This window comes from Denitrobaculum tricleocarpae, from assembly GCF_007004665.1.
In the GTDB taxonomy this organism is placed as follows: Bacteria; Pseudomonadota; Alphaproteobacteria; order Kiloniellales; family Kiloniellaceae; genus Denitrobaculum; species Denitrobaculum tricleocarpae.
In genome coordinates this window covers 56,977-114,647 of record NZ_ML660058.1, presented here as the reverse complement: position 1 = coordinate 114,647, position 57,671 = coordinate 56,977, and the positions used below count along the sequence as shown (strand labels likewise).

The following is a 57,671-nucleotide window of genomic DNA, read 5'->3' as shown; positions in this document are numbered from 1 at the left end:
GCCTTCCTGATCGCGGTCCTGATGTTGCGGCCTCAGGGCCTCTTCGGGAAGGGATAGGGGGCTCTTATGGCTTATGAAATCACACTTCTGACCGCCATGGGCATCGCCGTGATCTTTGCCCTCAGCCTGAACCTCATCACCGGCTTCTGCGGACAGATCAGTCTGGGGCACGCGGCGTTTTACGGCATCGGCGCCTACTGCGCGGCCATGATCACCAAGAGCGGCCTGCCCTTCCCGCTCGCCCTCGCCGCCGGTTTCCTGCTGGCGGGTATGATCGGCGTGGTGGTCGGTCTGGCCTCGCTGCGGGTGCGGCACGACTTCCTCGCCATCACCACCATGGGCGTGGGCTTCCTCTTTCTGGGGATCGTCCGGCAGCAGGATTTTCTGGGCGGCGAGATGGGCCTTTCCGGCATCCCGAGCAGCGGTCTTTCCAAGCCCGCCTTCATGGCCCTGGTGCTGATCATCGCCGCCGCCGTCACCGCCTTAAGCCTCTACCTCAAACGCTCCTGGATGGGCTATGTCTTCGATTCCGTCGCCGACGATGAAGACACGGCGCGGATGCTGGGCATCGACGTGGCGCGTTACAAGCTCGCCGCCTTCGCCATGGGCACGGCGCTGGCCGGTCTGGCGGGCGGCCTCTATGCCCACAACATCCGCTTTATCGACCCGGACAGCTTCGGTTTCGTGGAATCCATCACGGTCCTGGCCATGGTGGTGGTCGGCGGCATTGGGTCGGTCTGGGGTGTGATCCTGGCCGCCGCCGTGCTCTCGGTCCTGCCGCTCTGGCTGCAGTTCATCTCGGATTACAAACTTCTCCTCTACGGCGCGCTGCTCTTCACGGTGATGCGCTTCAGCCCCAACGGCATGGCCGGTATGGTCACGGCCCTGAAGCGGCGGAACCGGACCGCGGCTTCGGGAGACCCGTCATGACGGCGCTGCTCTCGGTCAAGGGCGTGACGGTGCGCTTCGGCGGCGTCACCGCCCTGGAAGACGCCGGTTTCGACCTGCAGCCGGGCGAGTTGCTCGGCTTGCTGGGCCCCAACGGCGCGGGCAAGACGACCATGATGCGCAGCATCACCGGCGTGGTCACGCCCCAGGAAGGCGACGTCACACTGCAGGGTCGCGTCATCACGAAACTGCCAACGCATCAGCGTGTGCGCCTGGGTCTTGGTCTCTCCCAGCAGATCGTGCGCCCTTTCCGCAGCATGTCCGTCATCGATAACGTCACCCTCGCCGCGGGCCACGCAAAAACCCTCTCGCCCCTGGGCGCGCTTGGCCACCGGCATCGGGACGCGGAACGCGAACGCGCCCGTGAACTCTTGCAGAGGGTGGGCATCGAAGAAATGGCGGAGTCCGAGCCCTCATCTCTCCCGCTGGGCATGCTGAAACGCCTGGAGGTCGCCCGCGCCCTGGCGCTCGATCCGAAGCTGCTGTTGCTCGACGAGCCGCTGGCGGGTCTCAATCACCTGGAGGCGGGGCGCCTGGCCGACACCATCGTTGCCCTCAACCGGGACGGCCTTTCCATCATCCTGATCGAACATAACCTGAGCGAGGTCCTGCGCATCTGCCAACGCCTCGTTGTTCTCGACAACGGCCGCAACCTTGCCGCCGGCGATCCGCGCAGGGTCATGGACGACCCGGCGGTGCAGGCGGCTTATCTGGGCTCGGTTGCCGAGCGCGAGGAGCCCGCTCATGCTTAAGCTGGAAAACCTGAAGTGCGGCTATGGCGCCTTTACCGCCGTGCACGGCCTCAGTCTTAAGATTCCCCAGGGCCAGATCTTCGCGCTGGTCGGCGCCAACGGCGCGGGCAAAACCTCGACCATCATGACGATCGCGGGTCAGGTCGAGCTGCAGGGCGGATCGATCTCCTTCGACGGACGGGATATCTCGAAACTGCCTGCCAGCCGGAGGGTAACCGAGGGGATCGCGCTGGCGCCGGAGGGCCGCCGACTTTTCGCTGATATGTCGGTGGAGGAAAACCTGACCATGGGCGGCTATTCCCGCCCGCGCAGCGCGGAAGCCGAGGCCAAAGCCATGGTGCTGGAAACCTTCCCGCGCCTGAAAGAGCGCATCGCCCAGCGCGCCGGGTCCCTCTCCGGCGGTGAGCAGCAGATGCTGGCCATCGGGCGGGCCCTGATGGCGGATCCGAAGTTCCTGATGATCGACGAGGTCTCCCTGGGCCTGATGCCCAAGATCGTCGACGTCTGCTACGACGCCATCGAAAAGCTCAAGGCGCGCGGCATCACCATCCTGCTGGTTGAACAGAACACCCAGCGCGCCCTGGCCGTCGCCGATCAGGTCTGCGTGCTGGAATCGGGACGCAGCGTCTGGATGGGTTCCGCGGAGGAAGCGCGCAAGGATCCCAAGCTGATCGAGGCTTATCTCGGCCTGACGAACTAGGGTCTGTTGAGCTTCAGGAAACCGTCCGGGGAGACCTGGCTTCCCGGCGGCTCCGCTCCAACACCCTGCCCCAGTCCCGTATCCCGGTCCCGTGCCCCAATTTTGATATTTGCGTGATTCACCGGCAGCTTCAGAATGCCGGGCCGCCGCTGTGGCAGGATCGAGCCTGATCATTGGCCCCGGTTGTTGACCGCGATCAATTGGAAAACCTCAAGGACATGAAGAATGGCTGCGAACGACAGATTTTTTGAACCACCGCTGGCGACACAGACGCTTTTGACGGTGCGCGGCTTTGACGACGCCGGAGGGCGCAGCGGCGGTATTGTCGATCCGCAGATCGTCGAGGTTCCCGCAAACACGGTGTTGTTCCGTCTCTACCACGATTCCCGAAGGCGCTTCGGCGAATGGTGGTTCACCCCCTATGAAATGAAGCAGGTCCTTGACTACATCGGCATAAAAGGCGCCGTCACCATGGAGCGCGCAGAAGGCAAAAGCTATCTGCATAAGATGCTGGCCGTGCGGCATGACTGGAGCAACAATTCGCCGCGCCATCTCGATCAGTTCGTCTCGATCCGGCTCAACGCGCCACTGAAGGCCTATCACGGCGAAGCCGACCACGCACCCGACAGCGGTTACAACGACATGCAGAAGGCGCACCGCTTCATCGACAGACACGGCGTGCAGCGCTACATGCGCCAGATCTATTTCCCCAAATTCTGGCAGTTTCAGGCCGCATTCACCTATATGAGCCACTACCCGACAGACACGGTTCTCAATGGTGCGGTCGAACGCCATCGCAGAGGTCCCCTGCCATTTGAGTCATAGCATCGCGGCAATTCGCACAGGCCCGGAGACTCCGTCTCGACAGTCGGATCAAAGTTGTATATACAACTTTGAAACCTGACATCGGAGAGAGCCTCATGACGGCATCCAACAACAGTGAGCGCCCGGATAACCAACGTCTGGACAACGAACGCAAAATCCGTGCGCCGCGTGGCCCTGAACTCAATGCCAAGAGCTGGCTGACCGAAGCGCCGCTGCGCATGCTGATGAACAACCTGGACGCCGAGGTCGCGGAACGACCGAATGAGCTTGTGGTCTACGGCGGGATCGGCCGCGCGGCGCGAGACTGGAAAAGTTTCGATGTTATCACGCGCAGCCTGAAGGAGCTGAACGAGGACGAGACCCTGCTGGTTCAGTCGGGCAAGCCGGTCGGCGTGTTCAAAACCCATGCGGACGCGCCGCGCGTTCTGATCGCGAACTCAAACCTGGTGCCGCACTGGGCGAACTGGGATCATTTCCACAAGCTCGATAAGGTCGGCCTGATGATGTACGGCCAGATGACCGCGGGTTCCTGGATCTACATCGGCAGCCAGGGCATCGTGCAGGGCACTTACGAGACCTTCGTCGAGGTCGGGCGCCAGCACTACGGCGGCGACCTGACCGGCAAGTGGATCCTGTCCGGTGGCCTGGGCGGCATGGGCGGCGCTCAGCCGCTGGCCGCCACCATGGCCGGTGCCTGCATGCTGGCGGTCGAATGCCAGCCCAGCCGGATCGAGATGCGCCTGGAAACCGGCTATCTGGATCACAAGACCGACAGTCTCGATGCCGCGCTGGAGATGATCACGACCGCCTGCGCCGAAGGCCGCGCCATTTCGGTCGGCTTGCTCGGCAATGCGGGTGAAGTCTTCCCGGAACTGGTCAAACGCGGTGTGCGCCCGGATGTGGTCACCGATCAGACCAGCGCCCACGATCCCCTCAACGGCTACCTGCCGATCGGCTGGAGCCTGGACCGCTGGGAACGGACCAAGACCAGTGATCCCGCCGAAGTCACCCGGGCTGCGAAGGAATCCATGAAAGTCCAGGTCGAGGCCATGCTCGACTTCCATAAACAAGGTGTCCCCACCCTCGACTACGGCAACAACATCCGGCAGATGGCGCTGGAGATGGGCAGCGAGCACGCCTTCGATTTCCCGGGCTTCGTCCCCGCCTACATCCGGCCCCTCTTCTGCCGGGGCATCGGCCCCTTCCGCTGGGCCGCCCTCTCCGGCGATCCGGAGGACATCTACAAGACCGACACCAAGGTGAAGGAACTGATCCCGGACAACCCGCACCTGCATAACTGGCTCGACATGGCACGGGAGCGCATTCAGTTCCAGGGCCTGCCCTCGCGGATTTGCTGGGTCGGCCTGGGCGAGCGGGCCCGGCTTGGGCTCGCCTTCAACGAGATGGTGGCGAAGGGCGAACTCTCAGCGCCGGTGGTGATCGGCCGCGATCATCTGGACTCCGGTTCGGTCGCCAGCCCGAACCGCGAGACCGAGGGTATGAAGGACGGCTCCGACGCGGTCTCCGACTGGCCGCTGCTCAACGCCCTGCTCAATTGCGCCAGCGGCGCGACCTGGGTGTCGCTGCACCACGGCGGCGGGGTCGGCATGGGCTTCTCGCAGCACTCCGGCATGGTCATCGTCGCCGACGGCACCGACGAGGCCGCGCGCCGTCTGGAGCGAGTCCTGACCAACGACCCGGCAACCGGTGTCATGCGCCATGCGGACGCCGGTTATGACATCGCCATCGACTGCGCCCGTGAGCACGGCCTGAACCTGCCGATGCTGGACTAGGGTCTGTTGAGGTTCATGATGCAGGCTTAAAGACCCGACAAAAGGCCGGTTCCCGGCGCACAGTTCACATACTCGGCGATCTGGCTTTGCGCGGGCAGAACCGAGACCTCGTGCCAGTAGCGGGACTTCATCGCCGGTCCGTAGCGCGGCGCGAATTCCAGGAAGGCATTGAAGATCGCCAGATGCGTCGGGTGGTGCTCGGACCAGTTCTCCAGATCCGACAGCGAGCGGAAATAGGCCAGGCCGAAGGTATGATCGGTCTTCTCGCCGCTACCATCGACAAAGACCATGTAGCGGCAATCCAGACAGTTCACCTCCGCGCCCTGATCCCGCAGAAACGCCATGCCAGCGTTCAAGACCGGTTCGACCTCGCCGTAATACTCTTCGCGCTCCTGCCCGTGGACGCCGCCGAGGTCTTGGCCGGAACGAATGACGGCGAGGTTCTCGCCCGGCCGCAACAGGATACGGTTTGCGCTCTGCTCGAGGATCTCGATGGTCCCCGAAGGATCGAAAGGATTATCCGCCGAGGCAGGAATGCGGTCACGCATGCTGCCCCAATAGGCATGGCGGTCGATGGGGTCGGTTACCTCTTCCCGCGCGTGCGCCACACCCACGAGATGCGTTGGATCGGAGTGCAGGGTTTCAAAGCGTTCCAGCGGGACGTTGAAGACCTCGCGGAAAATACCGTGCGGCAAAGCTTCCGCCGAATGCCGCTGCCAGAGCGTCTGGAATGCAGCACTCTCAAAGAAATGCTCCAGCGCGTCGGGCTTCAGCCAGTAGCCAGTCATCACGAACTGGGCGCGTCCGGCGCTGTCAGCTTCACAGGAAGAAAGATCAGCGTGATCCGCCTTCCCCTCCGCCTCGGCCAAGAGCACCATCCGGGACACGAATTCAAAAGCGGTGGCGCGGTCGCCGTCTTCGAACTGACATCCCATGACGACCATCGAGGCCGAGCGCCGGGCGGCGTCGAATTCGGACATGAAGGAGGGATAAGGCGGTGTCCAACCCGGCGGCATGCGCAAGGGATAGCGCCGCCCGCTTTTGTCCTTTGCAGTATCACTACTCTGAGACATCGTCAGCCTCCTGTCTCCCCTCCTCCTGAACCGCAGATTTATACTCGGTCGCGAGCGCGATGCCCTCGTCGAAGGGCATCACGACAGGGTTGGGGTTCTGGTTGAACATCAGGCGGAAAACGTCGGGGCGCGAATAGTGGCCGACCGGGTCGGCGGCGGCCTTGGCGTAGGCGATCGTGCTCAGGTCGATTTCAGCAACAAGTAAGCCTTCCTCCTTTTCGCCCAGGGGTTCTCCCACCGGTGAGCCGTCCGGCGCAAAGATCCGGGCGTAGCCGCCACCGGGTTGCAGGAACTGCTGTTTATCCGGCGTGTCGCACAGCAGTTCAAACATCTCCTCTGAAACCGTGGCACAGGACGCGATGACGAAACACTGTCCCTCGGCCGCGTACATCTGGCTGGCTGAGGTGTTGAGTTCCGGACCCAGCGCATAGGCCGCGCCGCGATAGAGGCTGAAACTGGGCCAGGACGCGATATGGATCTGCTCGTTCTGGGCATACATCGCATACTTGGTCAGCGGCTGCAGATGTTCCCAGCAGCAGAGCGCGCCGACCCGGCCAAGGTTCGTCTCGCTGACGATCATATCACTGCCGTCGCCTTCGCCGAAGACGGTCCGTTCCACATGGGTCGGTTTCAGCTTACGCCGCCGGGAGATAATCTCCCCGTGCGCGCCATAGTGCCATTGGCCCATGTAAAGGCTGCCGCCCGCGCGCTCGGAAACGCCAATCACCACCTGCATGCCGTTTCGTTTGGCCGCCGCGGCAAGCGCCTCATCCTGCGGACTGCCGGCTTCGATCGCATTCTCGAAATAGCGGCCAACGAATTGCATGCCCCAGGCCGGCGCGCCGAGCCAGATCCACCAGGGGTATCCCGGGACCCAGGTCTCTGGAAAGGCGATCAGTTTCACGCCCTGCTTCCCGGCGTCATCGATCAGGGCAACCGCCTTTTCGACCGTGGCATCGAGATCGAGAAAAACGGGCGCCGCCTGTACAGCGGCGACTTTGAATGGACCGGACATGATACTTGGCTCCCTCATTATAGCAGGCTTGTTAGGACCACAGCTTCGCCCGAAAGAAAAAAGCGCGCTTGGGCAAACGGGCGGAAAAATTTGTTTTTTTGAGCGAAGAGACCTAGTCTTCGTCCAACAGATGCCCCTCAAAGAGGGCTGATGCCTGCCCGGAAAACAGGTCGGGCACTGCAGGGATGAGGCCATGCCAACGCGCTTTAGCACCCGCGATGTCAGGGACCACGAGCGATTTTCCTATTGGCGGGAAGCCGTTTGCGACGCGTATGTGCAACTTGGCTGTGAATGCGACGGACAAGACGGATTTCAGGGAGATATTCGGCTCGAGAGGCTCTCCAAGCTCTCGCTCTCGCGCGTGTCGGGCAACGCGCATAGCGTCTACCGGCGCGGGATAGACATTGCGCGTTCAAGCGATGCTTTCTTTCTTCTGAGCCTGCAGCTCAAGAAGAGGTCCCGCGTAACCCAGCACGACCGCGGCGCCGATCTCGAAACAGGTGACCTGGTGCTCTACAGTTCTGTCGATCCCTACGCACTTGATCTGACCGACAGCTTCGAGCAACTGGTGGTCCAGGTCCCGCGCGGCAAGCTTCTGACGCATCTGCCGGCAGCCGACCTTCTGACCGGGCGGCGACTCAGCGGCAAGAGCGCTATCGGCAAGGTCGTCGGCAACGGCATCCGGCAGATCGCCGACGGCCTGCAGTACTCCGACACGCCCGTTCAGGACCACATGCAGGATGCAATCATAGATCTGATTGCGGCGGGCCTGGCATCGGTCAATGACGTTGCTTACGAAGTCAGCCAGCCCGAACAGCGGCTTATCTCCCGCACCAAAGCCTTCATAGAAGCCAACCTCTCGGATCCTGGTCTGGATCGAAACAGGGTGGCCGCCGCGATGGGCATGTCGGTCCGCCGGCTGAACGAGATCTTCTCAAAGGAAGAGACTTCGCTCGCCGCCGTGATCCGGGAGTCGCGTTTGCAGCAGATCGCACGCGACCTCGAGGATCCCCGCTTGCTCTCCCAATCCGTCAGTGAGATCGCCATGCGTTGGGGGCTCAACAACTTTCAGCATTTCTCGCGTATCTTCAAAGACCGCTTCGGTTGTGCGCCGCGCGACTACCGCGCCAGGGCAAGACTGCTGAACTAACCTTCCAGGCGAGACCCCGGAAAAAACGGACCGCATTTGCGGAACGAATATCGCTTCCTTTCGCTGGACGCCCGCGCCTCGGAAAGAAAGTCCGGGGATCACTCAGTTTTTACAGCCTTTACAAGTCCGCATCTGAAAAGGAGTAAAGAATTTTCTATTTTTCCCTTATAAAACAGAATCTTATTGACTTACCGCTTAATCTGTAAATATTTTTAATCATCTGTAGGATCGGTCGCATTCCGAGTTCGGGCCGCCCTTTCACCAAAGGTTTATCCGGCCACAGGTGGAACGCTGATCGGACGGAGCAGTGGCTCACGCGCTGGGATACAGACTGCGCTGGGACAAATGAAAGACGCAGCCGCTTGGCAAGGGAGCAGCACTCGATGTCCGACGATCGGAAAGTGAAATCCGGAAACGGTCTTTCCTGGCTCTGGTTGCTGGCTGCCCTGGCGGTTCTGGTCGCATTCGGCGTTGCGACGGGGTGAGCATCAAACGCCGGAAGTCATAAGAAATCAGCGCCGGCACGTCAGGCCAGACTTCGCAAACCCATGGCGGGTTTCGATTGGGCCATCTTTGCCAAGAACCGCTTTAGGATTTCGCCGGAAAGTGTAAAGCGGCGCTGGGGCACAGTCGAAACACTGCGCCCCTGCTTCCGGTCACAAAGCCTCGCCCGACATGAAACTATGCCAGGCGCGAGACTGGGAGTTCCCAACCTAGGCCGCCCGAAGCCGGGCCAGGAACTGCTCGAGTTCGCTGCGCAGCGTATTGGACTGATTGGTGAGTTGACCAACCACCTCGACCACCTTGTTTGCCGCTTCACCGGACTGCTGGGCCGCGGAGTTCACCTCGGTTATGTTTGCGGAAACGTCCTGCGTACCGCTTGCCGTCTGCTGGATATTCTGTGCGATATCCCGCGTCGCGGCATTCTGCTCCTCCACGGCCGAAGCAACCGCGGTGGTCATCTCGCTGATCCTGGACATGGCTTCGACCACGGCTTCGATCTCACTGACCGTCTTCTGTGTCGAGTCCTGCATCGTGCCGATCTGCTGACTGATTTCCTCGGTCGCCTTGGCGGTCTGATTGGCCAGTGACTTGACCTCGGACGCCACCACGGCGAAACCCTTTCCGGCTTCACCGGCGCGGGCTGCTTCGATGGTGGCGTTCAGCGCCAGCAGGTTGGTCTGCTCGGCAATGTCGTTGATCAGGTTGACGACGTCACCGATCTTCTGCGCGCCTTCCGCCAAACCCATCACCGTCGCATTGGTGGATTCCGCCTGGCCTTTCCCGGTGGAGGAAACATTCGCGGCATCCGCCACCTGCCGGGCGATCTCCTGGATCGAGTTGGAGAGTTCTTCAGCCGCTGAGGCCACTGTCTGAGCCGTGACAGTCGCTTCTTCCGAAGAGGCCGCAACCTTGCTCGCGCGGCTGCTGGTCTGATCGGAGGCAGTCGAGAGCGATTCTGCTGTGACCTTCATCTCATCCGCGGCGCGTCCCACGCCGTCGACCACACCCTTTACACTGGATTCGAGGTCATCCGCCATCTGCAGGGTTGCCTGGCGCTTTTCCTGCTCGGTGCGTTCTTCGTTGCGAAGCCGCTCTTCACGTAAACGCTCTGCTTCAATGGCGTTCTCTTTAAAGACCTGGACAGCCTGCGCCATCACGCCGATTTCATCGCCGCGGTTCCGCGCAGGCACCTCAGCAGAGGTATCTCCCTCGGCAAGTCGGCGCATCGTGGCGGTCATTTCGATAATAGGCCGCGAGATGGCACGGCCGGTGAAGAAGGCCAGGAAGATGCCGATCACGATGGCGGAGATGGCAACGATCTCGACGGCGATCACCTCAAAGTCCATTTCCGCGGTCGCCCGTGGTCCCAACTCATCCTGCGCCGCCTTGTTCGCGAGTTTGATCTGCTCCATTTCATTGGCAAGCCGGGGACCGATCACATCCAGGGTCCCCTGGATAATACTGTTCCGGCTGAAGATGACCTCTACGACCTGGCTGAAGGTCGTCTTATAGTTCCCTGCCAAGGTGACAACTTTGGTCGCGAGTTCTCGCCGCACCGGGTTTTGAAGCTCGCTCAGCATATCCGAAGCCGTCCGCTCGAAGTCGTTGAGCTCCTGATTTGAGCGGTCCGCACTCGCTTGCGCGTTATCGACCAGAAAACGGTTCGAATAGAGGCGCGCCAGAAGCAAGTGACGCAGCGAAATCCCTGCGCGGTAGGCCGCCGTCGCATCGCCGTCATCGAAAGCGCTTTTCATGATTTTGGTCAGCGTGCGTTCTGATTCCGGCCCGATCGTATTGAGTTGATCGACCAGCTCATTGCGCTGCTGAACAAATCCGGTGACCTTTTCGAAGGACGCGCGGTAGGTCGCGATCTGATCCACGGCACCCACAATGCTCGGCAGATGCTCGCTGCCCTGAAACAGCTCTTCAGCGTCTTGGATAATTTCTTCGGTCGTGGAAGCGCGGTCCCTCACGGTCTGCGCGGCCTCCAGCGAGTTTTTGATGATGTAGTCTTTCACCCCAAGGCGGGCCGAGAGCAGGTTGGCCTGAATCCGGCCCATCTCGTTGGTCTGGCGTGCGAGGGAACGGTATTCCTTGAACTGGCTGTTCGCCATGGAGAGACCGTAAGCTGCAAGTCCTCCCACAATCACCAGGAAGAACAATATGGCACCGGACCCAAAACCAACCTTTTTACCGACGCTCAGATTAGCGAAGAAGTTGGCCCGCGACTTGCCTGCAGCAGGGCTTTTGTCACCTTTCTCTGTCGCGGGCCGGGCACCTGCGGCAGAGGAGCCGACTTCGCTCGTTACATCACTATCAGACATGCTGTCCCCCTTCGAGATCGAGACGCTCCGCGATTGCTCAGGGGCGGTCCCAAGGGCCGCCGGCGCGAAGACGCAACACAAACACTGAGCATTTCGGCACCGTATCCACGTAAAATGGGTGCAAACGAAAAACTCGGCTTCCGCCGCCTCTTTCAAGAGAAAATCAAGGAAAACACCTATCTTTCTCTTCGAATTGACGGAAACAAAATCATTTTCTTTCTGAACTAATTGATGACTTCAAATAATTAAGTGAGAGTAAAGTCGATTTCGATACTACTTTTTGGTTTATTTTGAAAATGTGCGCGCGAGGTGAAATGCGTACGAATTGGTGTCTTCATCCAAAAAGTTGAAAACATGCGACCCTACAAATAAATCAAAGGTAGAACGGCACAAGCAGATGTCGCGCGACTTCCCTAAGCACTTAAAAGACATAATTTTATTCGAATTTACGATTTGTCTTTCACCCGCACTCAACCGCGAACGGGGTCCTTGACCCACAATCTCAAAATGATTTTCTTCGGGAGCGTTTGCGGTTTTTACGTGTATGCGAGGTTTGGGGATCACGAATGGGTGACCTCTCCGGCCTTTTGAGCCCTTCACACGCAAAGGCCGTAGGCCGAGAGAAAAGCGGTTGAATTTTTCGCTCTCAGGGACGGCGTTTCGGAGATTTATGGGGTTGAGAGCGGCCACTGCACCACGGTGCTTTCATCTGACCCGTGCGACAGAATAAGCCTGGCGCAATACAGGCTGTCGGCGTGCCGGTTCCGCATCGGCGCGCGGCATGATCATGGCTGTCCGCCTTCGACCTGGATCAGATCAGGTTGAGATCGAATCGCCAAAGGCGACCTACCGCGTTGGTCAATCCGGCCCCGCGGTCAGATATAGGGCGGTTGCACATGGTCCAGTTTAGCCGGCGCGGATCAGATCGACGAACTTGTCCGCTTCCTGCTTCAGGAGGCCAGCCTGCTGGGAAAGCGCCCCGGAAGCCTCACTGATCTCTGAGGAGGAGGTGCCGGTGCGGGTCACGGCGTCCGTGATCCCCTGGATATTGGACGTCACCTCCTGCGTTCCGGCGGCGGCCTGTTCCGCGTTGCGAGCGATTTCCTGGGTAGCCGCGCCCTGCTCTTCAATGGCGGATGCAATGGACGTGGCAATCTCATCCACCTCGGCAACAACCTGGGTGATCTCGGCAATCGCCTTGACGGCATCCCCGGTGACATTTTGAATGCCGGTGATCTGGTCAGAGATTTCCTGGGTCGCCTTGCCCGTCTGACCTGCCAGGTTCTTGACCTCGCTGGCAACCACGGCAAAGCCCTTGCCGGCGTCGCCGGCGCGCGCAGCCTCGATCGTGGCGTTGAGCGCCAAGAGGTTAGTCTGCTCGGCGATGGCGGTGATCAGTTCCACCACGGCGCCAATGCGCTCTGCGGCGTCGGCAAGTCCCTTGACCACCTCGTTGGTGGCCTGCGCTTTGCTGACCGCATCGTTGGCAACCTCCGACGACTTGTTGACCTGCCCGCTGATCTCATTGATCGAGGATGAGAGCTCTTCGGTCGCGGAGGCAACAGTGTTCACGCTGTTCATCGCCTGTTCAGCGCCCTTCGCCACGACGTTCGACATGGAACTGGCATCGGTTGCCGTCTCGGACATGGCCTGGGCCGAAGCATGCATCTGTTCGGAGGAACTTGAGACCGTGTTCAGGGCCGTGCCGATCACCTCTTCGAAGTCATCCGCCATCTTCAGGAGGAGGTCGCGCTTCTGGGCTTCGGCCTCTTCCTTCATACGTTCCTGCTCGCTCTGCAATCTCTTGGCTTCGAGCGCATTGTCTTTGAAGACCTGAACGCTATCGCCCATGCGCGCGATCTCGTCACTGCCATCCCGCGGCACCTCGGCCGTCAGATCGCCGTCCGCGAGAAGCTCCATGCTGTCGATGACATTCAACAGGCGCCGCACCACATTGCGGCCAACGTAAAGCCAGGCGATCAGAACCGCCGCCAGGAAACTCACGATCGCGACGATGCCAAGCTGCAGCTTTCCGCCCTGCACGGCCCCATGAGAGCCCTCCGCAGCGCTCTCGCTGCGGTGTTGCGCCGCATCGGCCAGGGCCTGAACGCTTGCGCTCAGTTCACTTGTCAGGGTCCGGCTGATTTCGAGCGCGCCAAAGATCTTGTCCCGGGCTTCCAGTTCGATCATCCGCTGGTCGAACACCGTTTCCGTACCCTCGCCCAGGGCCTGCAACTTTGCGAGCGCTTCCACGACTTTCGTCCTGGAAGGCGTATCCGCAGCCATCCCGGCGCGCAGAAAGCGCGCCACATAGGCTTCGAACTCCGTCCGCGCGCCCCAGACAGCATCGAGATTGGGCAGGTTCGCGGCCTGTGCCAGCTTCCCGGCGACCAGGTTCGCCTGGGATTCCATCTCCAGATAAATCTGCAGATCGCGCAGCCCGCCATCCAGCAGGCGCTTCAGACCGGCCTGGATTTCCGCGCTGTCAGTCATTTGCGGGATATACTGAGCCTCCGTCGAGAGAACCGCGTTCGATCCCATGATCGCAGGCTTGATGTTGCGCAGGACCTCCTCATGCACCTGCTCGAGCTCGATGAGAGACTGAGCAGCCGCGACCCGTGCCGCGAGCTTCGCGGCGACGGCCTTGTCCATAATGTCGATCTGCTCGGTCAGCTTGGCAAGAATGCCGGTCAGGGCCGCTTTGTCGACGTCATCGCCCTGAAGGTTGCTGATCCGGCTCGTAATCACTTCAATCTGCTCCCGCAGATTCGAAATCACCTGCTCCCGTTCTGCCTCGGTCGTGACACTTGAGAGCGCGGGCGCTGCCGCGGCAATGGTGGTGGTTTGCTGCGCCAGGGTCAGCGATTCAGTGATCTCCGGCACAGCCTCGGCTGTGATTCTCGTGATTGCACCTGAGACCTGGTCCAGCCCCGTCCAGGCGATCCCGCTGGCCAGCACCGTCAGAGCAGCCGCAAAGCCAAAAGCCAGAAACAGGCGCTCGCGAACACCGAGTTTCCGCATCCATCGCCCCTTCGGCTGTTCACCGCCCTCGATATCGGCTGAGGTCCGATTGAACTTGGCTGGTATCAACTTAAGCATTGTCGCGGTACCCTGGAGTGATGAGGCGGCAGGACTGGGCCTTTCAAAGCTGAAAAACGACAGATCTGATTGAATGGCTCGGCTTACACGCAGCATCCCAAATTGGCGTTATAATATAGTTAATCGTATCTATCTTTGGTTGTTTGATTCTGTAGTATAAGCACTTGCTTTTGCTGGATACTTCGAAGCCTTTTATCAAATCGCGAGGATGGATTTTCTTTTTCTATTTATGGGAGAAAAGCAATCCGCTGCTCGAGCGCGTGTAAAAGAAATCTGCGGCAGAACCGTTAGGCGCTTGCCACCACTTCAATGTCAGCTTAATTTGCGCGCCGCCCTGATCCGGATCCCCCGCATTCACGGCGTATTCCCAAGGACTTTAACGTCAGGCCTATGTCAAACCGTCTCTCAAAGCTGCTCAGCCAGCACCCATTGCTCCTGGCCGACGGCGCAACGGGAACCAACTTCTTTGCCGCCGGGCTGCAGACCGGTGACGCGCCGGAGATGTGGAATGTCGAGCAGCCGGAAAAGGTACGCGAACTGCAGCAGGCCTTTGTCGATGCGGGTTCGGACATCATCCTGACCAACACTTTCGGTGGGACGCGCAACCGGCTGAAACTTCATCAGGCTCAGGACCGGGTGCGCGAAATCAACATGGCCGCCGCCGAAATCACCTGCTCGGTCGCCCGCAACGCCGGACGCGAAGTGGTTGTCGCGGGTTCCATGGGACCAACCGGCGACCTCTTCGTTCCCTTGGGCGAGCTGACCATGGAACAGGGGATCGCCGCCTTCACCGAACAGGCCGAAGCCCTGGCCGAAGGTGGCGTGGACGTCCTCTGGATCGAGACGATTTCAGCGGTCGAAGAGGTTCAGGCGGCCGTGACAGCGGCGGCGGCAACCGGTCTGCCCGTGGTCTGCACCTTCAGCTTCGACACCAACGGCCGCACCATGATGGGGGTCACCCCGGGCCAGGTCGCGACCCTGATGCAGAACCTGGCCTCCCTTCCCGTCGCCTACGGCGGAAACTGCGGCGTCGGTGCAGCCGAACTGGTGGCCGCGATTTCCAATATGGCGGAAACCGCACAGCCGGACGATGTCCTGATCGCGAAGAGCAACTGCGGCATCCCCGAATACGTGGACGGCGCGATCCGCTACAACGGCACCCCTGAGCTCATGGCCGACTACGTGCAGATCGTGGCAGATGCCGGGGCGCGGATCATCGGCGGTTGCTGCGGCACATCCCCGGAGCATCTGCGCGCCATGCGCAACGCCATGGACAACTATGTGAAGGGTGAGAAACCGAGCCTGGACAACATCATTGCGCGGCTGGGTCAGATCTCAACCGGCGCTGAAGAGCAGCACCGCAGCGGTCCTCTGGGCGAAAAACCCGCGGTTCAAAGTGCCGACAAAGGCCGCCGGCGCCGGGGCCGGGACCCCAAACGCAAGGCCGCGGACGACGGATCCTTCCCGGGCGGGGAATAACGCGCGTCATCAAGGCCGGGGCACGCGCAGGTTCTCGGGCACGAAGAAGAGGTGATCCTGGTCTTCCTTGGCCAGATGACAACCTATGCAGTATTCGACCTTCTGCGCGCCACGCCCCTTGGTCTCGCCAAAGAATTCACCGTTCGGCATGATCATGCTGTAGCGCCAGTCGCCGCTGACCCGGTTAAAGCCGGCGGGCATCTTTTCCATGACGAACAAGGGGCCGATATCGACCCCGCCCTCCTTGGTCACGGAAAAGCTGTCCTTTGCCAGCAGCGATCCGACCGGCAGCACGCCCGCCGCCTCGTATCGGCCGTAGTCTCTCGCGATCTCATTGGCGTAGTTGTTCACGTAGCGCGCGCCGTGGGTCGCCGAACGGTAGGGCGCGGTGTTGAAGAGGGCCCAGTCCCTGAAAGGCGGCGTGGTCTCGCGCGTGCCGCCGCCGTAGGCCCGGTAGATCTCGTCCCGCATTTCGCGATAGATCCGCGACGCTTCTTCATTCGAGAGCCGAAGCGTGTTCTTTACCCTGAAATGTCTGCGGGGTTTCTCCGGATCGCCACTGATCTGCGCTAGCTGGGCTGACCAACCGGGACGGGGCCCCTCACCCGCCGCACCTGGACCAGAGACCGATACCGCAAACAGGGAGAGCGCCGCGGCGGCACCCAGGGCCTGGGAGAGAGAATTGGACACGGCAACAGACTCCTCGAAGGTAAATCCCAAGGCACGCCGTCACCCCGGCCAGGAAGTCTCGGTCACAGCGAAGCCGTCCCCCGTGAACCAGCCATTCACTTTCCCGCAGCTGTGAGTCTAGCACCGGCTCCGATCACACCCCTGTCACAACTCTGTGACGCAGAAATACCCACCGAAACCTCCCGGAGGCTGCGGCGCCATTCGCTTGCGGCATGGCTGGCATGTCCTGTACCTGCTTGCGCCCCGGCTCTCCCGGGCTATTTTCAGAGCCTTACCCGCGAGAATGAACGCTGCGCCGAAGAACCCCTTAACCAGGCGGTTCAAGGACGCATGCGATCCGCCCGTAAAGCTGCCGGTCTCGATCTCGCCGCATGAATGTGACAAATAGGGAAACGAAGCAAAAATGAAGTCCACGCCAGCGCGCAAAAACTCTAAAGACTCAAAAACCGAAACGATGAACTATGCCGAGGCCTTCGCCGAGATGACCCGGCTCAATAAGCAGGGCGACAAGGTTTACGTCCTGAAAAAAATCAACCACAGCGCCTTTAAAGTCGTCCCGCGCCCGCAGTTGAGCCTGAAAAAAGCATCTGCCGCCTGAGTGCCGACAGGACCGGCGCAAGATATCTTGAAGCGAAACACCTGCTCATCAGGAAGCCAGCGGACTTCCGGTTAATCCTGAACCCCGATGAGCAGGCTTTCCAAACCCACAATGCTCTCGAGCACGTGGTCCGCATGATCCTCCAGTTCTTCGCGGAGTGACGTTCCGGTCAACACGCCGACCACGACGCCGGCATTTGCGGCGCGCCCCATTTCAATATCGTGAAGATTGTCGCCGACCACCATCACGTCGGTTGCGTCCAACCCGGTTGAGCGGCAAAAGCCCTGCACAAGACCCGGTCCCGGCTTCGCGCCATAGCCTGAGTCATAGCCGGCCAGAAAATCGAACATCTCGATCACACCGAAACGGCCAAGACTCCGGATGGCTCCTTTTTTGCTGTCATTGGTCGCGACACCAAGCACGAAACCCTCCCTTTTCAGGCTGGCGAGAAAAGGCACCAGATCGGTGACCGGCGAGGCGGAGTCCCGCCCGTTACGCTCGAAGATCTCATCGATCACCTTCAGAATCGCCTCTACCGGCTTATGATAGCGATGTCCGTTCAGCGCCAGTGACCAGCACTGTGCGATCTCCCAATTGCTTCCCGCCGCCAGGGCCGAGCCCGTACGGATACGGTCTTCACGGGGATCGTATCCACCTGCCAGCAAGAGCCGCTGACCGATGTTTTCGTCGCCTTCCGCGATGGTCAGGGCCGCCTCCCGATTGGCCGGCATCCAGGTGGCATAGTAGTCGAGCAGTGTGCCATCCTTGTCGAAGAGGATTCCTTTGATCGCCATGGCGACTCCGATTTCTATCCTGAGAAAATCATTTTAGCGCAATTCTCAAATTCACACACTTGGATGCAGATCAAAAAGACTGATCGATCAGCTCGATCTCGTGCCCGTCGTTTTTCAATGCAAGCGCCGTCGAGAGGCCGGATATCCCGCCTCCGCAAATCAGAATGCGCATGAATGATCAGTCCTATTCCGCCGAGTTCTTTTGTGTATCGTCTTATGGACCAAACGAGCGGAGACTGTTAAGCGCAATCTGCCGTGCCTTGTGTGAACTACCTGTTCGGCGCTTCTGCCTCGTGATCGGCGAGAGACGCCTGGCGCAGAATGCCGTGATAGATTTCTTCGTCCCCGACCACGCCGACAACCCGCCCCGCATCACTGAGCACGACCGGACAACCCGTGACCTTGCGGATTTCGATCGCCTTGCGCATGGAGAGCGACGGCGGCGCCGTGATCAGCATCCCGTCCCGGTAAGCCTCCTGTGGCAGGCTCTCGTCGTAGGTCTTCAAGACCGCGCGTGCGCCGCCGCAGGTTACCTCGTGCAGAGCCCCTTTCGCGTCCAGCCGGGCGCGGAAGTAGTTCTGCGGATCCAGGATGATGTCCTCGCCCTCCCGGCGAAGGCTCGCCAGTGGGGTCATGAGCGACTCGCCGCGCAACACATTGATCGGGTTCATGTGCGCGACGAACTCGGCGACGTAGGCATTGGCGGGTTTCAGCACGATCTCTTCCGGCTCGCCGTACTGGACGATGCGGCCACCTTCCATGATGGCGATGTGTGTCCCGATCTTAAGGGCCTCGTCCAGATCGTGGCTGACGAAGATAATCGTCTTCTTGAGCTTCTGCTGCAGCTCCAGCAACTCGTCCTGCAGATGATCGCGGATCAGGGGATCGAGCGCCGAGAAGGGCTCGTCCATCAGAAGAATGTCCGCATCGGTGGCAAAGGCACGCGCCAGTCCGACGCGCTGCTGCATGCCGCCGGAGAGCTCGTGACCGTATTTGTCTTTCCAGCGGTCCAGCCCGACCATTTCAAGCTTCTCGGCCACAATCGCATCGCGATCCGTTTTCGGCATGCCGCGAAGCTCCAGCCCGAAGGCGACGTTTTCCTGCACGGTGCGCCAGGGCAGCAGCGCGAACTGCTGGAACACCATGGCCACCTTGTGCATGCGCAGCTCCCGCAAGGTCGCGGCGTCGCAGGAGGTCACATCGACCCGGCGCGCACCGTCCTGCACCAGAACCTCTCCGCGCGTGACTCTGTTCAGACCGTTGACGGCGCGCAGGAGGGTCGACTTGCCCGAGCCGGACAAGCCCATCAGCACGCAGACCTCGCCCTCCTCGATGGCGATCGAGGCGTCGGCGACGCCCAGAATGTTGCCGGTTTTTTCCTGGATCGAATCCCGGCTCTCCCCGGCATCGAGCAGCGGCAGGGCGGCTTCCGGTTTTTTGCCGAAAACAATATCGACATTCTTGAATTCAACGGCCTTGAATTCGGCGGCGGTGTTCGAGGGGCGGCCCGTCATGACTTTTCTCCGGATTTGACGGCACCGCGTTGCTTGCAGAAACGGTCCAGCAGAATGGCGACAATCACGATCGCCAACCCGGCCTCGAAGCCGTTGGAGACATTGCCCTGATTCAGCGCCCGAACAACCGGAACCCCGAGCCCGTCGGCGGCCACCAGGGCGGCGATCACGACCATGGAGAGCGACAGCATGATGCATTGCGTCAGCCCGGCCATGATGGTCGGCATGGCATGGGGCAGCTCCACCTTCCAGAGCAGCTGTTGCCTTGTCGCGCCGAAGGACTCACCGGCTTCCAACAGGGCCTTGGGCACGGAAGAGATGCCCAGATAGGTCAGGCGGATCGGTGCGGGGATGACGAAGACGACGGTGGAGATCAGTCCGGGCACCACGCCAAGGCCGAAAAGAATCAGGGTCGGGATCAGATAGACAAAGGTGGGGATCGTCTGCATGAGGTCCAGAACCGGCCGCAGGAAAATGTAAAGCCGGGGGCGGTGGGCCGCGGCAATGCCGATCGGCACACCGACCACCATACAAACGACGGTGGCGTAAATCACCAGCGACAGGGTCGCCAGGGTCTCTTCCCAATAACCCAGATTAATGATCAGCAGAAGCGATAGGACAACGCCGATCACCAGAGCGACGGAACGGTGCAGCCAAAAGGCCAGGCCGGCGATCAGCGCGACCAGGACAAGGGGATGGCACCACTGCAGAACATCCGTCAGCCCCTCGACCAGGAAACCGAGGACATCTGAAATGAGATCGAACAACCAGTCAAAACGTGTGTAGAGCTCGTCTACAAACCACTCGACGCCCTTGCCGAGCGGAAGTTTGTTCTCGGTCAACCAATCCATGGTTCCGATTCCCCCAGGTAACTATCCGTTTTTCCACTCGTAAAACACAACAAGCGACAGAGCCTGACCGGGCTCTGCGCCTGACAGGACTCTGCCGCTTGTGGTGACCGGGACTTAGAGGCCCAGGTGTGCTTTTACGGCAGGAAGACCCTCGGCGCCATCCAGCGTCTTGACGCCGTCGAGCCAGCCGTCGAGGACAGCGGCGTTGGCTTTCAGCCACTCCGTTGCAGCATCGTTGGGTTCCTTACCGTCATTCAGGATCCCGCCCATGATCTCGTTCTCCATGGCCAGGGAGAACTTTAAGTTGGTCAGCAAGGTCCCGACGTTGGCGCACTCGCTGGTGTAGCCCTTGCGGACATTGGTGTAGACCGTCGCACCACCCAGGTTGGGCCCGAAGAAGTCATCGCCGCCGGTCAGGTAGGTCAGTTCGAAGTCCGCATTCATGGGATGCGGTTCCCAGCCGAGGAACACGATGGCGTCTTCCTTGCGCTGGCTGCGCTTGACCTGGGACAGCATGCCCTGCTCGGAAGATTCCACGACCTTGAACTCCTTCAGGCCAAAGGCGTTGTCATCGATCATCTGCTGGATCAGGCGGTTGCCGTCGTTGCCTGGCTCGATGCCGTAGATCTTGCCGTCCAGTTCGTCCTCGAACTTGGCAATGTCGGCGAAGTCCTTCAGTCCTTTTTCGGCGAGATAGCTTGGAACCGCCAGTGTGTACTTGGCGCCTTCCAGGTTCGCGCCGATGGTCTCGACCGACCCGTCTTCGCGGTACTTGGCAATGTCGCCTTCCATGGTCGGCATCCAGTTGCCGAGGAAGACGTCGATATCACCGTTCTTCAAGCTGGCGTAAGTGACCGGAACTGACAAGAGGTTCGCCTTGGGTTCATAGCCCAGACCTTCGAGGACAACCGACGTCGCCGCCGTCGTCGCCGTGATGTCGGTCCAGCCCACATCGGAAAAGTTTACCGCCTTACAGCTGGCCGGATCCGCCGCCAAAGCACCATTCGATCCCGCGCCGGCGCTCAAGGCCAGCACTGAAACCGCACTTACGGCCAGCATATGTTTCCAGATCTTCATTCCCAGTCTCCCGATTTTCGTGTTCTCTACCAAGCGATGTTTGCGGCGCCGATGCTGCTGCCGGCGCACTTATGATGGCGACGGCAGGCCGTCCCGCCGCAGTTTACGCGGCTGCCCGCCATCTGTCCCGCAGTGCATTAGGGGTGCCTGCAGAAACGGTTTACTCAACCAGCTTGATCAAGGCGGTCTTGCATCTCGGAGGGAAAGTCTTGTCCCTGCCTTCTGCGCCTGGAACGGCGCAGTTCAGCCTGAAATCTCACCGAAATGTCCCCTCGCAAGCGGCTTGGCCGTCTTCATTGCCGCGACTCTTGCTTATTTTAATTGAACGTTCAATAAAAATAAAATAAACCCAGTTTGCGTTGCCATGATGAGCTGCCTGTTTACTCAGGCTTACCGGCTTGCTCGGACTTACCGGCCAGGAGGGAGCGCGCAAGGGAGAAGCTGAGATGCCCAAGGTTGGAATGGAGGACATCAGGCGGCGGCAGCTGATTGATGCCACCATCGCCTCGATCCACGAAGACGGCTTCGGTGCCACCACCATTGCCAGGATCAGCAAGCGCGCAGGTCTCTCCTCCGGCATCGTTGCCCACTACTTCGACGACAAAGCCGGTCTGCTGGAAGCCACCTGGCGTTCCATCGCCGAAGACCTCAGGATCGAGACCGTGCGCCGCCTGAAGGACGCCCAAACACCCGAAGAGCGGATCCGCGCGGTGATCGATGCGAACTTCGCTCCGGCGCAGTTCGTGCCGGAAGTGGTCTCGGTCTGGTTGACGTACTGGGCGCTGGTCCCGCAAACCCCAACTCTGAAACGGGTGCATGCGATCAACGAGCGGCGCATGATCAGCAACTTCCAGCACGCACTCAAACCGCACTTGCCGGAAGAACGCGTCAAGGCGGTCGCGACCGGTCTGGCCGCCCTGATCGAGGGGCTCTGGCTGCGCTGCGCGCTCTCCTCCGGCGGCGTGACACCCGAAGAAGCGGCGGCCATCGCCCGGGACTACGCGAACGATCAATTCAAAAAACATGCGGTGGCGCCTTCGCCCGCGAAAGTCCGCAACATTCAATCCGTAACCTAGGGTCTGTCGAGATCCAACTACGCACACCGGAAACAAGAACATGAGCCTTTTGCCCGAACAGCCTCTCTACATCGACGGCCGCTACCGCGACGCCACCTCAGGTGAGAGCTTCGAGACGATCAACCCAGCGACCGGCGAAACCATTTGCAAGGTTCAGATCGCCGGGCAGCAGGATGTGGACGACGCCGTCGCCGCCGCTCAAAAAGGCTTCGAGACCTGGTCTGCGATGACCGGTGCGGAGCGCGGCCGGATCCTGAACGATGCAGCCCACCTGCTGAAGGAACGCAACCGCGAACTGGCGGAACTGGAAGTCCTGGACAGCGGCAAACCGATCCAGGAAGCCGAGGCCGTCGATGTGATCTCCGGCGCTGACTGCATCGAGTACTACGCCGGCCTGGCCGCCACAATCAAAGGCGAGCACATCGATCTGGGTTCCGCCTTTGCGTACACCCGCCGGGAGCCGCTGGGTGTCTGCGCCGGTATCGGGGCCTGGAACTATCCGATCCAGATCGCCTGCTGGAAGTCGGCCCCTGCCCTGGCCTGTGGCAATTCGATGATCTTCAAGCCGGCGGAGCTCACGCCCCTTACCGCGCTGAAGCTCGCCGAGATCTACAGCGAGGTCGGCTTGCCTGATGGCGTCTTTAACGTGATCCAAGGCTACGGTGCGACGGGCCAGATGCTGACCAAACACCCTGGAATCGCGAAAGTGTCCCTGACCGGTGAGGTCGGCACCGGCAAACGCGTGATGGCCGATGCGGCGGCCAGCCTGAAAAAGGTCACGCTGGAACTTGGCGGCAAGTCGCCGCTCATCGTGTTCGAGGACGCGGATCTGGACAACGCGGTCTCGGCGGCCCTGATGGCGAACTTCTATACCCAGGGCGAAATCTGCTCCAACGGCACGCGGGTTTTCGTGCAGGCCAAGGTCATGGAGGCCTTCAAGGAAAAGCTGGTGGCGCGGGTTTCGCGCATGAAGATCGGCGAACCCATGGATCCCGAGACGCACGTCGGCGCCCTGATCTCTCGCGAGCATATGGAAAAGGTGCTCTCCTACATCGAGATCGGGCGGAACGAGGGGGCTGAAGTGATCGTCGGCGGCGGACGCCCCGGCGATCCCCTGCTGGCAGACGGAAACTTCGTCGAGCCGACCGTCTTCGCCGCCTGCCAGGACGACATGCGGATCGTGCGCGAAGAGATCTTCGGCCCGGTCATGGCGCTCCTGAGCTTCGACGAGGAAGCCGAGGTCGTGGCCCGCGCAAACGATACCGACTTCGGCCTGGCCGCCGGTGTCTTCACCCGCGACCTGGCGCGGGCGCACCGGGTGATCGCAAAACTTGAAGCTGGCACCTGCTGGATCAACAATTACAATATCACGCCGATCGAAATGCCCTTCGGCGGTTACAAGCAGTCCGGCGTGGGACGGGAGAACGGCTCGGTCGCCGTCGAACACTACACACAGATCAAAAGCGTTTACGTGGAACTGGGTGACGTCGACGCGCCTTACTAGCCGCGCCCTGCTGAATACCTTGCAACCGACCGGACCGCCGGTCCCGAGTCGATATCGAGTTGATGAATAAAATGAAAAAGACCGACTATATCATCGTAGGCGCCGGCTCCGCGGGCTGCATTCTGGCCAACCGCTTCTCCGCCGACCCGGACAATTCAGTACTGCTGCTGGAAGCCGGGCCCAAGGATAACTCCTGGAAGATCCAGATGCCCGCGGCGCTGACCTACAACCTCGATAACGACAAGTACAACTGGTACTACAAGACCGAGCCGCAGGCGCACATGAACAACCGGCAGCTCTACTGGCCGCGCGGACGGGTGCTCGGCGGGTCCTCCTCACTCAACGCCATGGTCTATGTGCGCGGTCACGCGCTGGACTACGACCGCTGGGCCGAGGAAGGCGCGACCGGCTGGTCCTACGCGGACTGCCTGCCCTACTTCCGCAAGGCCGAGACCCGGGAAAAAGGCGGCGACGCCTACCGCGGCAGCGACGGTCCGCTGCATGTCTCGACCGGCAAAAATCCAAACGAACTCTTCGATGCCTTTATTCAGGCGGGCGTCGATGCGGGCTATCCCTTTACCGACGACATGAACGGCTACCAGCAGGAAGGCTTTGGCCGGATGGATATGACCATCCACAAGGGCAAGCGCTGGAGCACCGCATCGGCCTACCTGCGTCCGGTGCTGAACCGCAGCAACCTGACGGTCGAGACCGGTGCCCTGACCACCCGGATTCTCTTCGAAGGCCGCCGCGCGGTCGGCATCGAATATGCGCAGGGCGGTCAAAGCCATCAGGTTCATGCAGACCGGGAAGTCATTCTCTGCGGCGGTGCGATCAACTCACCGCAGCTTCTGATGCTCTCGGGCATCGGCAAGGCGGACGACCTGAAGGCGCTCGACATTCCCGTCGTCGCCGACCTTCCGGGCGTTGGCCAGAACCTTCAGGATCACCTGGAGCTCTATGTGCAGCAGGAATGCGTCCAGCCGATCACACTCTTCGACGCCATGAAGCCGCACAACATGGTGAAGATCGGCATCGAGTGGTTCCTCTTCAAAACCGGACTCTGTGCCTCCGCCCACCTGGAGGCCGGGGCTTTCATCCGCAGCCAGGCCGGCGTGAAGCACCCCGACATCCAATATCACTTCCTGCCCGCGCTGGTGAACGATCATGGCCGGGACCAGGGCGACCGCCATGCCTTCCAGGCTCACGTCGGCCCCATGCGCCCAACCAGCCGCGGCTATCTCAAACTCGCCTCCAGCGACCCGCGCCAGCATCCGATCATCCAGCCCAATTGCCTGGAGACCGAGCAGGACCGGCGCGAAATGCGCGACTGCGTGAAGCTGACCCGTGAGATCTTCGCCCAGAAAGCCTTCGAGCCTTATCGCGGCGCTGAACTGAAACCGGGTCCCGAGGTCAAGACCGACGCGGAGATCGACGCCTTCGTGCGTGAGAAATCCGACAGCGCCTACCACCCCTCCTGCACCTGCAAAATGGGTCAGGACGAAATGGCGGTGGTCGATCACACGACCCGGGTGCACGGCGTCGAGAATCTGCGCGTCGTCGATGCCTCGATCATGCCCAGTATCGTCAGTGGTAATCTGAACGCGCCCACGATCATGATCGGCGAAAAGGCGGCGGATATCATTCTTGGCGCTCAACCTTTAGAGCCTTCGAATGCACCGGTCTATCAGGCGGAGAATTACGAAACGGCGCAGCGTTAACGGCCCAGGCATGACGTTAACGGCCCAGGCATGACGTTAACGGGCCGCTGCCGTCCTTTACGGGAGAAGAAGATGACCGAGGCTTTCGAACTTCATCCGAAACTGGCGGCGGACACCTTCGCCATCACCACCTGGCCGCTCTGCGAGGTCCGGGTGATCAACGATGCCAACTACCCCTGGCTCGTTCTGGTTCCGCGAAAAGCCGGTCTGAAGGACTTCGACGACCTGTCACCGGAAGACATGGCCCTTGCCGGTGAAGAAATCCGGCAGGCATCGCGGGCGCTGAGAGAGCTCTACCGGCCCGATAAGATGAACGTCGCGGCGCTGGGCAACCAGGTGCCCCAGCTTCATATCCATGTGGTTGCGCGCTTCCAAGGCGACGCCGCCTGGCCCAACCCGATCTGGGGCGTGGTGCCGGCGCGGCCCTACCCTGACCAGGATGATGAGCGATTGGTCGCGCTGAAGGAAGCGCTGTTGGGAGAGATCGAAGTCTGAACGCGCCAGGGCTCTGCCGCGAATCTTGGACTATCGCGAGCGCCGGTTAACGAGCGAGGGGTTCAGGATGAAGAGCGCGCCGTTCTTCTTAAGCTGCGTCTCAAAACCCGGATCATCGAAATGCGCGACAACAACCGTTTCGAAGGCTCCGTCGCTGATGATTTCGCCCTTGGCGCGCACAACGGACGTGGCAATCTGTTCCTGAGTCATATCAGGACGGAACACGACCGCGAACTGACCCCGGTCGCTTTGCGGGATGAGAGTCAGCACGAACACACCGATGCAGGCCAGCGTCACGAGGACGGCGATAGGAATAATGGCCTTCCACGGCAAAGCCGAGCGCTGCGGCGTAAGTTCGAGAACGGTCATGCCTAACGATCCAAGGTTAACTGGTGATCTCTATTAACTAACCGGATTCGATTTAAAAACCATAAACAACAAGACGATATCTTTGATTTTAAGGTTACCCCGGTCTCTGAGTCGCGATTCCAGCAACGTTAACCATAAAGGAACCCGGGCGCAGCAGTAGCGCTTTGGTTAAAAGGGCTTGAAGTGACCCGCATATGCTGAGATCTAAGCAGATCAAAATCCGTTAACGCCCTGCCGTCAACATGACGTCCGGAAAAGCCTTTGGACAAACTTGCATGACAGACCTCCTCGACCTGCGCCCCGACGTCGCCGACGCCCTGCGGAAGGGTGAACCGGTAGTTGCCTTGGAATCGACCATCATTTCGCACGGCATGCCCTACCCCACCAATCTGGAGGTCGCGCGGAGAGTCGAGAAGATTATCCGGGAGGCCGGTGCCGTGCCCGCCACGATCGGTCTGATAGAGGGCCGGATCAAGGTCGGCTTGACGGCGGAAGAACTCTCGCTCTTCGCGCAGGCCGCCGACGTGGCAAAGGTCAGCACTCGGGATTTGGGACTGGTCCTTGCCAATGGCGACAAGGGCGCAACCACTGTGGCCGCGACCATGATCACGGCTGCACTGGCAGGCATCCGGGTTTTCGTGACCGGCGGGCTGGGCGGTGTCCATCGCGGGGCGGAGCAGAGCTACGATGTTTCCGCGGATCTGACCGAGCTGGGCCGCCAAAAGGTCGCGGTCGTCTGCGCCGGTGCCAAGGCAATCCTGGACCTGCCGAAAACGCTGGAAGTGCTGGAAACCGGCGGCGTACCGGTGATCGGATATGGAACGGACGAGTTTCCGGCCTTCTTCAGCCGGACCTCAGGCCTGCCGCTTGCCGCCCGCGTTGAGACCGCTAAAGACGCCGCGCGCGTCATGAAATCACACTGGGACCTCGGGCTTGAAAGCGGCCTGGTTCTGGCCAATCCCCTGCCCGACGCCGCGGCCCTCGATCAGGAGCAGGTGGAAGCCTACATCGGCCAGGCACTGGCCGAGGCCGATGCGGAACGGATCACGGGTAAAGACGTCACACCATTCCTGCTGCGGCGTCTGGGCGAACTCAGCGCCGGACGGACGCTTCAGGCCAACATTGCACTGGTGGAAAACAATGCCCGGATCGGGGGGGCGCTGGCTGTGGCTTACGCCAAGCTCTGAGCCGGGGCCATCAACCCTCCGTTCCCGAAACACACTCTAATTGTCAGTTTTACCACCGGGTTCCAGCGCGGGGTTTTACCGCCGGGTTCTGCCATTCGGGCAGGATAACGTTGTCGATGGCATGAATGACGCCGTTCGAGCTCGGAATATCGGTCTCGACCGCCTCAGCGGCATCGACCAGCAACTCGTCGTAACGTCCTTCAATCTCAATGACATCGCCCTGCAGGGACTCGATTTGTGTCATGCGTCCCTCAAGACGTTCCGACGCAAAGCGCCCCTTCGCCAGGTGGTAGGCCACCAGGCGCACCAGCTGTTCGTGATTCTCAGGCTTGAGAAGAGCTTCCACGGAACCTGCCGGCAAGCGCGCAAAGGCCTCGTTGGTCGGTGCGAAGACGGTGTAGGGGCCGTCTTCCGCCAACTGATCGCTCAACCCGGCGGCTTCCACCGCGGATGCCCAAATCCCAAACTGTGCTGAAGACTCGACGGTCTCCATCAGGTTTTCCGCGCGCGCGGCGCCGGCCGTCAGGGCCAACGTCAGGGCGAGCATAGGAACCGCGACGAATCGCGCTGTTACTCGCATCTCTCTATCTCCCAAAAGTAACCTCGTCGGGCAAAGGCTTACAGGCAGCCTCGCGGACGGGTCCAATCCATGGCATGTCGCCAGTCTTGTATTTCACTTGGTCGCTGGCGTCCGCGATGCAACTGCGCGGCGCGGAAAAACGTGCCGTCTCACCGGAATGTGAGCGCGGTCATATCCGGTTGACGGCACGGCCTGCAAGACTTTGCGGGGTCTCGCTCAAAACGGGGCCGAGAGGCGAGAACAGAGTGTTTCCGGTTGAAAACGATATTAATGACGATGGTTAAGAGTGAAATCCGCGACGCTCAAGCAGAAGGCAAGCAGAAGGAAAGATGCGAAATTCTAATCAACCCAGCAGCCATTACGGTTTTTTTCCCAATCACGAAAAAATTATCCCAAAGCGCCGGTCTTGGATGTGATCGAATTCCGAACCGATTGCGTATAGTTACACATGATTCAATCGCTGACGGCTTTTCCGAAACAAGCCTGCCGCCGACCTGAGAAAGGATCGGGAACAGATTGTGAAGGGTTCGGCGAGCGGTTCAGGCAATGAGACGATGCACTTGGCGAAGGTTGAAATGAACAAAATGAGCAGAAATTACCGGCCGGTCCAGGGGTCCCTATGAAAATTGCAGTTGTTGGCACCGGCATCTCCGGACTTGGCGCGGCCTGGGCCCTGGCGAAAGAACACCAGGTTGTCGTCTATGAACAAGGGGACAGGCTCGGCGGTCACGCGAACACCGTCTCGGTCGAGGTTCCCGGAGCAGATCGGAGCGTCGACGTAGACATCGGCTTCATCGTATACAACAAGCTCAACTATCCGAACCTGGTTCGCCTTTTTCAGAGCCTGGACGTTCCAACCGAAGACAGTGACATGTCGTTTTCGGTCTCGCTCGGCGGCGGGTCCTTCGAGTATGAGGGCAGCTTGAGCGGCCTTCTGGCGCAACCTCAAAATCTGCTCAAGCCCGCCTACTGGCGGATGCTGAACGACCTGCGGCGCTTTTACCGCGAAGCGCCCGGCCTCCTGGACGGTAATGACGAGATCGGTCCTTCACTTGGAACCTACCTTGAGCGAAACAACTATGGACCGGAGTTCGTCAAAGGGCACCTTCTGCCCATGGGCGCCGCGATTTGGTCCACACCGCCGGAACAGATGCTCGATTATCCGGTCAAAAGCTTCGTGGCATTCTGCGAAAACCACCGCCTGCTGTCTTACACCGACCGGCCGCAATGGCGGACCGTCACGGGGGGCAGCCGAAACTACGTATCCCGTGTCGCCGACTCCCTTCAGGGGCGTGAGCGGAATGGCGAGATCCGGCTGAACGCCGCCGTAGTGGGCCTCCAGCGGCACAGCGAAGGTGTCAGCCTCCGCGACATCAGCGGGCAGACGGAAAGCTTCGATCAGGTCGTGCTGGCATGCCATGCGGACCAGACACTCGCAATCCTGGGTCAGGACGCCGCCGCAGAAGAGCGCAACATTCTCTCCGCCTTCCGCTACAGCGACAACCGGGTCGTACTCCACAGCGACCGGGATCTCATGCCCCGCCGCAAGCGCGCCTGGGCAAGCTGGAATTACCTCTCGGAGCAGCCCCTGGGTCATTTGGATGATTTGAGCCTCACCTACTGGATGAACCGGCTGCAAAACATCGATCACTCCGTTCCGCTCTTCGTCACGCTGAATCCGGGAACGAGGTCAATAAAGGGAACAATTCATCAGGATCTCGTCTTTAAACATCCTCTCTTCGACAGGGCCGCACTGGAAGCCCAACAGAGGTTGAAAAGAATTCAAGGACAATCCGGTGTCTGGTTTTGCGGCAGTTATTTTGGTCATGGTTTCCATGAAGATGGCCTACAATCCGGCCTGACGGTGGCCGCTGCTCTGGGGTCGCCGCCTGCGTGGTTCGAGGAGATCACACCGAGAAGCACCGCCGCGCGGCATGCCGTGCCGTCGCAACCCGCGGATCTCGGCACCGTGATGGCGGCCGAGTAAGAGTTCAAATATGCAAACAGAGCCAGAAGAGACCGGAGGGCCGGTGCAGGAACGTAAAGGCGCATCCTGCCTTTACTTCGGACGCGTGATGCACAAGCGGCTGAGGCCGTTTTCGCACCGCTTCACTTACCGGACCTTCGCGATGTTGATCGACCTCGATGAATTACCGCAGCTGCATCGGCGACTCCGGTTTTTCTCTTACAATGGCTCCAACATCTTTTCCTTCTCCGATCGCGATCACGGAGCGCGGGACGGCACGCCGGTGCGCGTGTGGCTCGACAGAAAACTGGCGGAACAGGGAGTCGATCTTGAGGGCGGGCAAGTCCAGGTCCTCTGCATGCCGAGAATCCTGGGTTACGTCTTTAACCCTCTGTCAATCTGGTTCTGCCGCCACCGGGACGGCAGTCTGAAGGCGGTCATTTACGAAGTCAGAAACACCTTCGGCGAACATCATTCCTACGTCGAAGCCGTCGACGAGGACTGGAGTGAAGGCAACGCGCTGATCCAGAGCTGTGACAAGGCCTTTTACGTCTCCCCCTTCATCGGCATGAAGGCGCGCTACAATTTCCGCATCAAGCCGCCGGGCAAAGCGCTCTCGGTGGTGATCCGTCAGCAGGTTCCCGAGGGCGAACTGCTGGTGGCCACCCAAAACGGCAAGCGGTCGAAACTGACCTCTCTCGCCCTGCTTTCAACTTTACTGCGCTATCCCCTGATGACCTTCAAGGTGACCGGCGCCATCCATTGGGAAGCCTTGCGCTTGTGGATCAAGGGCGCGCGCTTCCAGCAGCGCCCCGACAGGCCGTCAAAAGCCCCGGCGCGCGTGAACTGAATTTTGATCAAGCTACGCAGAGGGTGGCTCCTGACCTGAAGCGTAAAATGCGAAAACAACCGCACCGCGGATACCGACAAAACGACGAGGAACAAGACATTGGGGCTGTACAAGACCATCACCTACCGGCAGATCGACAAACTCCTTAATCTGCTCGGATCGACGCTGGCAAAGGGCGCGATCGACATCACGCTTCCCGATGGGAGCACCCGCCGTTTCGAAGCAGAAGTGCCGGGCCCGGAAGCGGCCATTCACATCACCACGCCCAAGTTCTTTTCCTGCTTGGTCACGGGCGGTCACCTCGGTTTTGCGGATGCTTACGTCGCGGGTTACTTTCAGACCCCAAACCTCGTCACCCTGCTGGAATTCGGCGAAGCGAACCAGGATGCCTGGGATGACGTCCTAGCGGGCCGCCCCCTGCCCCGGCTCCTGAGCCGGCTATACCATATCCTGAAATTCAACTCGAAGACCGGTTCGCGGCGGAACATTTCCCACCACTATGATCTAGGAAACAATTTCTACCGGCGCTGGCTTGACGAGAGCCTGACCTACTCCTCAGCCATATTCGCACAACCGGACGAACCGCTCGAAACCGCGCAGTCAAACAAGTACCGGCGGCTGTCGGAAATGGCGAATGTTGCGCCGGGGCAGCATGTGCTCGAAATCGGCTGCGGCTGGGGTGGCTTTGCCAGCTACCTCGCCAGGGAGCACGACTGCAAAGTCACCGCCGTCACCATTTCAAACGAACAGTATGACTTCGCCCGGCAGCGAATCCAGGCCGACGGTCTGAATGAACGGGTCGAAATCCTGCGCCGGGACTATCGGGATATCGACGGAACCTTCGACAGGGTCGTTTCAATCGAAATGCTTGAAGCGGTCGGTCTGCGCTATTGGCCGGTCTTCTTCGAGAAGCTTCGCAACAGCCTGAGACCCGGCGGGATCGCCGCACTGCAGGTGATCACCATCGCCGACCACGCCTGGGAAGACTACAGCAAGAACACGGAATTCATCCAGCGCCACATCTTTCCCGGCGGAATGCTGCCTTCGCCTGAGATCATTGCCGAACAATCAGCCCGCGCCGGACTGAACTACCAAAACGAAAGCGGCTTTGGATTGCACTACGCCGAAACTCTCCGGCGCTGGCGCGGCAGTTTCGACGCGGCCTGGCCCGGCATCGCCTCTCTCGGGTTCGATGAACACTTCCGCCGCCTCTGGACCTACTATCTTGCCTACTGCGAGGCCGGATTCAATGTGGGTCGGATCGACGTCAAACAGTTCGCACTTGAACGACCACTTTGACGCTCGCGTAAAACTACCCTTAAGCGAATTCAAGTCATCCGCTGTTCATCGAAATCGATGACGATCATGATCATGTCGACGGTGATGCCATCTGAAGCCAGAGGCATCGCCAGTCGCTGATAGGTCATGAAATTTTTCTCGGCTATCGGCATCGGTGTGAGGGCGAGCTCGGCCTGCCGGCTCTCGACGAGCGCCATAAGACTCTTCACCTGAGCATCGGTTACCGCCGGGTCGTAGATGTCTTCAAACCAGGCTCCGGTCGCATCCCTTCCGAAGCGTTCGACGATTCCGGTCCCAATGAGCCGATGCCGAAAACGATATTTTTTTCCGTCTCTTACGACATCGACCAGGTTCAGCCACGGCAGCACTGATGGAAGCTCGAGAGGATCTATCGCATCCCTCCCGGGCAACAGGTCCCCGGATTTTTTTGATCGCCAGTATTTGTATGCCTCGAGATGCAAAGGGCTTTGCAAGCGCGGCAATACGTCGTCACCATTACACATTTGTTTTTGCCTGTCCCCACCTGTTCCCCACGGCCGCTTGCGGGCAACTACCATACCACTGTATGCAAGTCTACACGCCGCTCTGTCAATCTTGATTCTTCTATTGAAGGTAGAATTTTTACTTTTACGAGATCAGCCGGCTGACCTGAAGTGACGCCAGAGCCTTTGCGAGAGAGCGCTGAGCAAGCCATCGGCCGGGCGCTGACCTCGAGCGAATACGAAAGAAAGAGAATCGGCCCTTGCGGCCGACCCGGTTTGAAGTGATCAAACCAGAATTTTATGCCCCCTCAAGCAAAAGAGTTAAACCGCCTTCGGATCGCTCCACCAGGAAACGTCCAAACCTACAGCACTTTTATACAATACAAATTATTTGGATCCTATGCTGCGATATATTTACACTAATCGGTAATGGGAAATGAAGATATGTTTTTCTTTTGTGTCGCGGCCCGCTCGGCCGGTTAACCATAAGTCATTGCCAAAGACTCACGGTGCGCCGGCTTTATTTGTTCAGCAACAAGACAGCCGGCAGGGGCCCGTGAGATCAAACGCAACCAAGAGTCCCCACAATCGTGAAGAATAGTCTCTGTGACGCCCGAGCCAGCGCTCTCAGCCTGCACCCGGAGCCTCATTCGCGCCGGATCAACTTTCGTGTCAGCGCAAAGAGCAGTGGATAGGGCAGGCGTTTCAGGATCTTTAGAATGTACGCCAGTCTGCGCGGGAAGATCACTTCAAAACGGGTCGAGCCAAGCCCTTTCACCATCGCGGCGGCCGCATCTTCGACCTCCAGGAGAAACGGCATGGGAAAAGGGTTTTTATCTGTCAGCGGTGTCCTCACGAAGCCGGGATTGACCAGTTGGAGTTTGATCCCGTAGCTGTCGCACTCCGGCTTCAGGGCTTCCGCCATGTTGATCAGGCCCGCCTTGGTCGCGCCGTAGCCGGCGGAGGTGGGCAGGCCGATGTAACCGGCGACGGAAGAGACCAGCGCAATCTGCCCGTCCCGCCGGGCGATCATGCCCGGCAGAATCGCTTCCAGGCAATTCGCGCAGCCCATCAGGTTGAGTTCAATCAGTGCACGGACATCCCCCGCCGAAAAGCCCTGCGCCATGACCTCGCGGTGCGTACCGGCATTCAGCACCGCCAGGCCCAGCGGTCCGGCCTCCGCCTCGATCTTCCCCGCCGTTGCCCGGACCGCTTCCCGGTCGGTGACGTCGAGCGGATAGACGGAGACTTTTCCACTTGCGCCGGAGAGTTCCCCGGCCAGAGATCTCAAAGCCTCCTCACGCCGGGCCGACACCGCAACATGATAGCCCTGCGTCACCAGCAGCGCGGCAACAGCGCGGCCAAGCCCGGAACTCGCCCCGGTAATCCAAATGCAACTGCCGTCTTTCACCAGTCTATCCACCAAGCCTTCGTCCTTTCGCTCTCACCGTCGCAAAGGCGCACCTGCAAACGCATCTTCTCAAGGACCTTACGAGCGGGGCGGGAATTTAGATCCCAATACCGGAATTATCTACTTGATTGAGTAAGCCATCAATCGATACAGCCGCGAGCTTAATTGCCTCAAGCAATCACGACGCAACCCTCAAACAATCACACGTCAAACCTGCTCACGTGCGCCAATTGAGAGCGATTTATTCTCTCACATTACTGTCATTTTTCTGTAACATCACACTCCTACAAGAAGCCTGAGACTTCCCCAAAGATGGGACTGGTAGAACATCCGGCCGTCACCTTGGAACTGGTGACTCCTCTGACAGCCGGGCATGCAGTGGAGGTGCAGCATGAAACGTAAAGACACCCAGGGTTTGACCCGCGCGGAAGCGTTTGAACTCTCAGAAGACATCCCCAGCAATCCCTCAACAGCGCCGACCATCGGCGATGTGATTGCCTCCCGTTTCGGACGCCGCGATATCCTCAAGGGCGCTCTGGCGGTGACCGCAATCTCAGCCGTTTCCTCGCTCATGGCCGGCACGAGCAAGCAGGCGCTGGCCTCCAAGGCGAGTTTCAGCTTCCCCGAGATCAAGCATGGTGTGGACGAAACCCACCACGTGGCCGAAGGCTACGACGCGGACGTGCTGATCCGCTGGGGCGATCCGATCTTTGCCGATGCGCCTGAGTTCGACCCCATGAAGCAGTCGGCCGCCGCACAGCTCAAACAGTTCGGCTACAATAACGATTACGTCGGTTTCGTCGGCCTGCCCTACGGTTCGGATAATCCGGACCACGGACTGCTGTGCGTCAATCACGAGTACACCAGCGAAGAAGTCATGTTCCCCGGCCTTGGCCGTCAGGACAAAGACGCCGAATTTGCCGGCATGACCCGGGAGCTCATCGACATCGAGATGGCCGCGCACGGCGGTTCCGTCATCGAGATCAAAAAAGGCACCGACGGGAAATGGGGCCTGGTCAAGGATAGCCGGTACAATCGTCGCATCACGGCCAGCACGACTGAAATGACGGTCTCCGGCCCCGCCGCCGGGCACGCGCGCTTGAAAACGACGGCTGATTCCAGCGGCACCAAGGTGATCGGCACCATCAACAACTGCGCCGGCGGCATGACCCCCTGGGGCACCTACCTGATGGCGGAAGAGAACTTCCATGGCTACTTCAACGGAGCCGTCGCCGAAGGCCACAAGGAAGCCGCGAACCATGAGCGTTACGGCGTTCCCGGCGGCTGGTACGTCTGGGGCAGCTACGAGGACCGTTTCGACGTGAGCAAGGAGCCGAATGAGCCCAACCGCTTCGGCTGGGTGGTCGAGGTCGATCCTTTCGATGCCAGCTCCACCCCGGTCAAGCGGACGGCGCTCGGGCGCTTCAAGCACGAAGGCGCCGAGCCGATCGTGAACAAGGACGGCCGGGTCGTGGTCTACTGCGGCGACGACCAGCGCTTCGATTACCTCTACAAGTTCGTGAGTGCTGGCACTTTCAACGCCGAAGACCGCGCCGCCAACATGAACCTGCTCGACGAGGGCACGCTCTACGTCGCGAAGTTCGAAGAAGGCGGCATGAACTGGCTTGCCCTGACTCATGGCGAAGGCCCGCTGACGGCCGCAAACGGTTTCGCCGACCAGGGCGATGTTCTGATCGAAACCCGCCGTGCCGCCGACCTGCTGGGCGCCACACCCATGGACCGGCCGGAAGACGTGGAGCCGAATGCCAAGACCAACAAGGTCTACGTCATGTGCACCAATAATTCCAAGCGCAAGGAAGAGCAGGTCAACGTCGCCAATCCCCGCCCGGCCAACACTTTCGGCCATATTATCGAGCTTTCGCCGCCTGACGGCGACCATGCCTCCGAGAGCTATGCCTGGGATATCCTCGTCAAATGCGGCGATCCCTCGGTTGCCGAGGTCGGCGCCCAATGGAACCCGGCCACCAGCGAAAACGGCTGGTTCGGTTCCCCGGACAACTGCGCGGTCGATCACATGGGACGTCTTTGGATCTCGACCGATCAGGGCAGCAACTGGTCGAAATCAGGCACCGCGGACGGTATCTGGGCCATGGAAACCGAGGGCGAGCTGCGCGGCACCGGCAAGATGTTCTTCCGGGTCCCGGTTGGTGCGGAAATGTGCGGTCCGCGCTTTGCACCGGACGACAAGTCCCTGTTTCTCGCGGTTCAGCATCCGGCAACCGACGGCACCAAGGACTATCCCGGCTTTGAGAAGAACTCGACCTTCGAGGAACCGGCGACCCGCTGGCCTGACTTCAAAGAGGGCGTTCCACCGCGGCCGTCAGTGGTGGTGGTCACCAAACAGGATGGTGGCGTGATCGGCGTATAATCACGTCTCACTCGTTTTAGGAAAGGGCGGCTGGAGCGTACCAGCCGCCCTTTTTTTGAGCATCGCAGCGGGCTTAACGGACTTGAAACGCTGCCTGCGAGACAATACCTCCTGGAGATCGTGCTGTGAGGCCATAGAATTTACTCAAACGCCCCACTCTTTTTATGCTAAGCAAGGGCCCCATGACCTTCTTGCCCCGCTTTTCACGAACCGGCGCTCTACCTGCCGCTGCCCTGGCCGGTCTGGTCGCGCTTGCGCCCGGATCTGCTGACCCGCATCCCCATGTCTGGATCGATACGGTGGTCAAGCCGCAGTTCGTGGGCGGCATGGTGACGGCCTTTGAGATTGATTGGACCTTCGACGACCTCTATTCCTTTTTGGTCATCGATGACTTCGACAGCAACAAGAACGGCACCCTCGATCCGGATGAGCTGGCGGCTTTGGCCAAGGCCAGCCGCGATACCCTGGGCCTCACCGACTATTTCACCCGGATCACGCTGGACGGCGAGCGGCTTCGGAACCTGAATTTCGAGAACCTGACCGCCACCTCCTTTCTGGAGCGGATCAGCTATCACTTTGTGATTAAGCTGGAGGCGCCGGTCGACCCTCGAACGCAGAACCTCACCTTCGCCACCTATGACGAAAACTACTACATCGAGATCCTGCTCAATGAACAGGATCCGGTCCGCTTCGAGGGAGATTGGCCACGCGCCTGCCGTTACGAGATCGGACGGGATGAGGTCAACAGGATTTACTTCGATCTGGTCGCCCCGACGATCGTAACCTTCCCCTGCCCCACATCTTGATATTCCGGACAGGGCGCCCGGCCTCCAGCGATCATCATAACAGAACACCGCGACAGTAAGTATTCATGTCCTCTTACCTGCGCCACCTGATCACCGCCTCCTTTTGTCTCTGTCTTGCGGCACTTGCCGGCATCGGCCTCATCCTGGCGACCTCGCAGCTCGATGCCGCGTCCGCGCAGATCCTGCAGGGTAGCGATCAAGAGCCTTCAACCGCGCCTGCCCTGCCCGGCCTGTCACCAGCGGCGGAACCGCAGTCTGCGCCGGGGGCGCTTGAAGGCTTTATCCTGCAGGTGCGGCAAAAACAGCAGGAGCTGCACCGGGACCTGATCAAGGTGATCCGGGACATGAAAAGCGACGAGACGAACCGCTCGCTTTACCTCCTGCTCTTCGCGTCCTTCCTTTACGGTATCTTTCACGCTGCCGGTCCGGGGCATGGCAAGATGGTGATCTCCTCCTATCTGCTGGCCAGCGAAGATCAGTTGCGACGGGGGATCAAACTGACCTTTCTGTCCTCGGCGGCTCAGGCGGTATCGGCGATCCTGCTGGTCGGTCTGCTCGCCATCGCGCTCGATCTCTCGCGCCTGGAAGTCACCGGCCAGACCCGGACCCTGGAGATCGCCAGCTACGTTCTGGTGATCGCGATCGGCCTTTGGATGTTTAGCGGCGCCGTGCGCGGCAAGGGCTGCGGGCATGACCACGGGCATGGCGGACAAGGGCATGGCGGACAGGGGCATGAACACCGTGACGATGACCATGGACACGGGCATGGGCATGGGCATGAACACGGGCACGGTCATGACCACCAGCATCACGCCCACGACTGCCACGGCCATCACCAACCGGTGGCCGCCGCCGCGGTCACGAAAACGGGCGTTCGTCAGTACCTGGGGGTCATTCTGGCCGTGGGTATCCGTCCCTGCACCGGCGCCGTGATCGTGCTGCTCTTTACCCTCGCCCAGGGCTTGCTTCTGGCGGGCATCGCCGCAACCTTCGCTATGGCCCTGGGGACCGCCCTTACAGTTGCCACACTCGCAATTCTGAGCGTCACATCGCGCAGGGTGGCTCTGCGCGTCGCGGGCAAGGAGTCATCCTGGCAGCGCCGTGTCCAAATCGGCATGTCGGTCATGGGGTCTCTGATGGTCATCGCGACGGGGGCGATTCTGCTGCTGGCGACAGTGGACCAGACGACTCTGCTCTAATTCCCCTGGCCCGGAATGAGATTGAAGCGCCAGCACACGCTCTTTTGAGACGCTCTGAAAAAGCCAATTAAATCAACATGAAGCACCGCCCCAAACGGCGATAACGCCCTATGATGGGCAAAACGTCACGGACGGATTGCAGGAAAACCGCCCGGGCCACTGTAAAATCCTCTATCCTTTTAAGGGTCGATTTAACATGCCCCGGAAACTTTTGTATGCGGATGGTGCTCCTGCGCGGCCTCTTTTTCCTCAGCTTTCTCGCCTGCTGGCAATCCGGGCCGAGTTTAATCTCTAAAGCTGCCGCGGAAAATGTCGTGCTGGAGCTGGTGTTGGCGATTGACGTCTCCTCCAGCGTGAACGAGAGCGAATATGCCCTGCAGATGTCGGGTTTTGCCGAAGCCTTCCGCCACCCGGCGGTGGTCGCGGTGATCGAGAGTCTGGGCAGCAAGGGCATGGTGGTCACGCTCATTCAATGGTCGGGCGCGGATACCTATGTTCAGGCGATCGACTGGACCCGGATCAACGACAGCGCATCGGCGGAGGCCTTCGCGGCGCAGGTCGAAACGGCGCCGAGACTGATCGAGGGCGGCGCAACGGCCATCGGCGATGCGATGCTCTTCGCGAGAGCTCTGATCGAGCTCAACGGCTACAACGGCACCCGGCGCACGGTCGATGTTTCCGGCGACGGCATCGCCAACCAGGGCAAGCAGCCGGCCGTGGCGCGCGCGATCCTGAACGCCGAGAACATTACCGTGAACGGTCTCGCGATCCTGAACGAAGAACCCAGGTTGGGCGCGTACTACAAGGCCGGCGTGGTGGGCGGGCCCAACGCCTTTCTGGTCACGGCGACCGATTTCGAGGACTTCGCCCGCGCCATCCGGATCAAGCTGATCACCGAGATCGACGGGCCGCTGATTTCCAGGAACCCCGGGCATGACCTCATTCCCGAAGGCATTGAATTTGTCGGCAACGAACACACGTCCGCAGACGCCGGCACTGCGCCGAACAGCGAAACATCCAAGTTGGGAGAGAAGAAACTCTATGCACGTCGTGATTTTTGAACTCGAACCCAAAGCCGGTTGCCACGACGACTACTTGGAGATCGCGGCGGACCTGCGCAAGGAACTGGACAAAATCGACGGCTTTATCTCGGTCGAGCGCTTCTCGAGCCTGACCACCGAAGGCAAGCTCGTTTCCATTTCCTTCTGGCGCGACGCCGAAGCCGTGGCAGCATGGCGGCAGGAACAGCATCACCGCAAGGCGCAGCACAGCGGCCGGTCCGAGCTCTTCGCCGACTACCGCCTGACCGTTGCGGAAGTCGCGCGGCAATATGGTCTGCACGACAGGGATCAGGCTCCGTCGTGAAACGGGGACTCTTGATCGGTGCGGTGACACGGGCAGGTTTGGCGGGAGAAAAGGAGCAAGCAGATGAGATATAAAACCCTCCACACAAGCTTCACGCTCGGTGCGGTCCTGCTCCTCCTGTCGGCAACGCCGTCCCTATCGAACGGCCTCTCGGTTCCCGCCGATGTAATCGCCATCTACGAGAGCGATACGGTGCTGGTCGACGCCTATCCCTGGCCCGGCATGACCTTGCGGGTGGTTGTGCGCCTGGCCAGCCTCGACGTGCCCCGGACACCCGGCCAGTGTCAGGCGGAATCCAAACGGGCCGCCGCGGCCCGCCGTTTTACCGAGAGGCGGATCGGCAGCCTGATCTCCTTGAACGGCGTGCGCGACGGCGACGATGCCGGCTCCGTCCGCGCGAACATTTCGACCCAGGAAGGGATGGATCTGGCGCAGTTGCTGATCCAATCCAACTTTGCCCGCCCTCATGACGGCGGCGAATCAAAAGGCTGGTGCAGAAACTAACCCGCCCCCCGCGGGCCCTCTGTCGCCCCCGGTGAATCAGTCTCGCTCGGATGTCCTGGCAGTCGCGGCTTCAGCCATTAAAAACTCCCGAAAAGCCTGAACCTTCGCCTTCTTGCCCGCTTCGGGCGGCATGACGAGGTAGTATCCGACACTCGATTCCAGCGAGAGATCGAAAGGCCGGACCAGGCGGCCGGCGGCGAGGTCATCCCCGATCAGCATAATCCGTCCCAGCGCCACGCCGCGGCCGCCGGCGACCGCTTCGATCATGACCGAGGAATCGTCGATGATGGTGCCCCGATGCGGATCCACGTCCGTCACACCGGCCAGCGTCAGCCAGGAGACCCAGTCCTCGTGGTTATCCTCGTGCAGCAGGTCGTGGTGTTTCAGATCGGATGGCGTGCGCAGGGGATGTGGCCCCTCGAGAAGCGCGGGGCTGCAGACCGGCACCATGTCGACCCCGATCAGAAACTCCGCCGTCACGCCGGGCCAGCGTCCATCCCCCGCCCGAATCGCCACATCGATTTCATCCGCGATAAAATCGACCAATTGCAGCGAATGGTGCAGACGCAGATCGATCTCCGGATTCTGCTTCCAGAAGCGTTCCAGGCGTTTCACCAGCCACTTGGAAGAAAAGGTGGGGGTCAGGGAGACCGAGAGGTTCGTATCGTCGCCGCCGCGCTGTAGATCAAGGATGGTTGCGGCGATCCGGTCAAAGGATTCGCTCACCACCGGCAGGAGCTGCTGCCCTTCATCGGTCAGCAGAAGCTTCCGTGTGAGGCGGTGAAAGAGCTTGAAGCCAAGCTGTTCCTCCAGGGACTTGACCTGATGACTGACCGCCGCCTGGGTGACGTTCAGTTCTTTTGCGGCCTCCGTGAAACTGAGACTTCGGGCGCCCGCCTCAAAGGAGCGCAGGGCATTCAAAGGGGGAAGTCGGCGCATATTGTCCTCGGCCTATAAATTATTAATTCTAATCCATTGATTAGAAGAGATCGTTTGTCAGCTGAACCATTACTGCAGACTTAATAGAGCAGACTGGAAACCCAAAGAGATCATCTCCCAATCTTATACATAAGGTATGTTATATCATGGACCTCATTTTTCGCGGCATGTCCCGGGCTGCCGGTGTTGAAATCCCTGCGGACAAACGCCTGCCCTGGGAACGTCCGGATCAGGAGGAGCCAAGGCGGTCCATGGTTCTTCGCCGCAGGCGGGTCCAAGTCAGTAAAGGAGCACGCCTCTGGCTCGCAAGGGCCCTCGGGTTCACGGGCAAGCGTCTCGTACGCGCTGCAACGGCGTTGGAACCAGACCGTTTTGCTCCACACTCTTAAGAGCATGAACTGTATTCAGCATCCGGTTTCAGGCGACGGACAGGATACAGGCCAGGAGATCACCAAGCTAGACACGGCAACAGCGTCTGCTCTAGTAGTTGCTGTGTGATCGTTCCTTCGCTCTCTCCTCAAACCAGGACCCATTTGACATGAAGCTCAGAACTGCCTGCCTGCTTGCACTCTCGTTGTTCGTCGCCACCCCGGCTGCGGCAAACGACGCCGAACTGGAAACCCTTGCCAGGGATTATTTTGCCAGTGTGCAAAGCGAAGGGGTCGGCGCCATCGCGAGCGCTCTGCATCCGGATGCCCTCGCAGAGTTCAGGGCGATGATCCTGCCGATCTTTGAGGCCGAAGCCGAGTCAGGACAGCCCAATTTTACCAATGCGGTTTTCGGCGGCCCAAAGACTATTGATGAGATTCGCGCCCTTGACCCTGAGGCTTTCATCGGCGCGTTTATGAGCTTCCTCGGTCAGCAGATGCAAAATCTGAACGTTAAATTCGATCAGATCGACATCCTTGGATCAGTTCCGGAGGGCGAGGTCAGGCACGTTTTGGCGCGTGTCACCGTCGGTGCGGGTGAAATCTCGGTGACTGAAATGGAGGTCTTGAGCTTCACGCCTTACGAAGACACCTGGCGCCTGCAGTTGAACGGTGAACTCAAGGGGATCGCCACTGCGCTGCGCGGCAGCATCCCTCAGTAGGGTGCTCCGGACACAAAGATAATCTGGTCCGAAAGACGTCTTGTGAGAGACGGGGCCTGCCGAGAGGCAGGCCCTATCTTTTTTCGCCTAACCAGCCGTCGAGAAACCTGCCCAGCCAATCTCCCAGCGGAGCGTCATGCTGTTTGCTGTCCGCCAGCTGCCGTTCGGCGGAGTGTGCACCCGGCTCCTCCAGCATATGCGCGGCGTCGGTGAGCCAGCGTTTGGAAATCTCCGGCGTCACTTCGGGATGAAACTGAATTCCGTAGATCCTGGGGCTCAGGCGATAAGCCTGATTGGGAAAGACAGATCCTGTGGCGAGAAGCTCGGCGCCGTCCGGCAGCTCGAAGCCTTCCTTGTGCCACTGATAGACATGCATGGGGTCCTGCAGGAAACCATCAGCCGCCGCCGTGGGCTCAATCTCGACGTAGCCGATCTCATGCTTTCGTTCCGGGTGCATCGACACCTTCGCCCCGAGGCTCCGGGCCAGGATCTGCGCCCCGAGACAGATCCCCAGATAGGGTCGCTCTGCCGCGACCCAGCGCCCGACCCAATCGATCTCTTCAGCGATGTAGGGCGCAGTCTCGCCGTCATTGGCGCTCTCCGGACCGCCGTAGACCACCGCGGCAGCAACGTCTGTTAGCCTTGAAGGATCGGGGAGCTCGTCACCCCGCCCGGGAGAAATCCATTCAACCTCGAAACCGCGCTCGGAAATCATGCGCGAGGCCCTGTCGTCACGCTTGCCGACGGGATGATCGATCAGGATGACTTTTCGCGCCACTCACCTCTCCCCTAAAAACACTCATACCACGCGTCCAGAAAGACTTAGTGCGTGACTGGTGAAAGACCAAACACTTAGAGCTCTTCTCCAACCGATCAGGTTCGTGGCCGGATCAGTTTCAGGGACGCGCGCTCAAAAAGGCGCGCATATGAAAAGCCGCCTGCTCCGGCTGGTAACGCACGTCACTCCCCACGGGACAGGCGCGACGCGCCCGGCAGCCCAGCTCCATGCAATCACGCCCCTCGGGCCCCGCGATATGTGCGGCGCAGGCCGCGACGTCATAGCCCTGGCCTGAGAAGGCGGATACAGGACAGGCCGAGAGGCAGGGTTGACCGGAGCAGGACAGACAGGGCGAGACGCCATCATCTCTGGGCGGCAGTGCAATCCGGGCCGCAAAACACAACGCTCCGCGGTAAGCATGCCAAAGACCGTAATCACGTTGGACCAACAGACCCAGCGGCGAGGGCCAGACCGGCTCCGATTTCCGCGCCCAGGCCTGAAAGGGAAAATAGGGCGGGCCGCCAAAGGGAAACACCGGCTCGGCACCAAGGTCTTCGGCCAGGCCGGTGATCACCCGGCGGCTCCAGCGATCCAGGGGCCCCAAGTCAGGATCTGACAGCGGATGCGCGTGAGACGATCCGCCGTCGCGGCCTTCCGGAGACGCCCGGAAAGCCTGCCACATACCGTCGTCGACGTTCCCCAGCAGCAAAAGCGTCCGCGCGGGCGCACCCGTCTTCAGAAGCGGAACGCCGTCTTCGGCAGAAGGGTGAAATCCGCCGCGGAGCGACAGCCCCGAGGCCGCAACCGCATGCCGGACAGCTTCAAGCTCCATCGCCCGCAACGCCCCGGCCCCGTTGTTCGCCCCGGCTCTCTTCCTCACCCCAGGCCTCATCGTCCCAACCGCCCTCGTCCCCACTTCCATCGTTCCCACTGCCATCGTTCCAGGCCTTATCAGCGGGGTCACCCGGGCTCAGGTCTTCCTCGACAAAGTCCCACTTGATGGCTTCCCCATCGAACCAGTCGATCACGTGGTCCTCGAGATCGGCATCCTCGACCTCGGTCTCCGGCACCACCCGGTTCAGCACGGAATTTCCCGAGCGATGGACCGAGTCCGGATCTCCGCTCACCAGCGGATGCCAGTCTTCCAGCGGTTTGCCCTCGGCCAGCAGACGATAGGCGCAGGTGGCCGGCATAAAGCCCAGGGATCCAATGTTCTCAGGTGTCAGCGTGACGCAGTCGGGCACATATTTCGAACGCTGCGGATACTGGCTGCACTGGCAGGTGCCCAAATCCAGCAGTTTGCAGGTGACATCTGTCGCGACAATGTCGCCGCTGTCCTCGTCCTCGAGCTTGATCAGGCAGCATTTTCCGCAGCCGTCGCAGAGCGATTCCCACTCTTCCCGGTTCATGTCTTCCAGGGGTTTGCGCTGCCAAAAGGGAAGTTCGGATGTCATGCAGGGCTGATACACCGACCCAGGCAAATGCACAAGCTATGCGGGGCTATCCGGGGCCATCCGCCCCCCGGCGGACAGGGATGAGGGGCCGTTACGGACGATTGACCTGATCTCAAATCCGAATTAGAAGTTGTATATACAACCTTATAGGCCAGAGCATGACTGACAAAGGCGCCTTCACACTCTCACCGGGTCATCTGACACTGGACGACCTGCGGACGGTCTGGCAGGGCGACCAGGCCCTGCAGCTTGATCCAGGCTGTGCCGAGGCCATCGACCGATCGGCCGAGACCGTCGCCACGGTGCTGCGCGAGGGACGGACGGTCTACGGGGTGAACACCGGCTTCGGCGTGCTCGCCAAGACTTCGATCCCGAACGATCAGGTCAGTGAACTGCAACGGCGCCTCGTGCTGTCCCATTCATCGGGGGTCGGCGCACCGCTCTCCAACGCCGTGGTCCGGCTGATCCTGCTGTTGAAGGTCAACGCACTTGCGCGCGGCTTTTCAGGCATCCGGCGCGAGGTTATCGACCGTTTGATCGCGCTCTTCAACGCCAGGGCCTATCCGGTCATCCCGGCTAAGGGGTCTGTGGGCGCTTCAGGCGATCTGGCCCCCCTGGCCCATTTATCCAGCGCGCTCCTGGGGGTCGGGGAAATCAGTCTGGACGGCCGGGTCATGGCCGCAAGCGAAGCCCTGGACGCCCTTGACATAGCGCCCGTGGATCTGGACGCCAAGGAAGGGCTGGCCCTGCTCAACGGGACTCAGGTCTCCACCGCGCTGGCCCTGGAAGGCCTGTTTCGTACCGAACGGCTGTTTGACTCGGCCCTGGTTGCAGGGGCGATGTCGGTCGATGCGGCGCTGGGCAGCGACACACCCTTTGACCCCAGAATTCACGAACTCCGCGGCCAGCCCGGCCAGATCGAAGTTGCTGCGCAGCTCAGAAGGCTTTTGGCCGGCAGCGAAATCCGCGGCTCGCACCTGGAATGCGACCGGGTGCAGGACCCCTATTCGCTGCGCTGTCAACCGCAGGTCATGGGGGCGGCGCTCGACATCATCGGTCAGGCTGCCCAGACCCTGACCCGCGAAGCCAACGCGGTCTCGGACAATCCCCTGGTGTTCTCCGACAGCGGCGAAATCCTCTCCGGAGGGAACTTTCACGCGGAACCCGTAGCCTTTGCCGCCGATATGCTGGCGCTGGCAATTGCGGAGATTGGCGCGCTCTCCGAGCGGCGAGTCGCGCTGCTGACGGATGCCGCCATGAGCAGCCTGCCCGCCTTCCTCGTCGCCGAGCCGGGATTGAACTCAGGCTTCATGATCGCCCATGTCACAGCCGCCGCTCTTGCCAGTGAAAACAAAGGATTAGCTCACCCTGCGTCGGTTGACAGCCTGCCAACCTCTGCCAATCAGGAGGACCATGTCAGCATGGCTACACACGCTGCACGGCGTCTCTCGGACATGGTCGAGAACAGCGCGCATGTCGTCGCCATCGAGCTTTTAGCCGCCGCTCAGGGGCTCGATTTACGCCAACCTCTGGTAAGCAGCCCTGAATTAAAAAAACATCTGCAACTCATACGTAAATCTGTACCCTTTCTGGACAACGATAGACAGATGGGAAAAGATATCGTTTCAATTCAAATACTTATACTTTCCGGGGACTTTTGCCTGTAGCGCAAATCTGTGATATTATTAGTGTTAATTCGTTTTAAATGTCGTCAAAGAAACGCCGCCGTCGTTACTCGTAGACACTCGCCATAGTTGAGGCTATATTTCTACTAATTGGAAATGCATTTGGTCCAATTTTAATACCAATAAGGGATTAAATGCCTTTCTACGAGAGATGGAAATTGAATACTAAAGGTAAGAAAATTGAGTATATTGCCGGCGTCAATTGAAGATAAACCTGAAGATTCGCAGGAGCAGTTTGTGCTTGACCAACAGATCAGCCATTTGCTCCGTCGCGCTCATCAGAGGGCCTCTGCGATCTTCTTATCTGTTCTGGGCGAACACCAGATCACCCCAACGCAATTCTTCGCAATGGCCAGACTGCACGAAAAAGGCCAACTGTCGCAGAATAAGCTCGGCCGCTATGCCGCAATGGATCCTGCAACGATCCAAGGTGTCATCCGGCGGCTGCATGAGCGCGGAATGATCGAGCGTATTCCGGATTCCACGGATCGCCGCCGCATGGTTCTCAGCCTCTCCCCTCTCGGGTATAAAACCGTCGAGGAGCTTTTGGCTGGCGCGAAGCGGGTCGATAGCGAGATTCTCGGACCACTCTCGGAAGAAGAACGCGCTCAATTCCTCAGCCTGGTGAAGAAGGTCGTCTGAGCCGGGGACTCACGGCGGACCTGACTGGAACAAGAACCAAGTTCAACCGGGCATGCCCGGTTGAAGCAGGCAACTTGTCGCCGTCCAGGCGACCCTTCCGCCTGGATCACACAAGACAGCTGCGCTGGACGAAAGCACCTCAAGTGACAACCCGACCAGGGACGGTCCGCTCATATGACTGTTCATGGCGGGTTGTCGCCTGTTCATAGACTGTCCTTTTGCTGCACTTCCACACTGACCGGGCGCACCGGTTCTCAATGAGAACGAAACGGGTCTTAACGAGAACGAAGTGCGCCGGATACCAGAGCCGGTCCAGTCGGAGTGGGTCCCTGCCTGCGGACTGGGAGCCTGACCCACCTGCCGCGGCGCTAAGATGGTGAAGCGAATCACATGCGATCGCAGCGCCACAAAGCTGTTCCAGCCAAACCGGATCCAGTCTAAGTTTGACCAGTGCCTGACCGCATTTCGCCGGATCGGGAAACGCAGCAACCCTCCCGCGAGACTGGATTAAGCAGCATGATAAACCCCGCCGCCGGTACCCCCGACACAGACATTCCAGCCACAGATATCCCCGCCATTGATACGGACGTCATCATCATCGGCGCCGGACCGGTCGGTCTCTTTGCCGTCTTCGAACTCGGCCTGCTGGACCTCAAGTGCCATTTGATCGACATCCTGGACCGTCCCGGCGGGCAATGTGCGGAGCTCTACCCGGAAAAGCCGATCTACGACATCCCGGCCCTGCCGATCTGCACCGGCCAGGAACTGACCGACCGTTTGATTGAGCAAGCCAAACCCTTCTCGCCGGAGTTCCACTTTTCGCAGATGGCGGAGAAGCTTGAGAAGATGGACGACGGCCGCTGGCGGCTGACCAGCGATACAGGCACGGTCTTACAGGCGCCGGTCGTCGTAATCGCTGCCGGTGGTGGCAGCTTCGTCCCTAAAAAGCCGCCTATCAAAGGCATTGAAGACTTTGAAGGCACATCGGTGCACTACGCCGTACGCAAGATGGAACAGTTCCGCGACAAGAACATCCTGATTGCTGGCGGGGGTGATTCCGCGCTGGACTGGACCGTCAACCTGCAACCCCTCGCAAGGCAGATGGCACTGGTGCACCGGCGCGACGAGTTCCGCGCCGCACCGGACTCGGTCAATAAGATGAGAGACCTGGTCGCGGCGGGCGGCATGACCCTGCACATTGCCCAGGTTGCCGCCTTACACGGAGAGAACGGACAGCTTGAAGCCGTCACTCTGAAAAACAAGGAACAGGGTGAGTTCCAGGTCGCCTGCGACACACTGCTGGCATTCTATGGCCTGACCATGAAACTGGGGCCGGTCGCGGAGTTCGGGCTGAACCTGCATGAGAACCTGATCCCCGTCGACACCGAGAAGTTCGAAACCAGCCAGCCCGGCATCTTCGCCATCGGCGACATCAACCACTATCCGGGCAAGCTGAAACTGATCCTCTCCGGCTTCCACGAAGCGGCCCTGATGGCGCAACAGGCCTTCCGGATCATTCACCCGGACCAGAAGCTGCGCTTCCAGTACACGACCTCGAGCTCGAGCCTGCAGAAAAAACTCGGAGTCTCCTGAGCTCTCGTGCCTCGGACTGGCCGGAGGAATCTTGAGTGGACTTAAGGGATTAGGCGTGGCTGTCCAGATAGGCGATGATCTGGTCGGCAAGAGTATCGGGATCGACCTCGCCGCTATTGAGGACAATCTCGGCGTTCACAGGCGCTTCGTAGTCTGAATCGATACCAGTGAAGTTTTTCAGCTCGCCGGCCCGGGCTTTCTTGTAGAGCCCTTTGGGATCGCGCGCCTCACAGATCTCAAGCGGCGTGTCGACATAGACTTCGACGAACTCGCTCTCGTCCATCAGCGCCCGCGCCATTTGCCGCTCCGAGCGGAAGGGCGAAATGAAAGACGCCAGCACGATCAGGCCCGCGTCCACCATCAGCTTCGCGACCTCCGCCACCCGGCGGATGTTCTCCACCCGGTCCTGGTCGGTAAAACCCAGATCCTTGTTCAGGCCGTGACGGACATTGTCACCGTCGAGCAGATAGGTTCGCCTGCCCATGGCGTGGAGCTTTTGTTCCAGGCGGTCCGCGACGGTCGACTTGCCCGAACCGGACAGACCCGTGAACCAGAGGACACAGGGTTTCTGCGCGTTGGCGGCGGCTCGGGCCACCTTGTCGACCTTCATATCGTGCCATTCGATATTGCTGGCGCGGCGCAGAGGGAAGTCGATCATGCCCGCGGCAACAGTGGCATTGGTGAACTTGTCGATCAGGATGAAAGCGCCGGTCTGGCGGTTATCCTTATAGGCGTCAAAGGCAACCGGCCGGTCCAGGGCGATCTTGCAGTACCCGACATCGTTCAGGCCAAGGGTCTTGGCGGCCAAATGATCCAGGGTGTTCACGTCGATCAGGTGGGTCAGGTCCGTGACCCGCGCGATCGTCTGATCAGACGCAAAACGCGCCACGTAGGTGCGCTCCGGCAGCATCGAATCACTATCCATCCAGATGATGTGCGCGGCGAACTGATCGACGGTGTCGGGCGCGGACTTCGGATGCGCCAGGAGATCCCCGCGGCTGATGTCGATTTCGTCCCGCAGCGAGATCGTTACCGCCTGACCGGCAACCGCCCGCTCAAGCTCACCCGCCGGGCCGACAATGCCCTTCACCTGCGATGTCTTGCCCGAGAGGCTTGCAAGGATCGGATCTCCTACGGACACGCTGCCGGACGCGACGGTGCCGCTGAAGCCACGGAAATCCTGATTGGGGCGGTTGACCCATTGGACCGGAAGACGGAAAGGCCTTTCACGTGCTTGTTCCGCCCGCTCGCCGGTAAGCTCAATATCTTCCAGGGTGGCCATAAGCGTGGGTCCGTCGTACCAGGCCATCGTCTCCGAGGGAGTGAACACATTCTCCCCGGTCAGCGCCGAGAGGGGGATGGCGTGAACCGCCGCGAGGTTCAGTTCCTCCGCGAAAGCGACATATTCCTCAAAGATGGCGTCGAAGGTGGACTGGTCATAGTCAACCAGATCCATCTTGTTGACCGCCAGCACCACCTGCCGGATGCCGAGCAGGGACACAATGTAAGAATGGCGCCGGGTCTGAGTCAGAATACCTCTGCGGGCATCGATCAGAATAACCGCCAGATCAGCGGTCGAAGCGCCGGTTGCCATGTTGCGGGTGTACTGCTCATGCCCGGGCGTATCGGCCGCGATAAACTTGCGCTTGTCGGTCTCAAAGTAGCGGTAGGCGACGTCGATCGTGATGCCCTGCTCACGCTCGGCCTGCAGTCCGTCAACCAGCAGCGCGAGATCGACCTTCTCGCCCTGGGTGCCGTACTTTTTGCTCTCGGTGGCCGTCGCCGACAGTTGATCCTCGAACACGGTTTTGGAGTCGTAAAGCAGGCGCCCGAGCAGCGTCGATTTTCCGTCGTCCACCGATCCGCAGGTGATGAAGCGCAACTGGTCTTTCGCATCCTGTGCTTTGAGGAAAGCCTCGATATCGATCTCCGCAGTCCCGTTCTGCGGCACGCCAGTATTTTGCGTGGCCGTGCTTTGCCTGGCGATTTTTGCCGCATCGGTCGTTGCTGGATGAGAGGTGCGCATCAGAAATAGCCCTCCTGCTTTTTCTTTTCCATTGAGCCGATCTGATCCTGGTCGATCACCCGCCCCTGCCGCTCCGAGCCCCGGCTCTGCAGGAGTTCCAGAATGATATCCGGCACGGTCTTGGCCGAAGACTCCACCGCACCGGTCAGGGGATAGCAGCCAAGGGTGCGAAAGCGCACCAGCTTCTCCTCCGGCACTTCGCCCGGTGCAAGCGGCAAACGCTCGTCATCCACCATCACAAGCACCCCGTCGCGCTCGACGACGGGCCGCATCGCGGCAAAGTACAACGGCACGAGCGGAATGTTTTCACGGTGAATATATTGCCAGACATCGAGTTCCGTCCAATTGGAGATCGGAAAAACCCTGACGCTCTCGCCGGAGGAAATCCGGGTGTTGTAGAGGTTCCAGAGTTCCGGGCGCTGGGTCTTGGGATCCCAGCGGTGAGACTTCGAACGGAAGGAAAAAACCCGTTCCTTCGCACGCGATTTCTCCTCATCGCGCCGCGCGCCGCCAAAGGCCGCATCGAAACCGTGCTTGTCGAGAGCCTGCTTCAGGCTCTCCGTCTTCATGACATCGGTGTGAAGTTTCGAGCCATGGCTAATGGGACCGATGCCGCGCGCAACGCCGTCCTGGTTGATGTTCACGATCAGCTCCAGGCCCAGCCGGGCCGCCAGCTGATCCCGGAAGATAATCATTTCCCGGAACTTCCAGGTCGTATCCACGTGCAGCAGCGGAAAGGGCGGGACACCCGGCGCGAAGGCTTTCATGGCCAGATGCAGCATCACCGCCGAATCCTTGCCGATGGAATAGAGCATCACCGGGTTGCGGAACTCGGCCGCAACCTCGCGGATAATGTGAATAGACTCCGCCTCGAGCCGGTCCAGGTGGGAAAGACTTTGCATGGCACTCTTATTCAGTTGTTTTACCCAGCGCCGCCAAGATCCGATGTCGGCCACCGGCTATGCAAGTGCTTATAGTGGGGCAGCGCGGTTTCTTAAACCGCTTTCCGCCGCCCTTGAAGATATCGACCCAAGATTGCATGGTTTTCACACATGCAGACCAACCCGGTCTCCCACTTCAAAGCGGAATACACCTTCACCGGCTGTCAAGCTGGTCAGCCGAGATAAGTCTGGGCATGAGACCTGCGGGGACGGACTCAATAGAGTCGCGAGCTTGATCGTGAGTAACGCCCGTGCCTACTAGTGTGGTGGACGGACCGAGTGTTACTTGCCGGGGCCGGTTTCAAACATCGACGGAAAAAGAGCTCTATGTACCAGACATCCTTCAGGCTTTTCAAAGCACTGCTGAGCTACGTGGCAATCGCCGTGGTCGGAGAGATCCTCCTGGTCATCGCCCAGGAGAAGTTTCCGATCGGCAGCGGACACATATTCGTGTCGGTTCTCATCTGGTCTTACCTTGCCTTTAATGCACATGCGGAACTCCTCCTGCCCAAGAACCGCGACAAGACTGCGGATAACATGCGCATTCTGGGCTTTGCATTGCGCACCTTCGGAATCGGGGTGATATTCGCGATACCGGCTGTGATCCTGGTATTCCCGTTCATTGGAAGGCTGCTCGATGCCGTGACATGGAGCCAGGTGCTGGCCACCTGGGGAATCATCGGCCTGGCCTTGGCCGCCTGCTTCGTCATTGTCTTCTCGTTGTTCGGGAGCCTGCTGCCGGCTTTCGTCGCGGACCGCGCACGCGGTCTCGGCCCGGCACTGGCGCGGGGCTGGCGCCAATTCTTCTGGACCGCGAGCCGGCTGATCGCCGGCCCGGTCGTCACTTTCGCACTGGCCTACGTGGTCATCCTTGGCGGCAGCATCTACATGGATCCGCACACGGACCTTCTCAACGCGATTTACATCCCGAATGTGCCGATGTTTGCCATCCTGATCCTTGGCTACCTTATCCAGGCTCTCGGCACGATTATGGTTGCCGTTGTGCTGTCCAACGCCTTCCTTCGTGCCGGATCCGGCGAGGTCGCACAGACCTGATACGACTCAGGGCGGCGAGGCCCGGGAATACCCCCGAGGCTCAAACGTAATACTGACCGAAGCGGTTCTCAAGAAAGAGGCTGAGGTCGGCCTGCTCCTGCTTGACCAGCCCCTGCGCAGGCAGGTGTCCGCCGCGCACCAGATCGACCATGGCGCAGATTCCCGCCGCCGTGGTCAATTGGATGGCACTCCAGCGCTGCCCGCCGAGCTCTTTGCCGTAAACGTTCTTGGCATAGGACTCCTGGGTCAGGCGGCCATTCTGCATGCCGCTGACGGTCACAAAGATGACGATCACATCCTGCGGGGTCGCGGGCACAGAAGTTTCCAGGACCGACTTCAGCAGATCCCGGTGCGATGAGAGCCCGAGGTCGTTCAACAGCAGCTTGATGATCGCGTTGTGGCCCGGGTAGCGAATGGTCTTGTAGTTCAGATCCCGGACTTTCCCGGCGTAGCTCTCGCACAGCGTGCCCAGTCCACCGGAGGTGTTGAAGGCCTCATAGGTCACGCCGTCCAGAGCGAACTCCTCCAATCCCTCCAGCGGCAGAACCTCGCGCATCTCGCCTTCATGGATGGCTTCGCAGGGGTTGCAGTATTCGTTGATCAGGCCCTCGGTACTCCAGGTCATGTTGTATTTGAGCGCGTTCGAGGGATACTGCGGCAATGCCCCCACACGCATCCGGATCTCGTGGATCTCGTCGAAGCGTTTGGCGAGGTCGTTGGCCACAATAGAGATATACCCCGGCGCCAGGCCGCACTGTGGTACAAAGACCGAATTCGCGCCCTCGGACAGGCCTTTCACGCAGCGTGTACTAGCGACGTCCTCGGTCAGATCGAAGTAACCCGCTCCGCAGTCCTTCGCCGCCTCGGCCACCACCGGGGTCAGGCTGAAGGGTCCGGCGTTCAGCACCACGTCATGGCCGGCGATCGCCTCGCGCATGGCGCGGCCATCGCTGACATCCAGGCAGCGCGTTGAGATCTTGCCGTTCCAGGTGCCCTTGAGGCGCTCGAGCGCCTGACCATCCCGGTCCGCGATAGTGACCGCGTAGTCGTTGGTTCCGCAGAGCAAAGCCGTAATCGCTTCACCGATTTTGCCCCCACCGACAATGAGCGACCGGGTGGTCTGGTCGCCGTTCACACCTGCGCCGCAGGGCGGGGCGTCGGGGGATGTGTAAGAAGCGGACATTTGGACACCTCAAGCAGTTACCGGGTAAATCTCACTCTATGAAACCGCGGAACTCTGTCGAAATGAAGTGACCAATCTGTCGAAATAACGATATAATCTAGGCAATTTAACGACGGTAACCATAAATATGCCAATAGATGAAAAAGATCTTAAGCTTTTGGAACTGCTGAAAAACAATGCCCGAGAACCCACCTCGTCCATTGCCAGAACCCTCGGCGTTTCGCGTTCAACGATTCAAAGCAGGATCGAGAGGCTCGAACGCAGCGGCGTAATCAACGGTTACACCCTGCGCATGAGTGATGAATATGAGCGCAGCCGGATCAAGGCGCATGTCATGATCTCGGTCGCGCCCAAGCTCTCCAGCCGGGTCGCCGCCGGCCTGCGCGCCTTCTCGGAAGTGACTTCGCTCTACGCGGTCAGCGGCCCCTATGACTTGATCGCTGTTCTTTCCTGCCAGACGACCGAACGGATTGACGCGCTGCTCGATGAAATCGGCGCCCTGCCCGGCATCCGCAAAACGACCTCGTCGATTATCCTCTCCACGAAGTTTGCGCGCTAAGTCAGACACAGACAAACCGCGACCAACCCGCTTGAAGTTTTTTCGAATTTTAAACTTCAAATTCCGAATTCTAAATTCAAAATCAGAATTCTAATAAATGAGATGAGAAAAGTCATTTATCACATTGTGTTTTAATAAATAAAATATTCCGCAGCAGGCTTGGAATGCCCCCTGCGCTGCGCGCGCTCGCGGGCAAGATGCCGGTCTAGCTTCGCCCGCCCCTCTTTCCGGCACCCAGCGTTTCTAAGCAGCCTTCTTTCGCAGGATGCGGTGCGACGGGAAGGTCACGGAGACCGACGTCCCCTGCCCCGGCACGCTCTCGACAGCGAAGGTGGCGTCGTGAAGTTCGGCAAGGCGCTTGGAAAGCGGCAGCCCCAGACCGGTGCCTTCATGTTCCCGGCTGACCGTGCTGTCGACCTGGCCGAAGGGCTCCAGGATCTTGGGAATGTCCGCCGCCGCGATACCAATGCCGGTATCCTCGACCACGAGCTTGATCTTGCCCCGGGTGTTTTCCACAAAGACCCGGACCGAGCCCTCGGCCGGCGTGAACTTCACCGCATTGCTGAGCAGGTTGAGCAGGATCTGTTTCACCCTGCGTTCATCGGCCAGGAGCGAGGGCAGGCGCGCGGGCAGTTCATTGATCAGCGTGACCTTGGCGTGGTCCGCCCGGCTGCGCACCATGGCAAGACAGTGTTCGGCCGTGGCGCCGAGATCCAGCGGTTCCTCATGAAGCTCGATCTTGTCGGCTTCGGCCTTGGAGAGATCCAGGATATCGTTGATCAGATCGAGCAGATGAAGGCCGGATGACTTTATGTCGTCCGCATAGCTCTTGTAGCGGGCATGGCCCAGCGGACCGAGCATCTCCATGGTCAGGAATTCAGAGAAGCCGATTACCGCATTCAGCGGCGTCCGGAGCTCATGGCTCATCACCGCCAGGAAGTCGGACTTGGCCCGGTTGGCGACCTCGGCATGCTCCTTGGTCTCTACCAGTTCGCTCTCGACCCGTTTTTGCTCCGAAATGTCTGTATGAACACCGACGTGGTACAGCACCGTCCCGTCGTCATCGAAAACCGGATTGACCACCAGGCGGCTCCAGAACACCGAAGCGTCCTTGCGGTAGTTCATGATATCGACACGTACGGGGTTGTGACTCTTCAGGCCGCTCTCAAGCGTCTCGAGGGTCGCGGGATCCGTCTCGGGCCCCTGCAGGAACCAGCAGTTTTTGCCCAGGACATCGCCGGGCTCGTAACCGGTCAGACGGGTAAAGGCGGGATTCACAAAGATCGTGGGATCCCCCGGCTGACGCGGGTCGGAGATGATCACTCCGGCCTCGGTGCCGTTCACTGCCGCCGCAAGCCGCGTGTTCTCGGCCGCCAGCAGCATCAGCTCCTTTTCGCGGCGCTTAAAGGGCGTGATATCGCTGTAGAGGCTGATGGTATCTCCCTCAGGGGTGCGGAAATGCTCGGCATGAATCCAGCGGTCGCCATCCAGACGGATCTCATGCGCTTCGTTTTTGGCCCTGAGCCGGGCCTGTTTGGCCACCCAGGATCTGGGGTGCTTCGCCGCTTCCAGATTGCGGCCCGCCTTGGCATGGAGCATGGCGATATCGGTGAAGCTGGCGCCGGGCTGCACCAGCTTTTCCATGCCCGGGAAGAAGAGTTCCCGGAAACGCCGGTTGCAGAGGATCAGACGTTCGGAGGAATCGAACAGTGTGACCCCGTCCGAGCTGCTCTCGATCGCCCGCGTCAGTCGCGCCTGAGCCGCCGCGGCGCGTTCGGCGACCATGCGTTCGACGGTAATGTCGGTGCCCGTGCCCCGGTATCCCAGGAACGCGCCATTCATCCCGAAGCGCGGTTTGCCGCTCAGCTTGATCCAGCGCACGTGGCCGTCGGTCAGGTCGATTCGATAGGTAAAGTCGCGAAAGCCCGCCTGCCGCTCCAGATCGTCCTGATGGGCCTGGGCCGCTGCCGGATCGACCCGGGGATCTAGCACCTCGAACACGCGGTGGCCGATGAAACTGGAGGGATCCATACCGGTGGCCTCGCGCACCCGGTCGGAAACGTAGGTAAAACTGAGGTTCGGCCCCATTTCCCAAAACCAGTCCGACGCGGCATTGGCGATATCGCGCAAACGGTCTTCGCTGTCACTCACGGCCTGCAGCATGGCTTCACGGTGCCGGGCTTCACGCACGACGGAGCGGCCAATCAGGAGGGTTGCAAGCTGAAACGCCAGGCTGGCTGCCGCGGCGAAGATCCAGGTGGTGAGAAAACGCTGCCGCCAGATGGACGAGATATCATCCGACGACAGAGTCGCGAGCAGAATCTGGCCGAAATGATCCAGGGCGCGCCAGGCCAGGACTTCCGGCTTCAAACCGCCTTTGTCATCCTTGAAGACTTTACTGCCGGATGTCCGCTCCGCATCGCCAACCAGACCAAACAGCATTTCGACGTTCAGGGTGTTTTCGTCGCTGGCCTCCGGTTGAGGCCGTTCCACCCAGACGCGGCCGTCCTGCGTCATGAGGGTCAGTTTGGTTCCGGCCGGAAGCACCAGGCCGGACCACCACTCCAGTAAGGAGCGGATCGGAAAACTCGCGGCCACGAACTTGGAAGAATCCCCATAGCGGGCCTGGCGGACCAGGGTGGCGAACCAGGTTCCATCGATATTGAAGGGCGAACTCAGGACCGTCCGGCGCTCCTCAGCAGCCTCCGCGAAGAGGGATTGCAACTCGTTTTCGCCGGGAAGCGGAATGGCCGCCCAATTCTCGCTGACCTGTCCGTCGGCCTCCAGCATGGCCGCCTGCCGCCAGTGCCCGAGGATCTGGGTGAGCGATTCGCTGGCCAGCGGCTCGGCGGACTGCTCGTTGACCAGGCTGCCCCACTCAATCTCGCGCAGGACTGCCTCGTGATCGGCGAAAAAGAGACCGACCGGAACGGCGGCGTCGTCGAGCGCCGACTTGAGCTGATGACGGACCTCCCGGCGCACTTCGTGGTAAGTCGTAAAGGCCCAGCCGCCCAGCACACTGCAGGACAGAACGAAAAGAATCAGAGAGAAAACGTTGAAATTGCGGCGCAGGTCCCGGTCGCTGTTCTTGCCGTCGTCAATGGACGCCCATTTGGGCCTCAGCGTTGAGGGCAGGCGTAACGGCAGTTTCCGCGTCGACGGCCACAGATTTCCGAGCGCAGTCGTCAGGCGTCCAAACATCGTTCTCATTGTCCAAGGTCTCGTGACCAAACAGTCTCTCCCAACCTTCGATATCACTTCACGCCGCAGCAATTACCGAGCATTAGAGTTTTGTTAAGGTTAACAAAGAGACCACATATGAATGAAAAAAGAGTT

General features: G+C 60.1%; 52 protein-coding genes (1 of these 52 running past the window's edge). 30 read left to right on the top strand and 22 right to left on the bottom strand.

Annotated features, from left to right (window positions below):
• The 6 genes from FKG95_RS19585 to hutU form a co-directional block, all read left to right on the top strand.
• On the top strand, positions 1-57 hold the final stretch of the coding sequence (locus tag FKG95_RS19585) for a branched-chain amino acid ABC transporter permease (protein WP_142898107.1). It extends 804 nt beyond the left edge of the window; the window shows 57 of its 861 coding nt (coding positions 805-861); the start codon falls outside the window, past its left edge; the stop codon is at positions 55-57.
• A 9-nt stretch (positions 58-66) separates the two neighbouring features.
• On the top strand, positions 67-930 hold the full coding sequence (locus FKG95_RS19580) for a branched-chain amino acid ABC transporter permease (RefSeq protein WP_179954182.1): 864 nt from the start codon (positions 67-69) through the stop codon (positions 928-930).
• Complete coding sequence (locus tag FKG95_RS19575; RefSeq protein ID WP_142898106.1) at positions 927-1,700, top strand: ABC transporter ATP-binding protein; 774 nt, start codon at positions 927-929, stop codon at positions 1,698-1,700. Before FKG95_RS19580 ends, FKG95_RS19575 begins: the two co-directional genes overlap by 4 nt.
• Entirely contained in the window at positions 1,693-2,400 is a 708-nt protein-coding gene (locus tag FKG95_RS19570; protein ID WP_142898105.1) for an ABC transporter ATP-binding protein, read from the top strand. Before FKG95_RS19575 ends, FKG95_RS19570 begins: the two co-directional genes overlap by 8 nt.
• 225 nt (positions 2,401-2,625) lie before the next feature.
• The gene (locus tag FKG95_RS19565; protein ID WP_142898104.1) at positions 2,626-3,225 is read left to right on the top strand and encodes a hypothetical protein; all 600 of its coding nucleotides are present in this window, start codon (positions 2,626-2,628) and stop codon (positions 3,223-3,225) included.
• Between the two features lie 95 nt (positions 3,226-3,320).
• Complete coding sequence (hutU, locus tag FKG95_RS19560; RefSeq protein WP_142898103.1) at positions 3,321-5,018, top strand: urocanate hydratase; 1,698 nt, start codon at positions 3,321-3,323, stop codon at positions 5,016-5,018.
• A 26-nt stretch (positions 5,019-5,044) separates the two neighbouring features.
• Here hutU and FKG95_RS19555 read toward each other — a convergent pair whose 3' ends face one another.
• Positions 5,045-6,091, bottom strand: a complete 1,047-nt coding sequence (locus FKG95_RS19555; RefSeq protein WP_142898102.1) for a phenylacetaldoxime dehydratase family protein — start codon at positions 6,089-6,091, stop codon at positions 5,045-5,047.
• A complete protein-coding gene (locus FKG95_RS19550) occupies positions 6,078-7,106 on the bottom strand; it encodes a carbon-nitrogen hydrolase family protein (protein ID WP_142898101.1) in 1,029 nt (342 codons plus the stop codon). Before FKG95_RS19550 ends, FKG95_RS19555 begins: the two co-directional genes overlap by 14 nt.
• 193 nt (positions 7,107-7,299) lie before the next feature.
• On the opposite strand from FKG95_RS19550, the gene FKG95_RS19545 reads away from it, so the two are divergent.
• The gene (locus FKG95_RS19545) at positions 7,300-8,256 is read left to right on the top strand and encodes an AraC-like ligand-binding domain-containing protein (RefSeq protein ID WP_142898100.1); all 957 of its coding nucleotides are present in this window, start codon (positions 7,300-7,302) and stop codon (positions 8,254-8,256) included.
• A gap of 713 nt (positions 8,257-8,969) precedes the next feature.
• Here FKG95_RS19545 and FKG95_RS19540 read toward each other — a convergent pair.
• Both FKG95_RS19540 and FKG95_RS19535 read right to left on the bottom strand, forming a co-directional pair.
• Positions 8,970-11,084, bottom strand: a complete 2,115-nt coding sequence (locus FKG95_RS19540) for a HAMP domain-containing methyl-accepting chemotaxis protein (protein WP_142898099.1) — start codon at positions 11,082-11,084, stop codon at positions 8,970-8,972.
• 906 nt (positions 11,085-11,990) lie between these two features.
• The gene (locus FKG95_RS19535) at positions 11,991-14,183 is read right to left on the bottom strand and encodes a methyl-accepting chemotaxis protein (RefSeq protein WP_179954181.1); all 2,193 of its coding nucleotides are present in this window, start codon (positions 14,181-14,183) and stop codon (positions 11,991-11,993) included.
• 390 nt (positions 14,184-14,573) lie between these two features.
• Here FKG95_RS19535 and bmt point away from each other — a divergent pair, with 390 nt between their 5' ends.
• Positions 14,574-15,662, top strand: a complete 1,089-nt coding sequence (gene bmt / locus FKG95_RS19530; RefSeq protein ID WP_142898097.1) for a betaine--homocysteine S-methyltransferase — start codon at positions 14,574-14,576, stop codon at positions 15,660-15,662.
• A gap of 9 nt (positions 15,663-15,671) precedes the next feature.
• Here bmt and FKG95_RS19525 read toward each other — a convergent pair whose 3' ends face one another.
• On the bottom strand, positions 15,672-16,352 hold the full coding sequence (locus FKG95_RS19525; RefSeq protein ID WP_142898096.1) for a cytochrome P460 family protein: 681 nt from the start codon (positions 16,350-16,352) through the stop codon (positions 15,672-15,674).
• A gap of 403 nt (positions 16,353-16,755) precedes the next feature.
• Here FKG95_RS19525 and FKG95_RS19520 point away from each other — a divergent pair, with 403 nt between their 5' ends.
• Positions 16,756-16,950, top strand: coding sequence for a hypothetical protein (locus FKG95_RS19520; RefSeq protein WP_142898095.1), 195 nt, complete (start codon positions 16,756-16,758; stop codon positions 16,948-16,950).
• 71 nt (positions 16,951-17,021) lie between these two features.
• Here the strand turns inward: FKG95_RS19520 and FKG95_RS19515 are convergent, their stop codons facing one another.
• From FKG95_RS19515 to FKG95_RS19495, 5 genes are all read right to left on the bottom strand, one after another.
• A complete protein-coding gene (locus FKG95_RS19515) occupies positions 17,022-17,744 on the bottom strand; it encodes an HAD family hydrolase (RefSeq protein ID WP_142898094.1) in 723 nt (240 codons plus the stop codon).
• Positions 17,745-17,814: 70 nt separating this feature from the next.
• Positions 17,815-17,916 (bottom strand): FAD-dependent oxidoreductase, encoded by a 102-nt coding sequence (locus FKG95_RS19510; protein WP_142898093.1) that lies wholly within the window; start codon positions 17,914-17,916, stop codon positions 17,815-17,817.
• Between the two features lie 97 nt (positions 17,917-18,013).
• On the bottom strand, positions 18,014-19,258 hold the full coding sequence (gene choV / locus FKG95_RS19505) for a choline ABC transporter ATP-binding protein (protein ID WP_142898092.1): 1,245 nt from the start codon (positions 19,256-19,258) through the stop codon (positions 18,014-18,016).
• Positions 19,255-20,109 (bottom strand): choline ABC transporter permease subunit, encoded by an 855-nt coding sequence (gene choW, locus FKG95_RS19500; RefSeq protein WP_142898091.1) that lies wholly within the window; start codon positions 20,107-20,109, stop codon positions 19,255-19,257. Before choW ends, choV begins: the two co-directional genes overlap by 4 nt.
• Before the next feature lie 114 nt (positions 20,110-20,223).
• Entirely contained in the window at positions 20,224-21,186 is a 963-nt protein-coding gene (locus FKG95_RS19495) for a choline ABC transporter substrate-binding protein (RefSeq protein WP_218940268.1), read from the bottom strand.
• Positions 21,187-21,632: 446 nt separating this feature from the next.
• Between FKG95_RS19495 and betI the strand changes: the two genes are divergently transcribed.
• The 4 genes from betI (at position 21,633) to FKG95_RS19475 (ending at position 25,982) form a co-directional block, all read left to right on the top strand.
• Positions 21,633-22,262, top strand: a complete 630-nt coding sequence (betI, locus tag FKG95_RS19490) for a choline-binding transcriptional repressor BetI (RefSeq protein WP_142898090.1) — start codon at positions 21,633-21,635, stop codon at positions 22,260-22,262.
• A gap of 40 nt (positions 22,263-22,302) precedes the next feature.
• On the top strand, positions 22,303-23,766 hold the full coding sequence (gene betB / locus FKG95_RS19485; protein ID WP_142898089.1) for a betaine-aldehyde dehydrogenase: 1,464 nt from the start codon (positions 22,303-22,305) through the stop codon (positions 23,764-23,766).
• Between the two features lie 62 nt (positions 23,767-23,828).
• Positions 23,829-25,487 (top strand): choline dehydrogenase, encoded by a 1,659-nt coding sequence (gene betA / locus FKG95_RS19480; RefSeq protein WP_142898088.1) that lies wholly within the window; start codon positions 23,829-23,831, stop codon positions 25,485-25,487.
• Between the two features lie 72 nt (positions 25,488-25,559).
• On the top strand, positions 25,560-25,982 hold the full coding sequence (locus tag FKG95_RS19475) for an HIT domain-containing protein (RefSeq protein ID WP_142898087.1): 423 nt from the start codon (positions 25,560-25,562) through the stop codon (positions 25,980-25,982).
• Between the two features lie 30 nt (positions 25,983-26,012).
• Here FKG95_RS19475 and FKG95_RS19470 read toward each other — a convergent pair whose 3' ends face one another.
• The gene (locus tag FKG95_RS19470; RefSeq protein WP_142898086.1) at positions 26,013-26,351 is read right to left on the bottom strand and encodes a hypothetical protein; all 339 of its coding nucleotides are present in this window, start codon (positions 26,349-26,351) and stop codon (positions 26,013-26,015) included.
• 275 nt (positions 26,352-26,626) lie between these two features.
• Between FKG95_RS19470 and FKG95_RS19465 the strand changes: the two genes are divergently transcribed.
• Entirely contained in the window at positions 26,627-27,538 is a 912-nt protein-coding gene (locus FKG95_RS19465) for a pseudouridine-5'-phosphate glycosidase (RefSeq protein WP_142898085.1), read from the top strand.
• A gap of 49 nt (positions 27,539-27,587) precedes the next feature.
• Here the strand turns inward: FKG95_RS19465 and FKG95_RS19460 are convergent, their stop codons facing one another.
• Entirely contained in the window at positions 27,588-28,118 is a 531-nt protein-coding gene (locus FKG95_RS19460) for a fasciclin domain-containing protein (protein ID WP_142898084.1), read from the bottom strand.
• 270 nt (positions 28,119-28,388) lie between these two features.
• Here FKG95_RS19460 and FKG95_RS19455 point away from each other — a divergent pair, with 270 nt between their 5' ends.
• The 4 genes from FKG95_RS19455 to FKG95_RS19440 all read left to right on the top strand — a co-directional run bounded on the left by FKG95_RS19455 (position 28,389) and on the right by FKG95_RS19440 (position 32,233).
• Entirely contained in the window at positions 28,389-28,616 is a 228-nt protein-coding gene (locus FKG95_RS19455) for a hypothetical protein (protein ID WP_142898083.1), read from the top strand.
• Positions 28,617-28,737: 121 nt separating this feature from the next.
• On the top strand, positions 28,738-30,105 hold the full coding sequence (locus FKG95_RS19450) for an NAD(P)/FAD-dependent oxidoreductase (RefSeq protein WP_142898082.1): 1,368 nt from the start codon (positions 28,738-28,740) through the stop codon (positions 30,103-30,105).
• Positions 30,106-30,115: 10 nt separating this feature from the next.
• Complete coding sequence (locus FKG95_RS19445; protein WP_179954180.1) at positions 30,116-30,934, top strand: DUF1365 domain-containing protein; 819 nt, start codon at positions 30,116-30,118, stop codon at positions 30,932-30,934.
• 99 nt (positions 30,935-31,033) lie between these two features.
• A complete protein-coding gene (locus tag FKG95_RS19440) occupies positions 31,034-32,233 on the top strand; it encodes an SAM-dependent methyltransferase (protein ID WP_142898081.1) in 1,200 nt (399 codons plus the stop codon).
• Between the two features lie 29 nt (positions 32,234-32,262).
• On the opposite strand, the gene FKG95_RS19435 is transcribed toward FKG95_RS19440, so the two are convergent.
• Positions 32,263-32,790, bottom strand: coding sequence for a PAS domain-containing protein (locus FKG95_RS19435; RefSeq protein ID WP_142898080.1), 528 nt, complete (start codon positions 32,788-32,790; stop codon positions 32,263-32,265).
• A 571-nt stretch (positions 32,791-33,361) separates the two neighbouring features.
• Positions 33,362-34,138: an SDR family NAD(P)-dependent oxidoreductase gene (locus FKG95_RS19430; RefSeq protein ID WP_218940267.1), complete on the bottom strand. Its 777-nt coding sequence runs from the start codon at positions 34,136-34,138 to the stop codon at positions 33,362-33,364.
• Positions 34,139-34,517: 379 nt separating this feature from the next.
• Here FKG95_RS19430 and FKG95_RS19425 point away from each other — a divergent pair, with 379 nt between their 5' ends.
• From FKG95_RS19425 to FKG95_RS19400, 6 genes are all read left to right on the top strand, one after another.
• Positions 34,518-36,515: a PhoX family protein gene (locus tag FKG95_RS19425; protein ID WP_142898079.1), complete on the top strand. Its 1,998-nt coding sequence runs from the start codon at positions 34,518-34,520 to the stop codon at positions 36,513-36,515.
• Positions 36,516-36,697: 182 nt separating this feature from the next.
• A complete protein-coding gene (locus FKG95_RS19420) occupies positions 36,698-37,321 on the top strand; it encodes a DUF1007 family protein (protein ID WP_179954179.1) in 624 nt (207 codons plus the stop codon).
• Between the two features lie 65 nt (positions 37,322-37,386).
• Positions 37,387-38,520, top strand: coding sequence for a nickel/cobalt transporter (locus FKG95_RS29735; RefSeq protein WP_179954178.1), 1,134 nt, complete (start codon positions 37,387-37,389; stop codon positions 38,518-38,520).
• Positions 38,521-38,735: 215 nt separating this feature from the next.
• On the top strand, positions 38,736-39,581 hold the full coding sequence (locus FKG95_RS19410; RefSeq protein ID WP_179954177.1) for a DUF1194 domain-containing protein: 846 nt from the start codon (positions 38,736-38,738) through the stop codon (positions 39,579-39,581).
• Positions 39,562-39,885 (top strand): antibiotic biosynthesis monooxygenase family protein, encoded by a 324-nt coding sequence (locus FKG95_RS19405; protein ID WP_142898076.1) that lies wholly within the window; start codon positions 39,562-39,564, stop codon positions 39,883-39,885. The genes FKG95_RS19410 and FKG95_RS19405 overlap by 20 nt, the downstream gene beginning before the upstream one ends.
• 63 nt (positions 39,886-39,948) lie before the next feature.
• Entirely contained in the window at positions 39,949-40,389 is a 441-nt protein-coding gene (locus FKG95_RS19400; protein ID WP_142898075.1) for a thermonuclease family protein, read from the top strand.
• Between the two features lie 36 nt (positions 40,390-40,425).
• On the opposite strand, the gene FKG95_RS19395 is transcribed toward FKG95_RS19400, so the two are convergent.
• Positions 40,426-41,328, bottom strand: a complete 903-nt coding sequence (locus tag FKG95_RS19395; protein ID WP_142898074.1) for a transcriptional regulator GcvA — start codon at positions 41,326-41,328, stop codon at positions 40,426-40,428.
• Positions 41,329-41,866: 538 nt separating this feature from the next.
• Between FKG95_RS19395 and FKG95_RS19390 the strand changes: the two genes are divergently transcribed.
• Positions 41,867-42,418 carry a hypothetical protein gene (locus tag FKG95_RS19390; protein ID WP_142898073.1) on the top strand — a complete coding sequence of 184 codons (552 nt, stop codon included), beginning with the start codon at positions 41,867-41,869 and terminating at the stop codon, positions 42,416-42,418.
• A gap of 73 nt (positions 42,419-42,491) precedes the next feature.
• Here the strand turns inward: FKG95_RS19390 and FKG95_RS19385 are convergent, their stop codons facing one another.
• The 3 genes from FKG95_RS19385 to FKG95_RS19375 form a co-directional block, all read right to left on the bottom strand.
• Positions 42,492-43,196: a glutamine amidotransferase-related protein gene (locus FKG95_RS19385; RefSeq protein ID WP_142898072.1), complete on the bottom strand. Its 705-nt coding sequence runs from the start codon at positions 43,194-43,196 to the stop codon at positions 42,492-42,494.
• Between the two features lie 118 nt (positions 43,197-43,314).
• Entirely contained in the window at positions 43,315-44,028 is a 714-nt protein-coding gene (locus tag FKG95_RS19380; protein ID WP_142898317.1) for a hypothetical protein, read from the bottom strand.
• Positions 44,018-44,650, bottom strand: coding sequence for a YcgN family cysteine cluster protein (locus FKG95_RS19375; protein WP_142898071.1), 633 nt, complete (start codon positions 44,648-44,650; stop codon positions 44,018-44,020). Before FKG95_RS19375 ends, FKG95_RS19380 begins: the two co-directional genes overlap by 11 nt.
• A 158-nt stretch (positions 44,651-44,808) precedes the next feature.
• Here FKG95_RS19375 and hutH point away from each other — a divergent pair, with 158 nt between their 5' ends.
• The 3 genes from hutH to FKG95_RS19360 all read left to right on the top strand — a co-directional run bounded on the left by hutH (position 44,809) and on the right by FKG95_RS19360 (position 48,570).
• Positions 44,809-46,317, top strand: a complete 1,509-nt coding sequence (hutH, locus tag FKG95_RS19370) for a histidine ammonia-lyase (RefSeq protein ID WP_142898070.1) — start codon at positions 44,809-44,811, stop codon at positions 46,315-46,317.
• A 198-nt stretch (positions 46,318-46,515) separates the two neighbouring features.
• Positions 46,516-46,977 carry a MarR family winged helix-turn-helix transcriptional regulator gene (locus FKG95_RS19365; protein WP_246116829.1) on the top strand — a complete coding sequence of 154 codons (462 nt, stop codon included), beginning with the start codon at positions 46,516-46,518 and terminating at the stop codon, positions 46,975-46,977.
• Positions 46,978-47,493: 516 nt separating this feature from the next.
• Positions 47,494-48,570: an NAD(P)/FAD-dependent oxidoreductase gene (locus FKG95_RS19360; RefSeq protein ID WP_142898069.1), complete on the top strand. Its 1,077-nt coding sequence runs from the start codon at positions 47,494-47,496 to the stop codon at positions 48,568-48,570.
• Positions 48,571-48,619: 49 nt separating this feature from the next.
• Here the strand turns inward: FKG95_RS19360 and cysN are convergent, their stop codons facing one another.
• Complete coding sequence (cysN, locus tag FKG95_RS19355) at positions 48,620-50,596, bottom strand: sulfate adenylyltransferase subunit CysN (protein WP_142898068.1); 1,977 nt, start codon at positions 50,594-50,596, stop codon at positions 48,620-48,622.
• Positions 50,596-51,513, bottom strand: a complete 918-nt coding sequence (gene cysD, locus FKG95_RS19350) for a sulfate adenylyltransferase subunit CysD (protein WP_281281487.1) — start codon at positions 51,511-51,513, stop codon at positions 50,596-50,598. Before cysD ends, cysN begins: the two co-directional genes overlap by 1 nt.
• 351 nt (positions 51,514-51,864) lie before the next feature.
• On the opposite strand from cysD, the gene FKG95_RS19345 reads away from it, so the two are divergent.
• Positions 51,865-52,593, top strand: coding sequence for a hypothetical protein (locus tag FKG95_RS19345; protein WP_142898066.1), 729 nt, complete (start codon positions 51,865-51,867; stop codon positions 52,591-52,593).
• A gap of 40 nt (positions 52,594-52,633) precedes the next feature.
• Here FKG95_RS19345 and FKG95_RS19340 read toward each other — a convergent pair whose 3' ends face one another.
• Entirely contained in the window at positions 52,634-53,776 is a 1,143-nt protein-coding gene (locus FKG95_RS19340) for a saccharopine dehydrogenase family protein (protein ID WP_142898065.1), read from the bottom strand.
• 127 nt (positions 53,777-53,903) lie between these two features.
• Between FKG95_RS19340 and FKG95_RS19335 the strand changes: the two genes are divergently transcribed.
• A complete protein-coding gene (locus tag FKG95_RS19335) occupies positions 53,904-54,335 on the top strand; it encodes an Lrp/AsnC family transcriptional regulator (RefSeq protein WP_142898064.1) in 432 nt (143 codons plus the stop codon).
• A 243-nt stretch (positions 54,336-54,578) separates the two neighbouring features.
• On the opposite strand, the gene FKG95_RS19330 is transcribed toward FKG95_RS19335, so the two are convergent.
• Positions 54,579-57,545, bottom strand: a complete 2,967-nt coding sequence (locus FKG95_RS19330) for a PAS domain-containing sensor histidine kinase (protein WP_142898063.1) — start codon at positions 57,543-57,545, stop codon at positions 54,579-54,581.
• Positions 57,546-57,671: the final 126 nt, after the last annotated feature.

Coding starts and splice junctions, on each gene's coding strand:
- FKG95_RS19580 (WP_179954182.1), top strand. CDS start 67: ATGGCTTATGAAATCACACTTCTGACCGCCATGGGCATCGCCGTGATC.
- FKG95_RS19575 (WP_142898106.1), top strand. CDS start 927: ATGACGGCGCTGCTCTCGGTCAAGGGCGTGACGGTGCGCTTCGGCGGC.
- FKG95_RS19570 (WP_142898105.1), top strand. CDS start 1,693: ATGCTTAAGCTGGAAAACCTGAAGTGCGGCTATGGCGCCTTTACCGCC.
- FKG95_RS19565 (WP_142898104.1), top strand. CDS start 2,626: ATGGCTGCGAACGACAGATTTTTTGAACCACCGCTGGCGACACAGACG.
- hutU (WP_142898103.1), top strand. CDS start 3,321: ATGACGGCATCCAACAACAGTGAGCGCCCGGATAACCAACGTCTGGAC.
- FKG95_RS19555 (WP_142898102.1), bottom strand. CDS start 6,091: ATGTCTCAGAGTAGTGATACTGCAAAGGACAAAAGCGGGCGGCGCTAT.
- FKG95_RS19550 (WP_142898101.1), bottom strand. CDS start 7,106: ATGTCCGGTCCATTCAAAGTCGCCGCTGTACAGGCGGCGCCCGTTTTT.
- FKG95_RS19545 (WP_142898100.1), top strand. CDS start 7,300: ATGCCAACGCGCTTTAGCACCCGCGATGTCAGGGACCACGAGCGATTT.
- FKG95_RS19540 (WP_142898099.1), bottom strand. CDS start 11,084: ATGTCTGATAGTGATGTAACGAGCGAAGTCGGCTCCTCTGCCGCAGGT.
- FKG95_RS19535 (WP_179954181.1), bottom strand. CDS start 14,183: ATGCTTAAGTTGATACCAGCCAAGTTCAATCGGACCTCAGCCGATATC.
- bmt (WP_142898097.1), top strand. CDS start 14,574: ATGTCAAACCGTCTCTCAAAGCTGCTCAGCCAGCACCCATTGCTCCTG.
- FKG95_RS19520 (WP_142898095.1), top strand. CDS start 16,756: ATGAAGTCCACGCCAGCGCGCAAAAACTCTAAAGACTCAAAAACCGAA.
- FKG95_RS19515 (WP_142898094.1), bottom strand. CDS start 17,744: ATGGCGATCAAAGGAATCCTCTTCGACAAGGATGGCACACTGCTCGAC.
- FKG95_RS19510 (WP_142898093.1), bottom strand. CDS start 17,916: ATGCGCATTCTGATTTGCGGAGGCGGGATATCCGGCCTCTCGACGGCG.
- choV (WP_142898092.1), bottom strand. CDS start 19,258: ATGACGGGCCGCCCCTCGAACACCGCCGCCGAATTCAAGGCCGTTGAA.
- choW (WP_142898091.1), bottom strand. CDS start 20,109: ATGGATTGGTTGACCGAGAACAAACTTCCGCTCGGCAAGGGCGTCGAG.
- FKG95_RS19495 (WP_218940268.1), bottom strand. CDS start 21,186: ATGAAGATCTGGAAACATATGCTGGCCGTAAGTGCGGTTTCAGTGCTG.
- betI (WP_142898090.1), top strand. CDS start 21,633: ATGCCCAAGGTTGGAATGGAGGACATCAGGCGGCGGCAGCTGATTGAT.
- betB (WP_142898089.1), top strand. CDS start 22,303: ATGAGCCTTTTGCCCGAACAGCCTCTCTACATCGACGGCCGCTACCGC.
- betA (WP_142898088.1), top strand. CDS start 23,829: ATGAATAAAATGAAAAAGACCGACTATATCATCGTAGGCGCCGGCTCC.
- FKG95_RS19475 (WP_142898087.1), top strand. CDS start 25,560: ATGACCGAGGCTTTCGAACTTCATCCGAAACTGGCGGCGGACACCTTC.
- FKG95_RS19470 (WP_142898086.1), bottom strand. CDS start 26,351: ATGACCGTTCTCGAACTTACGCCGCAGCGCTCGGCTTTGCCGTGGAAG.
- FKG95_RS19465 (WP_142898085.1), top strand. CDS start 26,627: ATGACAGACCTCCTCGACCTGCGCCCCGACGTCGCCGACGCCCTGCGG.
- FKG95_RS19460 (WP_142898084.1), bottom strand. CDS start 28,118: ATGCGAGTAACAGCGCGATTCGTCGCGGTTCCTATGCTCGCCCTGACG.
- FKG95_RS19455 (WP_142898083.1), top strand. CDS start 28,389: ATGACGATGGTTAAGAGTGAAATCCGCGACGCTCAAGCAGAAGGCAAG.
- FKG95_RS19450 (WP_142898082.1), top strand. CDS start 28,738: ATGAAAATTGCAGTTGTTGGCACCGGCATCTCCGGACTTGGCGCGGCC.
- FKG95_RS19445 (WP_179954180.1), top strand. CDS start 30,116: ATGCAAACAGAGCCAGAAGAGACCGGAGGGCCGGTGCAGGAACGTAAA.
- FKG95_RS19435 (WP_142898080.1), bottom strand. CDS start 32,790: ATGGTAGTTGCCCGCAAGCGGCCGTGGGGAACAGGTGGGGACAGGCAA.
- FKG95_RS19425 (WP_142898079.1), top strand. CDS start 34,518: ATGAAACGTAAAGACACCCAGGGTTTGACCCGCGCGGAAGCGTTTGAA.
- FKG95_RS19420 (WP_179954179.1), top strand. CDS start 36,698: ATGACCTTCTTGCCCCGCTTTTCACGAACCGGCGCTCTACCTGCCGCT.
- FKG95_RS29735 (WP_179954178.1), top strand. CDS start 37,387: ATGTCCTCTTACCTGCGCCACCTGATCACCGCCTCCTTTTGTCTCTGT.
- FKG95_RS19410 (WP_179954177.1), top strand. CDS start 38,736: ATGCGGATGGTGCTCCTGCGCGGCCTCTTTTTCCTCAGCTTTCTCGCC.
- FKG95_RS19405 (WP_142898076.1), top strand. CDS start 39,562: ATGCACGTCGTGATTTTTGAACTCGAACCCAAAGCCGGTTGCCACGAC.
- FKG95_RS19400 (WP_142898075.1), top strand. CDS start 39,949: ATGAGATATAAAACCCTCCACACAAGCTTCACGCTCGGTGCGGTCCTG.
- FKG95_RS19395 (WP_142898074.1), bottom strand. CDS start 41,328: ATGCGCCGACTTCCCCCTTTGAATGCCCTGCGCTCCTTTGAGGCGGGC.
- FKG95_RS19390 (WP_142898073.1), top strand. CDS start 41,867: ATGAAGCTCAGAACTGCCTGCCTGCTTGCACTCTCGTTGTTCGTCGCC.
- FKG95_RS19380 (WP_142898317.1), bottom strand. CDS start 44,028: ATGGAGCTTGAAGCTGTCCGGCATGCGGTTGCGGCCTCGGGGCTGTCG.
- FKG95_RS19375 (WP_142898071.1), bottom strand. CDS start 44,650: ATGACATCCGAACTTCCCTTTTGGCAGCGCAAACCCCTGGAAGACATG.
- hutH (WP_142898070.1), top strand. CDS start 44,809: ATGACTGACAAAGGCGCCTTCACACTCTCACCGGGTCATCTGACACTG.
- FKG95_RS19360 (WP_142898069.1), top strand. CDS start 47,494: ATGATAAACCCCGCCGCCGGTACCCCCGACACAGACATTCCAGCCACA.
- cysN (WP_142898068.1), bottom strand. CDS start 50,596: ATGCGCACCTCTCATCCAGCAACGACCGATGCGGCAAAAATCGCCAGG.
- FKG95_RS19345 (WP_142898066.1), top strand. CDS start 51,865: ATGTACCAGACATCCTTCAGGCTTTTCAAAGCACTGCTGAGCTACGTG.
- FKG95_RS19340 (WP_142898065.1), bottom strand. CDS start 53,776: ATGTCCGCTTCTTACACATCCCCCGACGCCCCGCCCTGCGGCGCAGGT.
- FKG95_RS19335 (WP_142898064.1), top strand. CDS start 53,904: ATGCCAATAGATGAAAAAGATCTTAAGCTTTTGGAACTGCTGAAAAAC.
- FKG95_RS19330 (WP_142898063.1), bottom strand. CDS start 57,545: ATGAGAACGATGTTTGGACGCCTGACGACTGCGCTCGGAAATCTGTGG.